Source organism: Pseudomonas viridiflava (genome assembly GCF_003702045.1).
Taxonomy (GTDB): Bacteria; Pseudomonadota; Gammaproteobacteria; order Pseudomonadales; family Pseudomonadaceae; genus Aquipseudomonas; species Aquipseudomonas viridiflava_C.
This window is the reverse complement of sequence record NZ_RBTP01000011.1, coordinates 1-54,913: the sequence shown is the minus strand read 5'-3', so window position 1 is coordinate 54,913 and position 54,913 is coordinate 1. Positions and strand designations below refer to the sequence as shown.

Annotated in this window: 53 protein-coding genes, 8 tRNA genes, 1 pseudogene and 1 riboswitch; of the genes and pseudogenes, 36 read left to right on the top strand and 26 right to left on the bottom strand. The window is 59.1% G+C overall.

Annotated features, from left to right (window positions below; translation table 11 throughout):
* Positions 1-103 precede the first annotated feature (103 nt).
* The gene (locus ALP40_RS01710; RefSeq protein WP_409077495.1) at positions 104-286 is read left to right on the top strand and encodes a DUF1127 domain-containing protein; all 183 of its coding nucleotides are present in this window, start codon (positions 104-106) and stop codon (positions 284-286) included.
* 50 nt (positions 287-336) lie between these two features.
* The gene (locus ALP40_RS01705) at positions 337-1,545 is read left to right on the top strand and encodes a winged helix-turn-helix domain-containing protein (protein WP_122206570.1); all 1,209 of its coding nucleotides are present in this window, start codon (positions 337-339) and stop codon (positions 1,543-1,545) included.
* A gap of 7 nt (positions 1,546-1,552) precedes the next feature.
* Here the strand turns inward: ALP40_RS01705 and ALP40_RS01700 are convergent, their stop codons facing one another.
* Positions 1,553-2,899, bottom strand: coding sequence for a class II 3-deoxy-7-phosphoheptulonate synthase (locus tag ALP40_RS01700; protein WP_122206569.1), 1,347 nt, complete (start codon positions 2,897-2,899; stop codon positions 1,553-1,555).
* Positions 2,900-3,060: 161 nt separating this feature from the next.
* Here ALP40_RS01700 and ALP40_RS01695 point away from each other — a divergent pair, with 161 nt between their 5' ends.
* Positions 3,061-3,822, top strand: coding sequence for a spermidine synthase (locus tag ALP40_RS01695; RefSeq protein ID WP_122206568.1), 762 nt, complete (start codon positions 3,061-3,063; stop codon positions 3,820-3,822).
* A gap of 407 nt (positions 3,823-4,229) precedes the next feature.
* Positions 4,230-5,927 (top strand): DEAD/DEAH box helicase, encoded by a 1,698-nt coding sequence (locus ALP40_RS01690; protein ID WP_175561695.1) that lies wholly within the window; start codon positions 4,230-4,232, stop codon positions 5,925-5,927.
* Between the two features lie 77 nt (positions 5,928-6,004).
* Here ALP40_RS01690 and ALP40_RS01685 read toward each other — a convergent pair whose 3' ends face one another.
* Positions 6,005-6,772: a class III extradiol ring-cleavage dioxygenase gene (locus ALP40_RS01685; protein WP_122206567.1), complete on the bottom strand. Its 768-nt coding sequence runs from the start codon at positions 6,770-6,772 to the stop codon at positions 6,005-6,007.
* A gap of 103 nt (positions 6,773-6,875) precedes the next feature.
* On the opposite strand from ALP40_RS01685, the gene ALP40_RS01680 reads away from it, so the two are divergent.
* Positions 6,876-7,535 carry a thiopurine S-methyltransferase gene (locus ALP40_RS01680; RefSeq protein WP_122206566.1) on the top strand — a complete coding sequence of 220 codons (660 nt, stop codon included), beginning with the start codon at positions 6,876-6,878 and terminating at the stop codon, positions 7,533-7,535.
* A gap of 70 nt (positions 7,536-7,605) precedes the next feature.
* Here the strand turns inward: ALP40_RS01680 and htpX are convergent, their stop codons facing one another.
* The gene (htpX, locus tag ALP40_RS01675; protein ID WP_122206565.1) at positions 7,606-8,493 is read right to left on the bottom strand and encodes a protease HtpX; all 888 of its coding nucleotides are present in this window, start codon (positions 8,491-8,493) and stop codon (positions 7,606-7,608) included.
* A gap of 268 nt (positions 8,494-8,761) precedes the next feature.
* Positions 8,762-9,973: a pyridoxal phosphate-dependent aminotransferase gene (locus ALP40_RS01670; RefSeq protein ID WP_083184809.1), complete on the bottom strand. Its 1,212-nt coding sequence runs from the start codon at positions 9,971-9,973 to the stop codon at positions 8,762-8,764.
* 191 nt (positions 9,974-10,164) lie between these two features.
* Here ALP40_RS01670 and msrB point away from each other — a divergent pair, with 191 nt between their 5' ends.
* On the top strand, positions 10,165-10,560 hold the full coding sequence (msrB, locus tag ALP40_RS01665) for a peptide-methionine (R)-S-oxide reductase MsrB (RefSeq protein ID WP_122206564.1): 396 nt from the start codon (positions 10,165-10,167) through the stop codon (positions 10,558-10,560).
* Between the two features lie 127 nt (positions 10,561-10,687).
* A complete protein-coding gene (locus ALP40_RS01660) occupies positions 10,688-11,173 on the top strand; it encodes a glutathione peroxidase (protein WP_122206563.1) in 486 nt (161 codons plus the stop codon).
* A 21-nt stretch (positions 11,174-11,194) separates the two neighbouring features.
* On the opposite strand, the gene ALP40_RS01655 is transcribed toward ALP40_RS01660, so the two are convergent.
* Positions 11,195-13,546 (bottom strand): ATP-binding protein, encoded by a 2,352-nt coding sequence (locus ALP40_RS01655; RefSeq protein ID WP_122206562.1) that lies wholly within the window; start codon positions 13,544-13,546, stop codon positions 11,195-11,197.
* An 88-nt stretch (positions 13,547-13,634) separates the two neighbouring features.
* Here ALP40_RS01655 and ALP40_RS01650 point away from each other — a divergent pair, with 88 nt between their 5' ends.
* The gene (locus ALP40_RS01650; protein WP_122206561.1) at positions 13,635-14,525 is read left to right on the top strand and encodes an ATP-binding protein; all 891 of its coding nucleotides are present in this window, start codon (positions 13,635-13,637) and stop codon (positions 14,523-14,525) included.
* Positions 14,522-15,004 (top strand): GAF domain-containing protein, encoded by a 483-nt coding sequence (locus tag ALP40_RS01645; RefSeq protein ID WP_122206560.1) that lies wholly within the window; start codon positions 14,522-14,524, stop codon positions 15,002-15,004. The genes ALP40_RS01650 and ALP40_RS01645 overlap by 4 nt, the downstream gene beginning before the upstream one ends.
* Before the next feature lie 270 nt (positions 15,005-15,274).
* Here the strand turns inward: ALP40_RS01645 and ALP40_RS01640 are convergent, their stop codons facing one another.
* Entirely contained in the window at positions 15,275-16,033 is a 759-nt protein-coding gene (locus ALP40_RS01640) for a hypothetical protein (protein ID WP_122206559.1), read from the bottom strand.
* 284 nt (positions 16,034-16,317) lie between these two features.
* Here ALP40_RS01640 and ALP40_RS01635 point away from each other — a divergent pair.
* The 4 genes from ALP40_RS01635 (at position 16,318) to ALP40_RS01620 (ending at position 16,724) form a co-directional block, all read left to right on the top strand.
* Positions 16,318-16,393 (top strand) — tRNA-Glu (locus ALP40_RS01635).
* A gap of 2 nt (positions 16,394-16,395) precedes the next feature.
* Positions 16,396-16,471 (top strand) — tRNA-Gly (locus ALP40_RS01630).
* A gap of 98 nt (positions 16,472-16,569) precedes the next feature.
* Positions 16,570-16,645, top strand: a tRNA-Glu gene (locus ALP40_RS01625).
* Between the two features lie 3 nt (positions 16,646-16,648).
* A tRNA-Gly gene (locus ALP40_RS01620) sits at positions 16,649-16,724 on the top strand.
* A gap of 61 nt (positions 16,725-16,785) precedes the next feature.
* Here ALP40_RS01620 and ALP40_RS01615 read toward each other — a convergent pair.
* Together ALP40_RS01615 and ALP40_RS01610 are read right to left on the bottom strand one after the other, a co-directional pair.
* Positions 16,786-17,058 carry a cupin domain-containing protein gene (locus ALP40_RS01615; protein WP_122206558.1) on the bottom strand — a complete coding sequence of 91 codons (273 nt, stop codon included), beginning with the start codon at positions 17,056-17,058 and terminating at the stop codon, positions 16,786-16,788.
* A 255-nt stretch (positions 17,059-17,313) separates the two neighbouring features.
* Positions 17,314-18,036, bottom strand: a complete 723-nt coding sequence (locus ALP40_RS01610) for a pirin family protein (protein WP_122206557.1) — start codon at positions 18,034-18,036, stop codon at positions 17,314-17,316.
* A gap of 451 nt (positions 18,037-18,487) precedes the next feature.
* Between ALP40_RS01610 and ALP40_RS01605 the strand changes: the two genes are divergently transcribed.
* Positions 18,488-19,438 (top strand): GlxA family transcriptional regulator, encoded by a 951-nt coding sequence (locus ALP40_RS01605; RefSeq protein ID WP_122206556.1) that lies wholly within the window; start codon positions 18,488-18,490, stop codon positions 19,436-19,438.
* Positions 19,439-19,562: 124 nt separating this feature from the next.
* Entirely contained in the window at positions 19,563-21,080 is a 1,518-nt protein-coding gene (locus ALP40_RS01600; RefSeq protein ID WP_122206555.1) for a winged helix-turn-helix domain-containing protein, read from the top strand.
* Here the strand turns inward: ALP40_RS01600 and ALP40_RS01595 are convergent.
* The 3 genes from ALP40_RS01595 to ALP40_RS01585 all read right to left on the bottom strand — a co-directional run bounded on the left by ALP40_RS01595 (position 21,060) and on the right by ALP40_RS01585 (position 25,922).
* Entirely contained in the window at positions 21,060-23,834 is a 2,775-nt protein-coding gene (locus ALP40_RS01595) for a winged helix-turn-helix domain-containing protein (RefSeq protein WP_122206554.1), read from the bottom strand. The two genes, ALP40_RS01600 and ALP40_RS01595, sit on opposite strands and share 21 nt — an antisense overlap.
* A gap of 62 nt (positions 23,835-23,896) precedes the next feature.
* Positions 23,897-24,334 (bottom strand): AraC family transcriptional regulator, encoded by a 438-nt coding sequence (locus tag ALP40_RS01590; protein ID WP_122206553.1) that lies wholly within the window; start codon positions 24,332-24,334, stop codon positions 23,897-23,899.
* A 160-nt stretch (positions 24,335-24,494) separates the two neighbouring features.
* Positions 24,495-25,922: a mechanosensitive ion channel family protein gene (locus ALP40_RS01585; protein WP_122206552.1), complete on the bottom strand. Its 1,428-nt coding sequence runs from the start codon at positions 25,920-25,922 to the stop codon at positions 24,495-24,497.
* A gap of 118 nt (positions 25,923-26,040) precedes the next feature.
* Between ALP40_RS01585 and ALP40_RS01580 the strand changes: the two genes are divergently transcribed.
* Positions 26,041-26,949, top strand: a complete 909-nt coding sequence (locus tag ALP40_RS01580) for a LysR family transcriptional regulator (protein ID WP_122206659.1) — start codon at positions 26,041-26,043, stop codon at positions 26,947-26,949.
* Positions 26,950-27,010: 61 nt separating this feature from the next.
* On the top strand, positions 27,011-27,313 hold the full coding sequence (locus tag ALP40_RS01575) for a SelT/SelW/SelH family protein (RefSeq protein ID WP_122206551.1): 303 nt from the start codon (positions 27,011-27,013) through the stop codon (positions 27,311-27,313).
* On the opposite strand, the gene ALP40_RS01570 is transcribed toward ALP40_RS01575, so the two are convergent.
* Entirely contained in the window at positions 27,307-28,182 is an 876-nt protein-coding gene (locus tag ALP40_RS01570; protein WP_122206550.1) for a DMT family transporter, read from the bottom strand. The two genes, ALP40_RS01575 and ALP40_RS01570, sit on opposite strands and share 7 nt — an antisense overlap.
* Positions 28,183-28,314: 132 nt before the next feature.
* On the opposite strand from ALP40_RS01570, the gene ALP40_RS01565 reads away from it, so the two are divergent.
* Complete coding sequence (locus ALP40_RS01565; protein WP_122206549.1) at positions 28,315-29,142, top strand: UDP-2,3-diacylglucosamine diphosphatase; 828 nt, start codon at positions 28,315-28,317, stop codon at positions 29,140-29,142.
* Positions 29,143-29,145: 3 nt separating this feature from the next.
* Here the strand turns inward: ALP40_RS01565 and ALP40_RS01560 are convergent, their stop codons facing one another.
* Positions 29,146-29,457, bottom strand: a complete 312-nt coding sequence (locus tag ALP40_RS01560) for a DUF962 domain-containing protein (protein WP_099229161.1) — start codon at positions 29,455-29,457, stop codon at positions 29,146-29,148.
* A 353-nt stretch (positions 29,458-29,810) separates the two neighbouring features.
* Positions 29,811-31,265, bottom strand: coding sequence for a TrkH family potassium uptake protein (locus ALP40_RS01555; RefSeq protein WP_122206548.1), 1,455 nt, complete (start codon positions 31,263-31,265; stop codon positions 29,811-29,813).
* A 174-nt stretch (positions 31,266-31,439) separates the two neighbouring features.
* Here ALP40_RS01555 and ALP40_RS01550 point away from each other — a divergent pair, with 174 nt between their 5' ends.
* On the top strand, positions 31,440-32,000 hold the full coding sequence (locus ALP40_RS01550; RefSeq protein WP_122206547.1) for a nitroreductase family protein: 561 nt from the start codon (positions 31,440-31,442) through the stop codon (positions 31,998-32,000).
* A 6-nt stretch (positions 32,001-32,006) separates the two neighbouring features.
* On the opposite strand, the gene ALP40_RS01545 is transcribed toward ALP40_RS01550, so the two are convergent.
* The 6 genes from ALP40_RS01545 to ALP40_RS01520 all read right to left on the bottom strand — a co-directional run bounded on the left by ALP40_RS01545 (position 32,007) and on the right by ALP40_RS01520 (position 36,183).
* On the bottom strand, positions 32,007-33,362 hold the full coding sequence (locus ALP40_RS01545; protein ID WP_122206546.1) for a HAMP domain-containing sensor histidine kinase: 1,356 nt from the start codon (positions 33,360-33,362) through the stop codon (positions 32,007-32,009).
* A 90-nt stretch (positions 33,363-33,452) separates the two neighbouring features.
* Positions 33,453-33,929 carry an LTXXQ domain-containing protein gene (locus ALP40_RS01540; RefSeq protein ID WP_122206545.1) on the bottom strand — a complete coding sequence of 159 codons (477 nt, stop codon included), beginning with the start codon at positions 33,927-33,929 and terminating at the stop codon, positions 33,453-33,455.
* A 110-nt stretch (positions 33,930-34,039) separates the two neighbouring features.
* A complete protein-coding gene (locus ALP40_RS01535; protein ID WP_122206544.1) occupies positions 34,040-34,717 on the bottom strand; it encodes a response regulator transcription factor in 678 nt (225 codons plus the stop codon).
* A 7-nt stretch (positions 34,718-34,724) separates the two neighbouring features.
* The gene (locus tag ALP40_RS01530; RefSeq protein ID WP_122206543.1) at positions 34,725-35,132 is read right to left on the bottom strand and encodes a translation initiation factor 2; all 408 of its coding nucleotides are present in this window, start codon (positions 35,130-35,132) and stop codon (positions 34,725-34,727) included.
* Positions 35,133-35,285: 153 nt separating this feature from the next.
* A complete protein-coding gene (locus ALP40_RS01525; RefSeq protein WP_004884303.1) occupies positions 35,286-35,585 on the bottom strand; it encodes a YciI family protein in 300 nt (99 codons plus the stop codon).
* A 1-nt stretch (position 35,586) separates the two neighbouring features.
* Positions 35,587-36,183, bottom strand: coding sequence for a septation protein A (locus ALP40_RS01520; protein WP_122206542.1), 597 nt, complete (start codon positions 36,181-36,183; stop codon positions 35,587-35,589).
* Between the two features lie 65 nt (positions 36,184-36,248).
* Here ALP40_RS01520 and ALP40_RS01515 point away from each other — a divergent pair, with 65 nt between their 5' ends.
* The 8 genes from ALP40_RS01515 to arfB all read left to right on the top strand — a co-directional run bounded on the left by ALP40_RS01515 (position 36,249) and on the right by arfB (position 43,461).
* Complete coding sequence (locus tag ALP40_RS01515; RefSeq protein WP_122206541.1) at positions 36,249-37,112, top strand: PHP domain-containing protein; 864 nt, start codon at positions 36,249-36,251, stop codon at positions 37,110-37,112.
* A gap of 13 nt (positions 37,113-37,125) precedes the next feature.
* Positions 37,126-37,755, top strand: coding sequence for an L-threonylcarbamoyladenylate synthase (locus tag ALP40_RS01510; protein ID WP_122206658.1), 630 nt, complete (start codon positions 37,126-37,128; stop codon positions 37,753-37,755).
* A gap of 119 nt (positions 37,756-37,874) precedes the next feature.
* The gene (locus ALP40_RS01505; RefSeq protein ID WP_183135987.1) at positions 37,875-38,573 is read left to right on the top strand and encodes a ScpA family protein; all 699 of its coding nucleotides are present in this window, start codon (positions 37,875-37,877) and stop codon (positions 38,571-38,573) included.
* A gap of 15 nt (positions 38,574-38,588) precedes the next feature.
* Positions 38,589-39,368, top strand: a complete 780-nt coding sequence (gene scpB / locus ALP40_RS01500) for an SMC-Scp complex subunit ScpB (protein ID WP_122206539.1) — start codon at positions 38,589-38,591, stop codon at positions 39,366-39,368.
* Between the two features lie 265 nt (positions 39,369-39,633).
* Positions 39,634-39,825: a DUF1289 domain-containing protein gene (locus ALP40_RS01495; protein ID WP_122206538.1), complete on the top strand. Its 192-nt coding sequence runs from the start codon at positions 39,634-39,636 to the stop codon at positions 39,823-39,825.
* 183 nt (positions 39,826-40,008) lie between these two features.
* Positions 40,009-41,232 carry a 23S rRNA pseudouridine(2605) synthase RluB gene (gene rluB, locus ALP40_RS01490; RefSeq protein WP_122206537.1) on the top strand — a complete coding sequence of 408 codons (1,224 nt, stop codon included), beginning with the start codon at positions 40,009-40,011 and terminating at the stop codon, positions 41,230-41,232.
* A gap of 293 nt (positions 41,233-41,525) precedes the next feature.
* The gene (locus tag ALP40_RS01480; RefSeq protein ID WP_122206536.1) at positions 41,526-42,932 is read left to right on the top strand and encodes an amino acid permease; all 1,407 of its coding nucleotides are present in this window, start codon (positions 41,526-41,528) and stop codon (positions 42,930-42,932) included.
* A gap of 115 nt (positions 42,933-43,047) precedes the next feature.
* Entirely contained in the window at positions 43,048-43,461 is a 414-nt protein-coding gene (gene arfB, locus ALP40_RS01475; RefSeq protein ID WP_122206535.1) for an alternative ribosome rescue aminoacyl-tRNA hydrolase ArfB, read from the top strand.
* 60 nt (positions 43,462-43,521) lie between these two features.
* On the opposite strand, the gene ALP40_RS01470 is transcribed toward arfB, so the two are convergent.
* The gene (locus ALP40_RS01470) at positions 43,522-44,034 is read right to left on the bottom strand and encodes a 6,7-dimethyl-8-ribityllumazine synthase (RefSeq protein ID WP_122206534.1); all 513 of its coding nucleotides are present in this window, start codon (positions 44,032-44,034) and stop codon (positions 43,522-43,524) included.
* Positions 44,035-44,160: 126 nt separating this feature from the next.
* Positions 44,161-44,327: riboswitch (FMN riboswitch) on the bottom strand.
* Positions 44,328-44,540: 213 nt separating this feature from the next.
* On the opposite strand from ALP40_RS01470, the gene ltaE reads away from it, so the two are divergent.
* The 7 genes from ltaE to ALP40_RS01435 all read left to right on the top strand — a co-directional run bounded on the left by ltaE (position 44,541) and on the right by ALP40_RS01435 (position 50,503).
* Positions 44,541-45,545: a low-specificity L-threonine aldolase gene (ltaE, locus tag ALP40_RS01465; protein ID WP_122206533.1), complete on the top strand. Its 1,005-nt coding sequence runs from the start codon at positions 44,541-44,543 to the stop codon at positions 45,543-45,545.
* Positions 45,546-45,688: 143 nt separating this feature from the next.
* Entirely contained in the window at positions 45,689-48,313 is a 2,625-nt protein-coding gene (gene alaS / locus ALP40_RS01460) for an alanine--tRNA ligase (protein ID WP_122206532.1), read from the top strand.
* A gap of 93 nt (positions 48,314-48,406) precedes the next feature.
* Positions 48,407-49,639 (top strand): aspartate kinase, encoded by a 1,233-nt coding sequence (locus ALP40_RS01455; protein ID WP_122206531.1) that lies wholly within the window; start codon positions 48,407-48,409, stop codon positions 49,637-49,639.
* 172 nt (positions 49,640-49,811) lie between these two features.
* The gene (gene csrA / locus ALP40_RS01450) at positions 49,812-50,000 is read left to right on the top strand and encodes a carbon storage regulator CsrA (RefSeq protein WP_002554426.1); all 189 of its coding nucleotides are present in this window, start codon (positions 49,812-49,814) and stop codon (positions 49,998-50,000) included.
* 62 nt (positions 50,001-50,062) lie between these two features.
* A tRNA-Ser gene (locus tag ALP40_RS01445) sits at positions 50,063-50,153 on the top strand.
* A gap of 109 nt (positions 50,154-50,262) precedes the next feature.
* Positions 50,263-50,339 (top strand) — tRNA-Arg (locus ALP40_RS01440).
* Positions 50,340-50,426: 87 nt separating this feature from the next.
* A tRNA-Arg gene (locus ALP40_RS01435) sits at positions 50,427-50,503 on the top strand.
* A 43-nt stretch (positions 50,504-50,546) separates the two neighbouring features.
* Here the strand turns inward: ALP40_RS01435 and bamE are convergent.
* Positions 50,547-51,041, bottom strand: coding sequence for an outer membrane protein assembly factor BamE (gene bamE, locus ALP40_RS01430; protein WP_122206530.1), 495 nt, complete (start codon positions 51,039-51,041; stop codon positions 50,547-50,549).
* Between the two features lie 324 nt (positions 51,042-51,365).
* On the opposite strand from bamE, the gene mgtE reads away from it, so the two are divergent.
* Positions 51,366-52,808 carry a magnesium transporter gene (gene mgtE / locus ALP40_RS01425; RefSeq protein WP_122206529.1) on the top strand — a complete coding sequence of 481 codons (1,443 nt, stop codon included), beginning with the start codon at positions 51,366-51,368 and terminating at the stop codon, positions 52,806-52,808.
* Between the two features lie 151 nt (positions 52,809-52,959).
* On the opposite strand, the gene ALP40_RS01420 is transcribed toward mgtE, so the two are convergent.
* The 3 genes from ALP40_RS01420 to ALP40_RS01410 all read right to left on the bottom strand — a co-directional run bounded on the left by ALP40_RS01420 (position 52,960) and on the right by ALP40_RS01410 (position 54,240).
* Complete coding sequence (locus ALP40_RS01420) at positions 52,960-53,274, bottom strand: Arc family DNA-binding protein (protein ID WP_083182488.1); 315 nt, start codon at positions 53,272-53,274, stop codon at positions 52,960-52,962.
* Between the two features lie 499 nt (positions 53,275-53,773).
* Entirely contained in the window at positions 53,774-53,959 is a 186-nt protein-coding gene (locus ALP40_RS01415) for a PA3371 family protein (protein ID WP_122206528.1), read from the bottom strand.
* Positions 53,960-53,997: 38 nt separating this feature from the next.
* Positions 53,998-54,240, bottom strand: coding sequence for a hypothetical protein (locus ALP40_RS01410; protein WP_122206527.1), 243 nt, complete (start codon positions 54,238-54,240; stop codon positions 53,998-54,000).
* A 316-nt stretch (positions 54,241-54,556) separates the two neighbouring features.
* On the opposite strand from ALP40_RS01410, the gene ALP40_RS01405 reads away from it, so the two are divergent.
* Positions 54,557-54,633 (top strand) — tRNA-Arg (locus ALP40_RS01405).
* A gap of 70 nt (positions 54,634-54,703) precedes the next feature.
* Here the strand turns inward: ALP40_RS01405 and ALP40_RS01400 are convergent.
* Positions 54,704-54,913, bottom strand: a pseudogene (locus tag ALP40_RS01400) (hydrolase); the annotation flags it as partial.

Sequence of the window (54,913 nt, the reverse complement as noted above, 5' to 3'; positions counted from 1 at the left end):
TTCGTTGGATTGATCTTAAGCCCGGCGCGAGACTTTAGTCACGGAGGGCGAGATGATGAAAGGTCAAAAAGGGTATGTGCTGGTATCTCGGTCGTCGCTGTCGATGCGGCTTGGCAACGCATTGCAATGGGCGATGAACCCTGTCGTGCGTCGGTACGAGTTACACCGTCAGCGCCTTTTTCTCGCGCAGATGAGCGATAACGCGCTCAAGGATTTGGGCTTGAGCAGGGCCGATGTTCAACGCGAGACGGAGCGTCCGTTCTGGGACGACCCTATGAACCGCTGACAGAGCGTGCTGGAATCGGCTAGCGTAACCGTTCGAACCGGGAGCGCCGAATGTCCGAATTATCCCTCAAGCAAGCACGTCGTCTGGCGCTGGCCGCCCAGGGTTTCAATGGGCGTCAGCCGCCAGCGACGATCAAGGCCAGCCACGTCACACAGATGATCAGACGACTCGGCGTGTTGCAAATCGACTCGGTCAATGCGCTGGTGCGTTCGCACTACCTGCCGCTGTTTTCGCGATTAGGCCATTATTCGCCGACATTGCTGGATCAGGCCGCGTGGAGCCAGGGGCGGCATCGGCGCCTGTTCGAGTACTGGGGGCACGAAGCGTCGCTGCTGCCCATTGAGCTGTACCCACTGATGCGCTGGCGCATGCGCCGAGCGGCGCAGGGCGAGTGCATTTACCAAGGCCTGGCCCGATTTGGTCGCGAACAGCAGAAGGCCATTGCACGCGTGCTGCAGGCCGTTCGCGAACGCGGCGCACTGGGCGCTGGCAGTCTGAGCACGCGTCAGGAAAAAGCCGGCCCTTGGTGGGACTGGAGCGTGGAAAAGCAGGCGTTGGAATGGTTGTTTGCAGCCGGTAAGGTCACTGTTGCAGGGCGTCGTGGTTTCGAGCGTCTATATGACCTGCCCGAACGCGTGCTGCCGATGGCGATACTCGATCAGCCGGAAATCAGCGAAGCCGACGCCCAGCGTGGGCTGTTGTTGCATGCCGTCAGAGCGCTGGGTGTCGGCACCGAAAAGGACTTGCGCGATTATTTCCGCCAGGACCCACAGCCCAGCCGCGCTCTGCTGGCGGAGCTGGTCGAGGACGGGACGCTTGAAGTGGCGCAGGTCCAGGGCTGGACCCACAAAGCGTTCTGTCTGCCGGACAGCAAGGTGCCGCGCAAGGTCAACGCAAGCGCGCTGCTGTCGCCGTTCGACTCGCTGGTCTGGGAGCGGGCGCGCACCGAGCGGCTGTTCGAATTTCGCTACCGGCTGGAAATCTACACGCCTCAGCACAAGCGCGTGTATGGCTACTACGTGCTGCCGTTTCTGCACAACGAGCACATCGCCGCCCGGATTGACCTGCGTTCCGAACGCGCAGCCGATCGACTGGCGGTGCATGCCGTACACGAAGAGCCGAACGGTCTGGACGAAGAGGGCGTGCAAGCCTTGGCGGACAATCTGCGCCATCTGGCCGAGTGGCTGGGGTTGGCGCAGATTCAGGTTAACTGCCAGCGCGACAGTGGAGTGCGGCTGGCAATGGCGCTACAGGGCTGAAGGTGGATCAGCGGCGTACCTGCTTCAGGGTTTCGGCAATCAGGAACGCCAGCTCCAGCGACTGATCGGCGTTCATGCGCGGGTCACAATGGGTGTGATAGCGATCCGACAAGCCATCCTCGGTGATCGGACGCGCCCCACCGATGCACTCGGTGACGTTCTGCCCGGTCATTTCGATATGAATGCCGCCTGCGTAGGTGCCTTCGGCCTGATGCACCTGGAAGAACTGTTTGACCTCGCCCAGAATCTGCGCGAAATCGCGAGTCTTGTAACCGCTGCTGGCCTTGATCGTGTTGCCGTGCATCGGGTCCGAACTCCACAGCACCTTGCGGCCTTCACGCTCGACGGCGCGAATCAACTGGGGCAGATGATCGCCCACCTTGTTCGCCCCCATGCGCGCGATGAGGTTCAGACGGCCCGGGTCGTTGCCCGGGTTAAGGGTGTCGATCAGGCGAATCAGGTCGTCGGTGTTCATGCTCGGGCCGATCTTGACGCCGATCGGGTTGTTCACGCCGCGCAGAAACTCGACATGCGCGCCGTCCAGCTGCCGGGTGCGGTCGCCGATCCACAGCATGTGTGCCGAGCAGTCGTAGTAATCGTTGGTCAGGCTGTCGCGCCGCACGAATGCTTCTTCGTAATTGAGCAGCAGGGCTTCGTGGGCGGTGAAGAAACTGGTTTCGCGCAATTGCGGCGACGTGTCCATGCCGCAGGCGCGCATGAATGCCAGGGTTTCGTCGATGCGGTCGGCGAGCTGGCTGTACTTTTCACCCAGTGCCGAATTGGCGATGAAATCCAGGTTCCACTGATGTACCTGATGCAGATCGGCGAAGCCGCCCTGTGCAAAGGCCCGCAGCAGGTTCAGGGTCGCGGTGGACTGGTTGTAGGCCTGAACTAGACGATCAGGGTCCGGAACGCGGCTTTTTTCATCGAAGCCAATGCCGTTGACGATGTCGCCGCGGTAGGCCGGAAATGTCACGCCATCAATGGTTTCATCATTGGACGAACGCGGCTTGGCAAATTGCCCCGCCATGCGCCCGACCTTGACCACCGGGCAGCCAGCCGCGAAGGTCATCACCACCGCCATCTGCAGCAGCACCTTGAATGTGTCGCGAATCTTGGCCGCCGAAAACTCCATGAAGCTTTCAGCGCAGTCGCCGCCCTGTAGCAGGAACGCGCGACCCTGAGTCACTTCGGCAAACTGGCGACGCAACTCTCGGGCCTCGCCGGCGAACACCAGCGGCGGGTAGCCGGCCAGGGTCTGTTCGACTTTCGCCAGATGTTCGGCGTCAGGGTAGTGAGGTTGCTGCTGAATCGGCAGTGCCCGCCAGCTATCGGGGCTCCAGGGTTGGCTCATTATTGGCTCTAGGGTTACGCAATCGGATCAGCATGTTAGCAGTTCGACGTGCCGCTGCCAGTGTGGCGCGGATAACTGGGGTGCCGTTGCAGCGTCCCAAGTGTGACAAAGCGCGTGGCATGGTCGACAATCCGCGTTTTGCGGGCCAATCGGGAACGGTAATGACGGATGAGCGTGAGCGCGTAGAACGGATTCTGGCGGAAGTCCACGACGACTTCGGCATGATTCGCGTGCTGGAAGTGGAGGACTACCGCTTCCTCGAATTTGGCGACGCCATCGAGCAGAGCTGCACCTTCACGGCCGATCCCAGTTGGCTGGAGTACGACTACACACGTGCCATGCTGATTGGTGCGTTGTGCCACGAGGCGCCTGAAAGCGCTTTGTTTCTGGGATTGGGTGCCGGAACGCTGACCCAGGCGTGCATGAAGTTTCTGCCGCTGGAGGATGTGGAGGTCATCGAACTGCGTCCGGACGTTCCGCGGCTGGCGATGGAGTACATGGGGCTCGACGACGATCCGCGTCTTTATATACGCATCGGCGATGCGCTCGATTTGCTCGACAGCACCGAGCCTGCGGATCTGATTTTCGTCGACCTCTATACCGACGTGGGCCCAGGCGTCGGGCACCTGGCCTGGAATTTCCTCCACGGCTGCCAGCAACGTTTGAATGCCGGTGGCTGGCTGATCATCAACCAGTGGGCGACCGACGACGGCAAGCCTTTGGGCGCTGCTCTGTTGCGCGGCCTTTATCATCGGCACTACTGGGAGCTGCCGGTGAAAGAGGGCAACGTCATCCTCATCGTGCCTGCGGATCTGGATCAGACGCTGGACATCGAAGCACTCTCCTTGCGCGCCGAAGCGCTGACGTCCCGGTTGGGTTACTCGCTTGACTCGTTGATCAAGTCAGTGCGGCCTGCAACCTGAGTCAGAGAAAACCCGAATTGAATGTGGGACAATTCGCCGCACGTCGAAAGTCCAGTCTCTGATCGTTTGCAAGAATCGGTGAAACGTTTAAGCTGCCGTCCCCGCAATCGCGGGGCCGTAAGGTGCCGGGCAGGAAGCTCAGGGTTTGAAACGCCTGATTTTTCTTGCCTGGCCGGCAACGTTTCGCAAAAAAAAGACTCACTTTCGTGCGCAATTCCGGTATAGTGCGCGCCGGCCTTAACGAGGCCCTCGTCGTGATATAGCAGTTCTCCGAAGCCCGCTTCGGTCGCGCGTTCGCACTGCGAACTATCATTGACGATCCATTCATCAAACGTTTTCGCAAATCCCCGCCGACAAAGCAGCCAGGGTGACCTCAAGGTCGTACACGGCACGCGCAGCTTTGAAGCATGGGTCTTTGCGGATGCACTAGAGGCAGACCCATGACCCAGGAAATCGGCGGCTTCGCCGCTCTCGAACTTCATCCCAATATCGTTGCAGCTGTCGTTGCCACTGGCTACGAAGAGCCTTCTGCCATTCAGCAGCAGTCGATCCCGATTATTCTCGCCGGTCACGACATGATTGGTCAGGCGCAAACCGGTACGGGTAAAACCGCCGCGTTCGCACTGCCTATCCTGCATCGCATCGACCCGAGCAAGCGCGAGCCGCAAGCACTGATCCTGGCCCCGACCCGCGAGCTGGCACTTCAAGTGGCCACCGCGTTCGAGACCTACGCAAAACAAATGCCGGGCGTGACCGTTGTAGCGGTCTACGGCGGCGCGCCGATGGGCCCTCAGTTGAAGGCCATCCGCAACGGCGCTCAAATCGTCGTCGCTACTCCAGGCCGTCTGTGCGATCACCTTCGCCGTGACGAAAAAGTCCTGGCGACCGTGAACCACCTGGTTCTCGACGAAGCGGACGAAATGCTGAAGCTGGGCTTCATGGACGACCTGGAAGTGATCTTCAAGGCCATGCCTGAGACTCGCCAGACCGTTCTGTTCTCGGCCACGCTGCCACAGTCGATCCGTGCCATCGCCGAACGCCACCTGCGCGATCCGAAGCACGTCAAGATCCAGACCAAGACCCAGACCGTTACCGCGATCGAGCAGGCTCACCTGCTGGTTCACGCTGATCAGAAGACCTCGGCTGTTCTGAGCCTGCTGGAAGTCGAAGACTTCGACGCCCTGATCATGTTCGTCCGTACCAAGCAGGCGACCCTGGACCTGGCAAGCGCGCTGGAAGCCAAAGGCTACAAGGCTGCTGCTCTGAACGGCGACATCGCTCAGAACCAGCGCGAGCGCGTCATCGACTCCCTCAAGGATGGCCGTCTGGACATCGTTGTGGCGACCGACGTGGCTGCTCGTGGTCTTGACGTTCCGCGTATCACTCACGTGTTCAACGTGGACATGCCTTACGATCCAGAGTCCTACGTTCACCGTATCGGCCGTACTGGCCGTGCCGGTCGCGAAGGCCGTGCCTTGCTGCTGGTCACGCCGCGTGAGCGTCGCATGCTGCAGGTGATCGAGCGCGTCACTGGCCAGAAGGTTGCGGAAGTCCGCCTGCCGGACGCCCAGGCTGTGCTGGATGCCCGTATCAAGAAACTGACCAACAGCCTGTCGCCACTGGTTGCCGACGCCGAGTCGACCCACGGCGATCTGCTGGACCGTCTGACTGCCGACATCGGTTGCACCCCGCGTGCACTGGCTGCCGCTCTTCTGCGCAAGGCCACCAATGGTCAGGCGCTGACGCTTGCCGCCATCGAGCGTGAGCGTCCACTGGTTCCGAACAACGCCCCGCGTGGCGATCGTCCGGAGCGCAGCGGTGACCGTCCAGAGCGCGAGCGTCGTGCGCCGGTTCCATTGGCCGAAGGCCGTGCTCGTTGCCGTACCGCGCTGGGTGCGCGTGATGGTATCGCTGCCAAGAACCTGCTGGGTGCAATCCTCAACGAAGGCGGCCTGGCCCGCGAAGCGATCGGCCGTATCCAGGTCCGTGATAGCTTCAGCCTGGTCGAACTGCCGGAAGATGGCCTCGAGCGCCTGCTGACCAAGCTCAAGGACACCCGCGTTGCCGGCAAGCAGTTGAAGCTGCGTCGCTATCGCGAGGATTGATCCGCTCTTGAGCTGATCGTCCAATAAAAAATCCCCGACTGGTTCGGGGATTTTTTTTACCTCGGATTTTTCAGACTTCAACCGAAGCGATAGATGTCCATGCCCAGCGCGCCCATCGTGAAGCCTTGGTGCGTCACGCTGAACTCACCGCCTGCACCTATGGCGAAGTACAGCGGCAGCAGGTGTTCGTCACTGGGGTGAGCCCTTACCGCGTGGGGTGCCAGCGTGCGGTACTGGTGCAGGGCGGCTTCGTCGTCGTCTGCCATTTTCTTGATCATCCAGTCTCTGAACGCTTGCGCCCAAGCCTCGACCTGCGTCGAATCATCGTTCCAGCTCAATTCGCCCAGATTGTGGGTGATGCTGCCGGAGCCGATGATCAGTACGTGCTTCTCACGCAAGCCCGCAAGCGCCTTGCCGACGCGGGTTTGCATGGAGGGGCCTTGTCTGCTGGGCAAGGAAATCTGCACGACCGGAATATCGGCCTGCGGGTACATCAGTGAAAGCGGTACCCAGACGCCGTGATCGAAAGGGCGTCTGCTGTCGATGCGCACGGGCAAGCCGTCGGCCGCCAGCAGGTCTGCCACTTCCCGGCTTAACTCGGGCAAGCCGGGCGCGGGGTATTGCACGGCAAATAGTTCAGCGGGAAAGCCGCCGAAGTCGTGCCAGGTTTCTGGTAGGGGATTGGCGTTAACGATCAGTTCGTGGCTTTCCCAGTGTGCCGATACAATGAGTATGGCGCGGGGTCTGGGGAGCTCCGCTGCGAGGCGTTTCAACACTGGGCCGCTCTCGCCGGGCTGCAGCGCCAGCATCGGCGATCCGTGGGAAATAAACAGGCTTGGGAACATTGGAGCACCAGATAAGACAGTGATGGCCTCATCTTGGTCCATCGTCATCATCAAAATCTAATATAAGTTCTGAGGCTTTTTGATCAGTTTTTCAGGAGGGTGCATGGAAGCGGACTTTTGGCAGCAACGTTGGGCATCGGGTCAGATCGGTTTTCATCAGGCTGAAGTCAATCAGGATCTGCGTAGGTTCTGGCCCGAACTCGAACTGCAGAAGGGCGCCCGCGTGCTGGTGCCGCTGTGTGGTAAGAGTCACGACATGAGCTGGCTCGTCGGGCAGGGGTTTCACGTGGTGGGCGTTGAGCTGTCGCGGACGGCAGTCGAGGTGTATTTTGCCGAGCACCAGCTTGAGCCGCGGGTGACACAGCGTGGAGGCTTCACCCTGTACTCGGCAGTAGGCATCGACATCTGGTGTGGCGATTTCTTTGCGCTGACGGCACAGGATATTGGTCAGTGTGTGGCGTTTTATGATCGTGCCGCCATGATCGCGCTGCCTTCTGACATCCGTGAGCGCTATGTCCTACAGCTTGAACGTTTGCTGCCGTCGACGTGTGTCGGTTTGCTGATTACCCTGGATTACGACCAGACCGAGCTCAACGGCCCACCGTTCTCCGTCCCTCACCAGTGGCTGCAAGCGTTTGTAGAGGCGCACTGGCGCATAGCGAAGGTTGAGACGCACGACGCGCTCCACAGCAGCCCCAAAGCGCTCAAGGCCGGGGTAGGGCGTCTGGATGAATGTGTTTACTGGCTGGAGCGTAGGTATTAAAGCAGGCAGGGGGATCAAACAGAAAAATAAGGGCGACTCACGTCGCCCTTATTTCGTTGCTTCGGATCAATCAACCGCGGCGGCGCAGGGCCTCGATGCGGACTTCCAGTGGAGGGTGGCTCATGAACAGGCCGGCGATGCCGTGCTTCAGGCTGGCGTTGATGCCGAACGCTGTCAGGCTGTCCGGCATGTTTACCGGTACGCCCTGTTCGGAGCGCAAGCGCTGCAAGGCACTGATCATCGACTGGGTGCCCGCCAGGCGCGCACCGGCCTCGTCAGCGCGGAATTCACGTTTGCGCGAGAACCACATCACGATGGCGCTGGCCAAAAAGCCCAAAACCAGTTCGGCAAAGATCGTGGTGATGTAGTAGGCGATGCCCTGACCGTTTTCGGTCTTGAAAATCACCTTGTCGACGAAGTTGCCGATGATGCGGGCGAAGAACATCACGAAGGTGTTCACCACGCCCTGCACCAGCGCCAGCGTCACCATATCGCCGTTGGACACGTGACCGATCTCGTGAGCCAGAACGGCCTTGACCTCGTCCGGTGAAAACCGCTCCAGCAAGCCCTGGCTGACCGCGACCAGCGCGTCATTCTTGTTCCAGCCCGTTGCGAAGGCGTTGGCCTCGTAAGCCGGAAAAATACCGACCTCCGGCATCTTGATGCCTGCATCACGGGACAGTTGTTCCACGGTCTGCAACAGCCATTGTTCGTGGCGGGTGCGCGGCTGGGTGATGATCTGAGTGCCGGTGCTCATTTTCGCCATCCATTTGGAAATGAACAGCGAGAACAGCGAGCCCGCGAAACCGAACACAGCGCAGAAGACCAGCAGCTGATTGAGGTTCAGATCAACCCCGTTGGCCGCCATGAACCCATTGAAGCCAAAAAGGCTCAAGGTGATGCTGGCTATCAGCACGACCGCAAGGTTAGTGGCCAAAAACAGCAAAATGCGCATCATGGTCGAAACGTTCTCCTCAGAGTAAATATGTAACCGGATGCCGGGTATATAAGGTGATGCCGGTTGCTATTCAACAGAGGGACTATTTCAAACTGTGTCCTCTTGTCTGATCCGATGGTAATCCCGTCAAGCTGAACGGCGCCTGAGCCACAGCCCCCGACGCTGCAGCAGATGAATGCCGCAAAAACGACCGGGTCGGCCCAAGGCATAAATAAAATGCCCCGAACAGGCCGGGGCACATTGCGAGGGCATCACATCCGGTAGTGGCCTACTGGCGATAACCCTTCAAAAAGTTGCCGATGCGGCCAATGGCCTGCTCCAGTTCGTCAACGCGTGGCAGGGTCACGACGCGGAAGTGATCGGGCCAAGGCCAGTTGAATGCAGTGCCTTGCACAACCAGCAGTTTTTCCGACAGCAGCAGGTCCAGCACGAATTTCTCATCGTTGTGGATCGGGCAGATTTTCGGGTCGATCCGCGGGAAGGCATACAGCGCACCCATTGGCTTGACGCAGCTCACACCGGGAATGTCGTTGAGCAATTCCCAGGTGCGGTTGCGCTGCTCAAGCAGCCGGCCCGGTGGCAGGATCAGGTCGTTGATGCTCTGATAACCGCCCAATGCAGTCTGAATGGCATGCTGGCTCGGCACGTTGGCACACAGGCGCATGTTGGCCAGGATGTCGATGCCTTCGATATAGCTCTGCGCGTTGTGTTTCGGACCGGAAATGGCGATCCAGCCTGAGCGGAAACCGGCGACCCGGTATGACTTGGACAGGCCGTTGAAGGTCAGGCACAGCAGGTCGGGTGCCAGCGATGCCGTGCAGACATGCACGGCATCGTCGTAGAGAATCTTGTCGTAGATTTCGTCGGAGAACACCACGAGGTTGTGCTGGCGAGCGATTTCCAGCATGCCCAGCAACACTTCCTTGGAGTAGACGGCGCCCGTCGGGTTGTTCGGGTTGATGATCACCATCGCTTTGGTATTGGGCGTGATCTTGGCCTTGATGTCGGCCAGGTCCGGCCACCAGTTGGCCTGTTCGTCGCACAGGTAATGCACCGGATTGCCGCCGGACAACGCCACTGCAGCGGTCCACAACGGATAGTCGGGTGCCGGGACCAGCACTTCATCGCCATTGTTGAGCAGCGCCTGCATCGACATCACGATCAGCTCGGACACGCCGTTGCCCAGATAAATGTCTTCGATGCCGACACCTTCGACCTGCTTCTGCTGGTAATACTGCATCACGGCCTTGCGGGCGCTGAACAGGCCTTTGGAGTCGCTGTAACCCTGAGCCGTCGGCAGGTTGCGGATCACGTCCTGCAGGATTTCGTCGGGCGCCTCGAAACCAAACGGTGCCGGGTTGCCGATGTTCAGCTTGAGGATGCGATGGCCTTCCTCTTCCAGGCGTTTGGCGTGCTTGAGCACCGGCCCGCGAATGTCGTAGCAGACGTTAGCGAGCTTGTTCGATTTGCTGAACTGCATGGTGATGATCCCGAAAATGGACGAGCTGTTGCTGACTTGCAATTGAAGGTCGCTGCACGAAACACGATGAAATGGATTTGTGCGCGACAAACGCGGGTGCCAGACTGACGTCCGACCTGGCGCAATCATACGTGCCACCTGATCTGCGGAAAAGACACAGATCAGGCTTTTTCAGCATTGGAGGTGTACCTGTGGACAAGTTGCAGAAAACGCTCGAAGAGTGGCGCGAGATGCTTGACCCCACCCAATACGAAGTCTGCCGTCTGAAAGCGACCGAGCGGCCCTTCACGGGCAAGTACAACGATACCAAGACCCCTGGCGTCTACCATTGCGTGTGCTGCAATGAGCCGTTGTTCGATTCTGAAACCAAGTTCGATTCAGGCTGTGGCTGGCCCAGCTTCTACGCGCCCATCGAAGGCAGTGCAGTGGTGGAGGTGCGTGATATCAGCCACGGCATGATTCGCACCGAAGTGGTCTGCTCCAAGTGTGACGCGCACCTGGGGCATGTGTTTCCGGACGGTCCGCCCCCGACGGGTTTGCGCTACTGCATCAACTCGGTGTGCCTGAACCTGGAAGCCAGGGCCTAGCCGTGAATCCCGGAGCGGTCGCTGCGCTTATCGCGTTTTATCAACGTCGGAAATTGAAGTGCGCGCCGCTCGATTGCACGCTAACGTCATAGGCCGTCCCGCGACCCCATCACCCCGAGGCATTGTCATGAGCGAAAACCTGTTGAGCATCCCCTGCACCACTATTGAAGGGGAGCAGAAAACCCTCGCTGATTTTGCTGGCAAGGCTGTGCTGGTGGTCAATACCGCCAGCAAATGCGGTTTCACGCCGCAGTACAAGGGGCTGGAAAAACTCTGGCAGGACTACAAGGACAAGGGGCTGGTCGTGCTTGGCTTTCCCTGCAACCAGTTCGGCAAACAAGAGCCCGGCGACGAGGGCGCCATATCCGGGTTCTGCGAACTCAACTACGGCGTTAGCTTTCCGCTGTTCAAGAAAATCGACGTCAATGGCGATCAGGCACACCCGCTGTTCATCCAGCTCAAGAAAGAGGCGCCAGGGCTGTTGGGCTCGGAGCGGATCAAGTGGAATTTCACCAAGTTTCTGATCGGCAAGGACGGCAAGCTGGTCAAGCGCTTCGCACCGCTGACCAAGCCTGAAGAGCTGACCGGGGAAATCGAAGCGTTGCTGCGATAGACCCTGCATGCTGCATCGCTGTCAGCTGTTCTCGGTGATCGGAATCCACTGGTCCAGAATGCTGACCAGCTCGGCCCGTCTGAACGGTTTGGCCAGGTAATCGCTCATGCCGGCGGCCTTGCATCGCTCTCGCTCGTCCGGCATGGCGTTTGCCGTCAGTGCAACGATGGGCAGATTGGGCCACCGGCCGCTGCTGCGAATCTGCCGGCTGGCTTCGTAGCCATTCATGACCGGCATGTTGCAATCCATCAGCACCAGATCGAAATCACTGCGCTCCAATTGCTCAAGCGCTTCGCCACCGTGACTGCTGACGGTGACTTCGCAGCCCAGTTTGGCAAGCATGCCCTTGGCCACCAGTTGATTCACCGGATTGTCCTCCACCAGCAGAATGCGGGCCGGTCGCTGGGTGGCCTGCTCCTGCAGTGTCATGGTTCGCGCGCCGGTTTCCTCTTGGGTCAGCACGCGGCGCAGTGTGTGGTAGAGCGCATTGCGCGCCAACGGCCTGGCCTGTTGATGCAGAGGGGCGAGGGCACTGACTTGCTCGCCGGGCATGAAGTTGCCGTAAGCGGTCACCAGCAGAATGGGGGCTGGCGTGATGGGGCGAATGGCGAACAGGCATTCCGGGCAATCGGTGATGACCAGGTCGGGACGGGTGTCGAGCGCGAGCGTTTTGCTGCGCTCATCCATGCTGCGCCGCTCCAGCTCCACGCCCCATGCGGGGAGCAGGCTTTGGAGCATCTCCACCAGTCCGCTGCCGGGCGAACTGAACACGGTCACACGACCCTTGAGCGAGGCAGGGGAAATCGCCTCGATATGCACCGGCAACGGCAGTTCTGCACAGAACTGGCTGCCGGAGCCTGAGCTGGACTGGAAGCTCAACGTGCCATTCATGGCCTGGCACAGGCTCTGCGTCAGCGACAGCCCAAGGCCGGTGCCACCAAATTGGCGGGTGATCGCAGCCTCTGCCTGGGTAAAGGGCTGAAAGATTCTGGCTTGGGCCTCCTGCGCAATGCCGATGCCCGTGTCTCGTACTTCGATCCGAACCCGATGCTCCCCAGTGGCAGGGTCGGTCAGGTGATTCAGCTTCACGTCCACACGTCCGAATCGGGTGAATTTCAGCGCGTTGGATAGCAGGTTGCTGACGATCTGCCTGACTCTGGTGGGGTCGCCGGACACCATCGCCGGAAAATCCTGGGCAATCAGGCAAGTCAGTTCGACGCTGGGCGCTGCGTTCTGGGACAACAGGTTGGCGGTGTCCTCGACCAACAGGCCCAGATCGAAAGGAATGCGTTCGATCTCCAGGTGCCCGGCATTGAATTTGGACATGTCGAGAATGTCGTTAAGCAGCTCCACCAGCACCTTGCCCGAGTCATGGGCGATCAACAGTTGCTGACGTTGTTCGGCATTCAGCGGGCCATCCAGCGACAGCGCCAGCATGCCCAGCAGTCCGTTGAGTGGCGTGCGGATTTCGTGGCTCATATGGGCCAGGAACGCCGAGCGCGCATGGGCCATGTCGAGCGCCGTGCTGCGTGCGATCTGTAGTTCTTCGTTGGACTGGCGCAATCGGATATTGCTGGTGTGAAGCTCGTTGGTACGCGCCGAGACGATGCTTTCCAGCTGATTCAGGTGGTCGGTGAGCTGATCTTCTGCCTCGCGGCGGCGGGCGAACTCACGGGTCACGGTTTCAATCTGGCGATTGAAGGTTTCGACCAGCACGCCGATTTCATCCTGCTCATGGTTTGGCGGGCAGGTAATCTTTGCCTGCTGCGGGCTGCGCGGGTCATGGCTGCTAAGGTCCCGGATCACGCCAACCAGAGGCTTGGTCAGCGTCGCGTAGAACAGAATCGTCAGAATCGCTGCCAGCGCCAGGCTGCGGACAAAGCCATTGAGCAGCGTGATTTCGGCGCGCTGCATGAAGTGGCTGCCGAACGCAAACGTGTCGACGGTCAGGTACAGCGTGCCGATGGTTTCATTCGGCAAGTGATCCAGGCTCAGTTTTTCCTCGAACTGACGGCTTTCACCGAACATCCAGTCGCTGAGTACCCGATAGCGTCCTGTCGCCATAGGACGCTCGACGCTGGAAAGCACCATATTGTTGTTATCGGTCAGCTTGGCGCTGACCACGGCGGGCGAGCGCAGCAGGCCCAGCGTCAGTTCCTGGGCCAGTTCTGCATCGATGTTGTACGCGATGCGCGAGGCGGGGTTCTGAATGATTTCCAGCAGGGAGCTGATTTCGCGATCGATGGACGCGTCTTCGCTGGCATAATCGATTGCGATCTGAAACAGGCTGAGCAAGGTTCCCAGAGCAAAGCCGATCAAGACGGCCAGGCGTGCCTGTTTGAACGAAAGCCTGTTGGTGAGCCTTATATCCATGAATACTTACTGCCACTTCCGGTACCCAGTGCCGGGCAAGCATAGCTGATCGGGGCAGGTGATCAGTCAGTTAATACAAGGAGAAACCGTGGATTCTCGGTTAAATGCTTTTCTGGAACGTGCCGACGCCGTCCTTGCGCGCCTTGAACCGCTGCTGCCAGCGCTTCGCGACCCCATCGACTGGACACAGGCGCTGGCCGCGCGTTGGGTGCGAGAGGGGCGTGTCGGCTACCTGATGCCGCTGGAGGTCAGTCTGGACATGCGCTTGTCCGACCTGATCGGTGTTGATTTGCAGCGTGAACAACTGGGGCGCAACACGCGCCAGTTCATCGACGGGCTGCCGGCCAACCATGCGCTGCTCTGGGGCTCGCGCGGCACGGGCAAGTCTTCGCTGATTCGCGCGCTGCTGGCCGAATACGCGCCGTCGGGGCTGCGTCTGATCGAGATCGAGCGCGATCACCTGGCTGATCTGCCACGCGTGGTGGAGCAGTTGCAGAAGTTGCCGCAGCGGTTCGTGCTGTTCTGTGACGATTTGTCGTTCGAATCGGGGGAGGGTGATTACCGCGTACTCAAGAGCGTACTCGACGGATCGCTTGAGCAGGCGCCGGACAATGTGTTGCTGTACGCCACCTCCAATCGACGCCATCTGGTGCCTGAGAAGGAAAGCGACAACGCCAATTGGCAGCAGGTCGACGGCGAGCTTCACCCGAGCGAGGCCGTGGAGGACAAGATCGCCTTGTCCGATCGTTTCGGTCTTTGGCTGTCGTTTTACCCCTTCACTCAAGACCACTACCTGAATGTGGTCGAGCACTGGATCACTCAATTGGCGCAGAAGTCCGGCCTGAGCTGGCAGCGCGATGAGGAGCTGGACAAAGCCGCAGTCCGCTGGGCGACCGGACGCGGTAATCGAAATGGTCGCTGTGCCTACCAGTTCGCACGGTATTGGGTAGGTCTTCAATTGCTGGAGCAACATACATGATCAATCTGCAAGACACGGGCGAAGGCCTGGACGGTTACAACCTGCTGGCCGCTCAACTGGAAGCGCTGTTGGCCGATGAGCGTGACTTCATCGCCAACGCCGCACAGTTCTCTGCTTTTCTGTACACCCAGATCGACGATCTGAACTGGGCGGGCTTCTATCTCAATCGCAACGAAGAATTGGTCCTCGGGCCGTTTCAGGGGCAGGTGGCCTGCGTGCGAATTCCGTTTGGACGTGGTGTGTGCGGCGCAGCGGCGCAGAGCAGACAGACTCAGCGGGTCGAGGATGTGCATAGTTTCGCGGGTCATATCGCCTGCGACAGTGCTTCGAACAGCGAACTGGTCGTGCCGTTGATCAAGGACGGGAAACTGGTGGGTGTGCTGGACCTGGACAGTCCGAGCGTGGGGCGTTTCAAGGAAGCGGATCAGGCGGGGATCGAGCGTCTGGTGGCGATCTTTCTGGCGGCGACCGACTGTTGAGCCCGTTGCGGTAGACGCTTATAAGCCGCCTCTTATCAAACAACCTGTAACCCACTGAAGAAGCACGATTTTTTTGTAGGAGCACGCTTGCCCGCGATACGATCTTACAGACAGAAAATCAGTGACTGAACTGATGCAATCGCAGGCAAGCGCGCTCCTACGGTCCGTATTTGCTGCGCGGCAGCGCTACGTCGGAGACGTGGCGGCGCCTCCTACAGTCAGATGCTTGCAGGTGCATCTGGCTGTTTCAGGGGCAGAGGTGCCAAGTCATCAATCGTAGATGACTTTCTTCTTCCATTCCGATTCGGTGTCGTCAGCCTTGAGGCCTTCGGTCAATGCGTTGTCATCGTCTGCCGTTGGAGCCGTATTGGTCAGCACCATTGAGTTGGCGCGGGCCAGTTGTTTTTCCATTGCCAGCAACTGCTGCTGATAAGTGACCGGGTCCGGCTGGTTGCGCAGATACTGCACGCCACGCTCGAACGCCAGACGCGCCTGACCTGGCTGGTCTTGGGAAAGCGCCATCTGCCCAAGGTTGTTGAAAAATTCGATGTGCAGGTTCACCAGGATGGTGCGGATTTCACGAATCCAGTGCTTGGCCTCGCTGGTCTGCAGAAAACCGTCGTGCGCGGCACGCGTCACCTGACCATGCAGGGCTTCGAGCAGAAAGCGTACGTCCTTGGCCTTGGCTTCGGTCTGGATCGGCGTGACCGGGTTAGTCACCTCAATGCGGTCACCCTTGGCCACCTGCCCCTCAAGTTCCGCGATGCGGCTTTTGAGTTGGGCGTTGCCTTTTTCCAGTGCCAACATCCGCTGCACCACGTTCAGTTCCAGGCGGGTCAGCAGCAGTTTGAGTGCCGGAGACATTAGTTGGCCCGGGAAGACTTCGGTGATCTCACCGCATCGACGGAGGCGATCGCTCAGCTCAACCTTGGCACGTGCCTTGTCCAGTTTGCTGTTTTCAGCGACGTGGTTCAGATAGCCGATCGCGATCAGCACAGCGATACCGGCTATTACCATCAGCGTGATCATGAGTGGAGTCACTGCGCAAACCTCAATTGTTCAAGTAATTTTGCAGGGAGTGTAGTGGCTAAGCACTACTGCGCATAGATGTGCCTGTCGGACTTTGTCATATCGCTTCTATTATAGGTGCGTAATCGTAAACCGTCGGTCGGTGCCTGAACGAAGTCGAAGTCGTTGATTTCAATAAATTTTCAGAATGGGGTTGACGACCCCTCAAACCATCCATAGAATGCGCGCCACTTACAGCGTAAAGCACACAGCGAAGCGCAATAAGTAGTGAATGTTGTACGTGTGTCCCCTTCGTCTAGTGGCCTAGGACACCGCCCTTTCACGGCGGTAACAGGGGTTCGAGTCCCCTAGGGGACGCCATTGCGGGAATAGCTCAGTTGGTAGAGCACGACCTTGCCAAGGTCGGGGTCGCGAGTTCGAGTCTCGTTTCCCGCTCCATTTTTAAGCAGCCTTGCTTTACGGCAGGGTTGAGTGAAACCAGAACCCTCTTCGGAGAGGTCTGGAACTGAAACATACACCATGATGTTTCAGGCAGTGTCCCCTTCGTCTAGTGGCCTAGGACACCGCCCTTTCACGGCGGTAACAGGGGTTCGAGTCCCCTAGGGGACGCCATTTGCGGGAATAGCTCAGTTGGTAGAGCACGACCTTGCCAAGGTCGGGGTCGCGAGTTCGAGTCTCGTTTCCCGCTCCAAATTCACAAACACGCCGCTCAACAGAGCGGCGTTTTTGTATGCGCGTTTTAAGCACGGCTTTTAAGCCAGCCGTTCAGCCAGCAATGCATCCAGTTCCGGCATCAGAGTCACGCTTTCCTGCTCGTTGGGGTCGGTGCGAGCGATGAGGGCAGTGGCTTCAAGTTCGTTACTCAGATTGTAGGGCACATGCGGCATGCCTGCGGGAATGTAGAAAAAATCGCCTTCTTCAACTGTCGCGTGTTTTTCGAGCGCTTCGCCGTACCAGCAACCCGTTCCACCTTTCAATGCATAGATGGCGGTCACGTCACCAGGCGGGATGGTCAGCAGTTGCATGTGAATATGCCGGGCGCCTGCGCTTTCGGCCGATATCCCGACGTTTTAGAAAGGGGAGGGTGATACGCAGCTGAACGCCAACAGTCACACGCTGTGTGCGGAGCGTGAATCAGGCTCTAGAGCGATCAAGTGAAACAAAGTAACAAGCATCCCCCGATCCAGATGTGCCTGAAGTGTGGCGTAGACAGAAACGCCGTCCAATAAGACGGCGTTCTGCAGGTTTCGTAACGTATTGCCCGGGAGGGCGCTCAGCTATCAAGGCATCTGGGGCAACTCATTGGGCCGCAAATCGAACACCAGCACCTCGGCATCCACCCCTTCGGTCAGCGTAATGACTTGCTCATCACGCAGACGCACACCATCACCTTCGCCAAGCGCCTGGCCGTTGAGCACCACGCTGCCGCGTGCCACATGCACGTAGGCGTAACGGTTGGCGGCCAGTTCAAGCGTTGCCGTTTCGCTGCCATCGAACAGACCGGCATAAACGCGAGCGTCCTGGCGAACCTTGAGCGCACCCTTTTCGCCGTCGGGCGAGATGATTAACTGCAAGCGACCGCGTTTCTGCTCAGGGGTGAAGTGCTCCTGCTGGTAGTTCGGTGTCGCGCCGCTGATGTTCGGCACGATCCAGATTTGCAGGAAATGCACGCCCTCGGTCTGCGAATGATTGAACTCGCTGTGCGCCACGCCGCTGCCAGCACTCATCAGTTGCACGTCACCGGGACGGATCACTGAGCCAGTCCCGAGGGTGTCCTTGTGCTCCAGTGCACCTTCGAGCACGTAAGAAAAAATCTCCATGTCACGGTGTGGGTGCTGGCCGAAGCCTTTGCCGGCGGTTACACGGTCATCATTGATAACCAGCAGATCGGAGAAGCCCTGTTCGTTCACATCGCGATAACCGGCGAACGAGAAGGTATGAAAGGATTTCAGCCAGCCATGATCGGCTGCGCCACGATTGGAAGCTTTGCGAAGAGTCAGCATGAGTGTTTCTCCATCCGGTTGTCGACGCTGCAGATTCAGGTATCGACGTAGTGAGATGAAGGTTACGGGTTATCGACTGTCGCAATAAGTGGCTGAAAGATGAATGACTGTCTTGCTGTGGTTGACAGTTTCCGGTGGAGGCTCCGGTGTCCGTTGAGCCTGTGCTGTTTCGTATTAAACAGAGACGTTAGGAACGCGCTTGGTTTGGGCGGCCATCGGACGAGACGTCTTTTCGATCAGGCAATCGGTAATTGGGCTGACGCCATCGCGGGCAAGCACGCGCCTACGGTGCTGTGCTGGCGGACGCAGTGCCTTTTCAGAGGGCAATGCTTCGATCCGAAAGGGCTGTCTGTGACGGCCACGTCTTATCCAGGCGCAACATCCCCATTGCCCATGATCTCCGCCATAATGCGCGCCTTGACCCTTACTCTTTTCAAGTGACGCATCCCTCATGAAAACCGTGGCAATGGTCCTGTTTCCGGATTTCCTCCTGCTCGACATGGCGGGCCCGATGGAGGTGTTTTCTATCGCCAACCGCTATCTGGCACCCGACGATCATTACCGGCTATGCACCGTGGGCACGCAGCACGAAGCCATTCGCGCCTCCAACGGTGTGCGCGTCATGGCGGATGTCCCTATGGAGCAGGCCGCAGGCGTTCATGATCTGCTACTGGTGCCCGGAGGGCCTGGCGCTTACGACGAAAAGCATCAGCCGCTGGTGCGCTGGTTGCAGCATGCCAAGGGGCAGGCGGGGTGCATTGGATCGATCTGCACCGGCGCGTTCATCCTTGGCGAAGCGGGTCTGCTCGATGGTTATCGTGTGACCACCCACTGGCATTACACGGATCGACTGATCAAACGCTTTCCGAAAGCCATCGTCGAAACCGATCAGATCTACATCAATGACCGCAACCTGCTGACCTCCGGCGGGGTGACGGCAGGCATTGACCTGGCCTTGGCCGTCGTTGCGCAGGATCACAGTAAGAAAGTCGCCCAGGACGTCGCCAAGGTGTTGCTGGTTTTAATGAAACGGCAGGGTGGTCAGGCGCAGTTCAGTCCGTTGATGGGGGCCGTTGCGCCTCAGGAAACAGCCGTCACCCGCGTACAGAATTACGTGCTTGAGCATCTGGATGAATCGTTCAGCGTCGAGCGCATGGCCTCGATGGCCAACATGAGCGCTCGGCATTTCGCACGACTGTTCACCCGCGAGGTGGAAATGACGCCTATGGAGTTTCTGCAACGCGCCCGCATCGACCGCGCCCGCAGTCTGCTGGAAGTCAGCGACCTGCCGCTCAAGACCGTCGCCTATCGCAGCGGCTTCGGCAGTGTGCGCCACATGCGTTTTCTGTTCGGCGAAAAGCTGGGGCTGACGCCCACTCAGTACCGCGAGCAATTCAGTTAGTTTCGGGTTATTTGCCCAAGTGTCCGTATCCGGCATCGCATTGACCGTGTGGCTCCCCCTGGAAAACTTGTTCCGTCCCAGTTGCCTGCCAAGATGAATAGGATCTATTGAGCAAGGTGATGCAATGGACTGCCAGCCCCAAGGCTTCAGCCATCCGACGCCCCCTGACATCAGCGAACGGCCTGCGCCGGACGACGTTTTGCGGTTCGGCCCTTTTACGTTTCATGTTCGTCAGCGGCTGGTCACGCGCGACGGCGAAGCATTGCGGCTTGGCGGGCGAGCGCTGGATATTCTGCAGATTCTGGTCGAACACGCCGGAGAGATCGTTGATAAACAGGCGCTGATCGCTCGCGTCTGGCCGGATTCGGTCGTAGAAGAGATCAACCTGCGTGTGCAGATTGCCGCGCTGCGTCGGGTGCTGGATGGCGGGCAGCGTTATATAGAAACCCTCGCACAACGCGGGTATCGCTTCAAAGCGCCCGTCCATCAATCCCGCATGCTTTCGAAAACGGCAGCTGTGTGCATCCCGAACAATCTGCCGGTGCGCCTGAATCAGGTCATTGGTCGTGAAGACATCGTGGGCAAGCTGGTGCGCCAACTGCCCGCACGACGCTTCATTACACTGATTGGTGCGGGCGGTGTCGGTAAATCAACCGTGGCCTACCGTGTGGCGGAGCGTCTGGTGCCGCATTATCCGGATGGGGTGTGCGTCGTTGATTTCTCAATCGTGGACAGCGAGCAGGCGCTGATGGCTTGCCTGGCCCGTTTGTTGAAACGGGACGGCCCGTATGCCTTGGCAAGCCTCTTCGATGAGCTGGCAACAGGGCGCCGTCTGCTTGTTTTCGATAACTGTGAAGCCTTGCAGGCACGCTGTCGGCACTGGGTCGATGTGTTGCTGGCGCAGGGCAGTGAACTGGCCATTCTGGCCACCAGCCGTCAGCCGCTGAATGTCAGGGATGAACAACTGTATCGACTTGAACCTCTGGCAGTGCCGCCGTCCTCGGCACAAATAAGTGTCGAACAGGGGCTTGGTTATTCGGCGGTGCAGCTGTTTTTCAACCGTGCCCAGTCCTGTCAGCAGACATTTGTGTTGCAAGACCGCGACATGAAAATCGTCGGCGATATTTGCCGCAAGCTGGACGGGCTGCCCTTGGCCATCGAGCTTGCGGCGGCGCAGATCAATGCCTTCGCTGTGGTGGGTCTGCATGCCCGATTGAGTCAGTGTGTCCATTGGCTGACCCAAGGGCGACGTACCGCCGTCTCTCGCCATCAGTCGCTCAGGGCTTCACTGGACTGGAGTCATCAGCGACTGAGCCTGCGTGAACAGGCGGTGCTGCGCCGCCTGGCCGTTTTCGACAAAGGGTTCACGAGCGAGTCCGCTGTCGATGTCATCGGCTGTGACGGGCAGGGCGCGCAGTCGGTGCGGGACAGTCTGGTGCAACTGGAGCGCCACTCGTTGCTTTCAAGCGCGCAGGGCGTCGAGGCAGTACGGTATCGGCTACCGCATACCGTTCGGCTGTTTGCGCTGGAAAAACTGGAGCACAGTGGCGAACTTCAGACGTTCGCCGCGCGCCATGCGCGCCACCTCAGCCTGCAACGCTGGCTGACGACCAGCGCCCAGTCAATGCAACTGGTTGAGTAGCGCCCTCGCCGCCAGCAGGTCCGGGGTGTTCAGTCCCTCACTGAAGCGCGCATAAACAGGCGACAGCAACACCCGCGCCTGCTGCGCTTTACCCTGACGCAACCACAGGCCCGCCAATGAAGTTGCGCTGCGCAGTTCCCAGGTCAGCGCGTGCTGAGTCCGTGCCACTTCCAGCGCACTCAGCAACAGTGCCTCGGCTTCCGGTTCGTCCTGCTGTAACCGCTCAACCGCCCTGCAACGCAATATTTCCGCCGTACACCAGCCGGCCAGCCCTGCTTGAGCGCGCGCCACCCTCTCCGAGCCCACTGGCCCGGGCCGCAGGGTCATCATGATGTCGCCAATCAAGCCTGTGCCCTGGGGGTGTTCGGCCTGATCGACAGGTGTACCCAACAACCGCCGATACATCCTGGCCCAACCATGAAACAGCATGACCGAGTGCTTCTGTGCCTGTTCAAGCAACAGCTTCACGCGCTCGCTCGCTAACCCGGTATCGCCGTTGTAAAAAGCGATGGGGCAACCGACCACTGCAAGGCTGTAGCAGATGGAGGCGCCGTGGTTGATCTGCAGCGCCAGGTCTAGCGCTTGAGACGCCGTGCGCGAGGCTTGTTCGGGCAGGCCCTGTATCCAGAGAATGCGGGCCAGCAGGGTCAGCGACGCGACACTCAGGTCGTATTGAATGCCGAAGCCTTGGGTGAAGCGATTAAGGTGCCCGTTGTGCGCCATACGCTGAATGACTTGCTCGGCGTCACGTCTGGCCTGTCGCTGGTCCCCTGTGTAATGCAGCGCCAGCGCCCGCAGGCGTTGCGCACTCAGGCGTAACGCTTCGCTGGCGTCCAGCCCCAGGCGATAGAACTGGCGACTCTGTTCAAGGGTCGGCAGGTAATCACCGCGACACAGGTTGACCGCGACCAAGCCGGATATCGCCTGCAACTGACCGGCCAGATCGCCGGACTGTTCGGCCAGCACCTGCGCGGTATCGAACGCCTCCACCGTTTCCGGCGTGCTACCGACGGTGTGGTAGGAGAAATTGCCCTGCGCCAGCTTTAGCACCTTTTTCAAATCCAGGCAGGGCAGGGGATTGGCGTCCAGCAGCATCAGTGCCCGGCGCACGTAATGGCCGTGTTCCTTGAGCAGGGACAGTTCCTGCCAGAGCGGTGCCGACTGGGCCACAAGGTGAAGCGCAGTGATGTGCGGGGTGTCGGCGTTCAGCCCCCAGCCCAGCGCAGACCGGATATCTTCCAGGCTCTGGCTGTAGCGTTCTATCCACTGCGCGGTGGGCATGTTTTCCCAGTCCGATCTCGCCTGCTCCATGATCGCCAGGCAGCGGCGTGCGTGCCGTGCCTGGGTGGCTGGCAAGTCGTTTTGCACGTGCAGTTTTTCGAGCGCATAGCGGCGCGTGGTGTCGAGAAGGTGGTAGGACACATCGTCATCGCCGACTTCCACGTTCAGCAGAGACTTGGCCACCAGTTGTGTGATGGCGTTGAACACTTCATACGTCGCCACCGGTTGATCACTGATCACGGCTGCGGCGGACTCTATCGAGAAGCGGCCGCTGAAAATACCCAGTCGCTGCAAGCAGGCCTGCTCGCACGCGCTCAGCATCTGGTAGCTCCAGTCCAGCGTATTGCGCAGTGTCTGATGGCGGGTCAGCGCAGTGGAAGGATCGGCGCCCTGGTCCCGGTCACTGTGCTGCAGGTGCTCCAGCACACCGCTCAGGTGCAGGTGGCCGACTTGCGCGGCGGCCAGCTCGATGGCCAGCGGAATACCGTCCAGGCGCCGGCACAGTTCAATAGCCAGCGGCAGGTTTTCATCGGTCAGCTCAAACTGCTCATGGCTGGCCATCGCCCGCTCGACGAACAATTGCAGGGCTGCGAAATCCATTGCCGACAAGCGATCGAGGCTGTCCGGTGGCGGGCAGTCAAGGGCGTCCACTCGCTGCACGAATTCGCCCTCGGCTCTCAGGCTCTCACGGCTGGTGGTCAGAATGTGTACCTGTGCCGCGCTGCGCAGCAGACTCTCACTGAGGATGGCGACGGTATCGATCATGTGTTCGCAGTTGTCGATCACCAGCAACATGTCCCGCTCGCGCAGAAACCCGGCGAGATGACCCACAGGGTCATCGTCTGGCAGCGACAGCTCCAGCAAGGCCGAGAGGTGGGGGACGATCATCGCGGGGTCGGTCAACGGGGCCAGATCCAGCAGGCGGATGCCATCGCGGTAACGGCCGATCAGTTGCTCGGCGACGCGCAAGGCAATGGTGGTCTTGCCAATACCGCCCGGGCCGACCAGAGAAATGAACCGATGCTGCTGCAACTGGCCGACCACATGGTCGATCAGCGCTTCGCGCCCCACCAAACGGGCGCGCCGCATGGGCAGGTTGTGGTGGGTCGGGGTCGTCATGCGGGCATCCGGTGCGTTCTCGCTGCGTTCCAGGGTAAACGGTGCGACAAAGCTGTAACCGCGTTGCGCGACGGTGACGATGTAACGTTGTCCTGCCTGACCATCGCCAAGCGCTTTGCGCAAGGCGGCCATATGCACCCGCAGGCAACCGTCCTCAACCACGGACTTGGGCCACACCTGGCTCATCAGGTGCTGCTTGCTGACCACCTTGCCTGCGTGCTCCAGCAGCACCAGCAGAATATCCACGGCGCGCTGCCCAAGGCGCAGCGGCCTGCCGGCTTCCAGGACCAGGCGCTGTTGCGGATAGATGCGATAAGGGCCGAAGCGCAGGGCCTGTTCGGTGAGAACGGTCAACGGTCTTTTCCAGTTCAGAGGGGTGGGAAAGTCTGCGTGCAGCGTAGCTTAACGGCGCACGTTCACGACGCGGACAACCCTTGACCCTGGCCTGCGTTTTTCGCATGCCCACGCCAGGTAAAGGGGTTGATGCCTTCGGCGCGGGAGAAGATATGCGAAAAATGCGATTGATCGCAGAAGCCGCATTCCTGGCTGATTTGGGTCAGGCTCATGGCCGTGTGCTGAATCAGGCATTTGGCGCGGGCCAGACGCTGCTCGCGAATCCATTCCTGAGGCGACAAACCGGTGCTGCATTTGAACGCGCGGGAAAAGTAACTGCGTGACAGCGCGCATGCTTTTGCCAGTTCAGCGACTTCGATGTTCTCACTCAGGTTGTCGAGGATCAGTTGCTTGGCCAGGCGTTCCCGCCAGGGCGACAGCCCGCCGCTGTGGCAGCCAGCTTTCTCGGAGCCCTGTGCGCCAGGGCATAGCTTGCAGGTAAAGCGTTGAAAATGGGCCATTGCAAATGTCCTTGTTGGAGGGTCGCTTTCCATGGGCAAAGATTTGCGCAGAGGTCGCCATTCTTGGGTTGGCAGGCCGTTCTGACGAGTTAATCGTTGTTAATTTCGACGCGCTTGAGGAATGGCCAGTGGCTTGCCCTGGCGCTCTGGCGTGAGGGTTTCAGCGGTTCTGCAACCAGCCGAGGAAGCCACCTTTCCTGACCTGCGGCGGGCGGGCCAAGAGGATGGAATGGCTGTTCTTCTGACGCACCGCCTGCAGTTTGTGCAAGGCCGTATTGACCTGGCTGGACTGCGCCATACAGGCGCGGGCGATGTTTTTGTCGATGCGATAAACGATGCTGGAGGTCAGCGCGGTGAAGCAGGCTTCGGACGGCGTGTCGTCCAGCAGGCCTTGCTCGCCCAACACTTCGCTCGGCCCCATGCGACCGGCTTCGACGCGTTGCTCGCCATCGACCACGGCTGCGCTGATCACGCCGGTGGCAATCACGAACAGACCGTCAGGCACTTCGTTCAGGTCCAGGACTACCTGGCCTGCGGAGTACTGCTGAGCAGTCATGTGCTGCGCCAGTTCATCCCGCTCCTGCTCACTGAGCGAACGGAACACTTTCACTTCCTCCAGCAACGCACGGGCCCGTGATGCCGGCTCGACAACCGCGTCGGGCTGACGAACGATACCGGCGGCTTCCAGGTGTCGGTGGGCGAGGTCGAACAATTGATTGCGCACTTCACCTTTCTTGCTCAGGTCGGCGATGAAACCACTGGCCACGTATTCCGACATGCTGTCACCGGAGGCATGCAGGACGGCTTTCGGCGCCGGGCTGAGCAACAGGCTGCTGCTGCCTTGCAGGGTACGCTCCAGTGCATCGAGTACCCGGCGCGGGCGAATGTGGGTCGGCACCTGAATGCTGATTGACACCCCGTGCATGTGGGTCGGGCGACTGAGGTTGACGATCTTGGCTTTGGCCGCCACCGAGTTGGGCACCACGGCGGTGCTGCCTGCGTGGGTCAGCAGGTGCGTAGCGCGCCAGTCGATGTCGAGCACCTTGCCTTCCACGCCATCGATCGACACCAGATCGTCTACTTGATAGGGCTTGGTGGTGTTGAGCACGATGCCGGAAAACACGTCACTCAGGGTGCTTTGTAACGCCAGGCCCACAATGATCGCCATCGCGCCGGACGTTGCCAGCAGTCCTTTGACCGGCAACTCCAGCACATAGCCTGCGGCGGCCACGACGGCAATCAGAAACACCAGAGCGCCGATCACGTCCTGCAGCAGCCGTCCGCTGTGTCCGATACGGTGCATCAGCGCCAGGCCGATCAATACGGTCAGCACCCGCGCGGCGTACACCCACCAGAGAATGGCCAGTGCCGTGGCACCCAGTTGAATCACGCTGTCCTCAGGCCAGGACGGTGCCTGTAAAGGACTGATCCCCGCGTTGATGATGATTGTGCTGAACGCCAGAAACAGGGCCAGCCTGATGCCGACGCGCACGACTCTTTGCTGCATTGGGGTCACGTGCCAGATGAGCACATCGGCCAACAGCAGCAGGGCGCTCCAGATCAGGGGATGGCTCAATGATGGGGACATGGCTGAAGCTCCGCAAAACGTGATGGGCCGGCTGTTTGCACCGTGGACGCAGATTAAGTGCATGCCTGAATGCGAAAAAGCGGCTATAAAGCGTTTAACTGTCCACCAGGTCGTGACAATGAACCCCTTTGAAGACATGCGTATCTTTTGCCAAGTGATGGAATCGGGCAGCTTCACAGCCGCTTCCGACAAGCTTGGATTGTCCAAACAGTTCGTCAGCAGGCGGCTGATGCAACTGGAAGAACGCCTCGGCGTACGGCTGCTCAATCGCTCGACACGACGCCTCGACGTGACGCCGCTGGGGCAAAGTTATTACGAATCGGCCCTGCGGCTGCTGTCCGAAGTCGAGCAGGTCGAGCAGGGCATTACGGGGCAGAACAGCGAGCCACGCGGTACCTTGCGCATCAGCGCGCCGTTGTCGTTTGCGGTGGCGCATCTGGGTTGCCTATTGCCGTTGTTTCTGCAGCGTTATCGCGATGTGTCGGTGGAAGTGGACCTGAGCGACCGGCCGGTGGACCTGCTCAGCGAGGGCTACGATCTGGTGTTGCGTATCGGCGTGCTGGAAGATTCCAGCCTGATTGCCCGGCGAATCGCGACAATCGATCGAGTCTACTGCGCCAGCCCTGCGTACCTGGCCGAGCGCGGAGCACCGGAAAAACCCGAAGACCTGCACGCCCATGACTGCCTGCCCTATGGCCACAGCCGGCAGGTGCAGTGGCGTTTCCAGGGTTCGGGCAAACCGTTCAGCCTGAGCGTCAGCGGGCGGATGCGGGTCAACAACGGCGAGCTGTTGCGAGATGCAGCGGTGGCGGGGCTGGGCATCACCTACCTGCCGACGTTCATTGTCGGCGCGGCCCTGCGCGACGGCAGTCTGGTGCGGGTGCTGGACGATCTGCGCCCGGAGCCGCTGACCCTGTCGGCGGTCTATCCGCAGCATCGGCAAGCGTCCCGGCCTGTCCAGGCGTTCATTGAGTTTCTACGCGAACGGCTGGATGCGAGTATCGACCTGGATGATCGTCGTGGTTGAGGCTCGTTGAGCGGGCAAACGGTGCGTATCATGGCCGCTTGTCTTTGTGGAGCAAGCGTCCATGTCTGCCGAAAAACCTGAAGTCGTTATCACGTACTGCACCCAATGCCACTGGCTATTGCGCGCGGCCTGGCTGGCACAGGAACTGTTGAGCACGTTCAGCGACGACTTGGGGAAAGTATCGCTGGAACCTGCGACGGGAGGCGCTTTTCGCATCACCTGTGACGGCGTGCAGATCTGGGAACGCAAGGCCGATGGAGGCTTCCCTGAAGCCAAAGTGCTTAAGCAACGGGTGCGCGATCAGATCGACCCGGCGCGTGGCCTGGGCCATAACGACCGGTCAAGTGCAACTGATCCTCAATGAGCGAGTTTGTCCGGTGCGCGACTGCCTATCAAGCCTGAGATCACAATGGCGACAATAATCAGTGCGCCGCCGAGCAGCATCCGCAGCGTGGGCGTTTCGGCAAAAATCAGCCAGGCGAAGGCGATCCCGTAAAGCGGCTCCATCGCAAACACCACGGCGGCCATCCGGGCCTTGATCACCGCGAGACTGGCCACGAACAGGCTGTGTGCCAAACCGGTACATAACACGCCGAGCAGGGCGATCCACAGCCAGTCGCGGGCTGACACGGCGGGCAGCGCCGATGCCGCCCAAGGCAGCAGGCAAATGGCGACGATCAGGTTCTGACACAGTGCGGCCTGTACCGCAGGGACGTGGAGCGCGCTGGCGCGATTGACCAACGACAACAAGGCAAAGGTCAGGCCCGAGAAAATGGCCCACAGCAGTCCGCCCGTTGCTTCGCTGGCCATATCGAATCCGGGCGTTACCAGCATCAACCCCACAGTGACCAGTGCGACCAGCAGCATCTCGACGCGCCGAATCCGCTCACGAAACACCAGGCCCTCAAGGATCACGGTAAACGCCGGAAAGCTCGCGAACCCCAACGTCGCGACCGCGACGCCCGCGACTTTCACAGCGATGAAGAACGACACCCAATGCAGGCTCAGCAAAACACCGCTGAGTACCAGGCGTGCACCGCTGGCTCGGCTTATAAGTTTCCAGCGAGTGCCGTTGACAAAGCGGGCGAACGCAGCGAGTGCCACGGCAGCGAACGCAGCGCGGCCGAAGACGATCACGGACGGCGATGCATGGGCCAGTTTGCCGAGCACGCCGGACAGGCCGAACAGCAGGGCGCCGAAGTGCAGAGCGAGCAGAGCGGAACGGGGCGTCATGACAATCCTTGTGGGCGCAGCGACAGGCCAGTCTACCTCGCCAAAGCTATTGTCATGACATCGCCATGTGCATGTCACATTCAATTAACCAGCATGTCGCACTCTCTATGAAAACCCGCCGGAGGTCGCTTTATGAGCAGTGCTCAGCTCGCCAAACCCAGCCGCAAGCAACGTGTGCGGACCTTGTGGATTTCCGATGTGCATCTGGGCACGCGTGATTGTCAGGCCGAACACCTGTCGGCATTTCTCAAGCGTTATCAGGCTGACCGGATTTATCTGGTGGGCGATATCATCGATGGCTGGAAACTGCGTGGCGGCATGTACTGGCCGCAGGCGCATACCAACGTTATCCGGCGTCTGCTGACCATGAGCAAGCGCGGCACTGAGGTGATCTACGTCACCGGCAACCACGACGAGTTTCTGCGCCGTTACTCGAAACTGATCCTTGGCAACATCCAGTTGGTGGACGAGGCCGAGCACATCACCGCCGACGGTCGTCGTCTGCTGGTGATTCATGGCGACCAGTTCGATGTCATCACCCGCTACCACCGCTGGCTGGCGTTTCTTGGCGACTCGGCCTACGAATTTACCCTGACTCTCAATCGCTGGCTCAACCACTGGCGTGCCAAATACGGTTACGGCTACTGGTCGCTGTCTGCGTATTTGAAGCACAAGGTCAAAAGCGCGGTGAATTTCATCAGTGATTTCGAAGAGGCCATTGCCCACGAATGCGTCAAGCGCGGGCTGGATGGCGTGGTGTGCGGGCACATCCACCACGCGGAAATCCGTCAGGTTAGCGGGGTCGAGTACCTGAATTGTGGCGACTGGGTGGAGTCCTGCACGGCGCTGATCGAGCATCTGGACGGCCATATCGAACTGTTCCGGCTGGCCGATGCTCACCTGAAAGCCATTCCGGAGGCGGAGCAGCAGGACGTTCCGGTCAGCGAACCGGTTGCCTGATGCTTAGAAAGGTACTTTGCCCAACAGCATGTCGCGGTACATGACGAAGTCGCCGAGCAGGCTGTAGAACGGATGCTTGAAGGTGGCGGGGCGGTTTTTCTCGAAAAAGAAATGCCCGGCCCAGGCAAAGCCGTAACCGGCAATCGGTAACAGCGCCAACAGCCACCAGCGTCCGCTCCCAATGCCAAACGCCAGCAGGAAGATCACCAGTGTGGTGCCGATGAAATGCAGGCGTCGGCTGGTGCTGCTGCGGTGTTCTTCGAGGTAGTACGGGTAGAAATCGGCAAAGCGGGTGAACGGCTTGACGGTGTCCATGTGCAGACCCTTGGGTTGGCTTGGGCTGAGTCTAGCCTGACACTGGGTTGTTTGGCAGCACCCTTCGGCGCAGTTCACCGTACTGTGGGAGATCCTACCAAGTCTTCGAACTAGCGCTATCGCGCAGCAAACACCGGTCCGCTTCCACAAACCCGCGTTTCTTCAATGGGTTATTGGTTGTTTGACAAGAGGGGGCTTGCCCGCGATCTGCCGAGCCGGCAGCAGGGCTGAGACATGCGGTGGGTCAGACGCACCCCGGGGCCGCTGCGCAACCCATCGCTGCCGTCGTAACCTTCGAGAGCGCCCTCCGGCAGAAGCAGACTGGGGTGGCCGTGCAGCCGCCAATCCGCGCATCAATGCCGCCAGAACGCCGGTACACACAGCACCAATACGGTGATGATTTCAAGACGGCCCAGTAGCATCCCGCCGGACAGAATCCACTTCGCCGCATCCGGCAGGGTCGAGAAGTTACCCGCCGGGCCGATGATTTCACCCAGTCCAGGGCCGACGCCTGACACCGTACTGGCTGCGCCGGTCAGTGCCGTCATCCAGTCCAGGCCCAGCAGCGACAGCATCAGCGCGATCAGGCAGATGGTGATGGTGAAGAAGAACGAAAAGGTCAGGATGGAACGCACGATCTCGTCGTCCAGCCGGTGGCCGTTGTACTTCTGCTTCATCACGGCGCGTGGGTGGATCAATTGGTTGAGGTTGGTCTTGAGCAGAATGTAAGCGACCTGGAAACGGAAAATCTTCACGCCGCCCGCCGTCGAGCCGGAACAGCCACCAATGAACCCCAGGTAAAAGAACAGCATCAGCGAGAAATTGCCCCACAGGCTGTAGTCACCTAGCGCAAAACCTGTGGTGGTGACCACCGAGGTGACGTTCAGGGCCACATGGCGCAGTGCCTCGGTCCACGGCAGGTCGGTGGTGTTGGCGTACCACACGGTCATGACCAGCCAGGTGATCAACAGCAGGCCGATCAGCCCTTGCACCTGCTCGTCCCGGAACAACGCGCCGCGGTTGCCGCGCAGTGTGGCGACGTACAGGGTGAAGGGCAGGCTGCCGAGGATCATCACTACGATCGCGACCCAATGCACCGCCGGCTGTGGCCATTTCGCCAGGGACAAGTCGGATGTCGAGAAACCGCCAGTGGAAATCGCCGACATCGCGTGGTTGATCGCATCGAACAGGCTCATGCCCGCCAGCCAGAACCCCAGGCTGCCCAGCGCAGTGAAGCTTACGTAAGCGAGGACGATGAACTTGGCCACCATGTGCGAGCGAGGCATGACTTTTTCGGAGCGGTCGGACGACTCGGTCTGGAACAGCCGCATGCCGCCGATCCGCAGCAGCGGGAGAATGGCGACGGCCATGCCGATGAAGCCGATGCCGCCCAGCCAGTGCAGCATCGAACGCCAGATCAGGATCCCCGGCGACATGCTGTCCAGATGGCTGAGAACCGTGGAGCCGGTGGCCGTGATGCCGGACATGCTTTCGAAGAACGAGTCGGTGTAACTGATGTGCTGGGTCAGGAGAAACGGCAGTGCCGCGAAAATACACACCACGATCCAGCTGGAAACCGTGAGCATGTACATGTCTCGTGGACGCAGCTGGACATGCTGGGGACGCCCCGGCACCACCATGATCAGCCCTGCGATGAACGTAATGGCGCTGGCCCAGAGAAAAGAGCGCAGGTCTTCGAAGCGGTCATAGATGACCAGCGTGGCCATCGGGACAATCATGGCGACAGCCAGCGTGATCAGGAAGATGCCGATAATGAAACCGATGATGCGAAAGGTCGGCAACGACATGAAAGGCTCTGGCTGCGATGAAGAAAGGCGCCATTCTACCCGCGCTCGTGGGCATGTAAACCGGCAGGGGCGGGCGCTGCGTTCGACATTGCTTGTAAGTAATTGCCCTGCATGCTCGTTATTGACGCTGTACAGGCTCTAGAATGCCCGATCAATTTTGGAAGGAGACAGCCCATGCAGGCGCTCGATGCTTTGCTCAACCGCGTATCGGTTCCACGTCTGGTCGATCCGGCCCCGGATGCCGCACAGCGCGAAATCATGTTCGGCGCAGCCTTGCGCTCGCCCGATCACGGCCAATTGCGGCCTTACCGTTTTCTGACCGTGGAAGGCGCAGCACGCGAGCGCATGGGCGCCTTGCTGGCTGAGGCGCTGGAAAAGGGGGGTGGAGAAATCACGCCGCAAGCGCTGGACAAGGCCCGTCTGGGTCCGCTGCGTGCGCCGCTGGTGGTCATGGTGATTGCGCGTTTGCAAGATCACTTCAAGGTGCCGCGCAAAGAGCAGTTGATCACCGCCGGGTGCGCTGCGCACGGCGTATTGCTGGCCGCTTACGCACTGGGCGTTGGCGCGGTCTGGCGCACGGGCGAGTTGTCATATTCGCCGCATGTGGCCAAAGGGCTGGGGCTTGAAGCCGATGAAGAAGTGGTCGGTTTTCTGTACCTGGGCACCCCACTGAACCCGCCGCGCGAAGCACCGAAAGTGGACGTGGGCGGGTTTGTCAGCGAATGGCAGGGCTGATCGGCTTCAAGCCGATGAGGGATTGCGCGGTTCTGGCGGCAAGTCCAGTGTGGCGATAAAACCACCTTCGGGATGATTGCCCAGCGTCAGGCTGCCACCGTGTCGTTCGGCGGCGCGTCGGGCGATGGCCAGTCCCAATCCGTGTCCCGGTGCGGTCTGGCCGGGGGCTCGGTAAAACGGCTCCCCCAGTTGCGCCATATGCTCTTCGGCCACTCCCGGGCCATGATCGCGTACGCTGAGGCTTATGTGGCTGTCCACTTGAGTTGCTTGCAACTCGATGCTCTGGCCCGGCGGATTGAAGCGCAGCGCATTGCGCAACAGGTTGTCCAGGGCGCGTTCGATCATGTCCGGCCAGCCTTGCAGTTGCAGGTCGCTTTGTACCTGGACCTGAATGTTCTGCTCGGCACCGTCCAACTGCGTGTCGTTCTTCAGGCGATGCAGCAGCTCGCTGATATCCACCGGTTCGGCACTGCCGAAGTCTGCATCCAGACGGGCCAGGGCCAGAATTTCGCTGATCAGCGCTTCCAGTCGATCACACTCGCGGCCCAGGCGCGGCCACAGTTTCTCTCGCTCTGCAGGTTCGGCGCGCTCGGCCAACGCCAGTGCAATGCGCAGTCGCGCCAGCGGTGAGCGTAATTCATGGGACACATCGCGCAGCAATTGACGCTGGCTGCCGATCAGGCTTTGCAGGCGTGCGCCCATGCGATTGAAATCGGTGGCCAGCACGCCGAATTCGTCACGCCGATTGGCCAGTTGCGCCAGGCTGTGCTGCTGATAACTGGTCTGCCCCAGGTCATGCACCGCGCCGCGCAAGCGACTCAGCGGCCGGGTGATCGACAGCGTCACGAATAGGCTGAACAAGGTCAGCACGACCAGTGCGATACCCAGCGCACTCAACGGCCACATCAGGCTCTGACGGTGCCACTGGTCGAGTTCGGGGTGAGGAATGCGGTAAATGAACAGGTAGGTTTCGCCAGTCTTGAGGCTGGTGTATTCGGTCGCCAGACGCCGCCACGGCAGTTTTCTGCCTTCATCGTCGTCATCGCCTTGCTGTTGCCGGGCTTCAAGCGCGGCTGCTCTGGGCGGAAAGGTGCCGCGTACGACCGGCTCGCCGCTGTCGTTGAGCACTTGAACGTCGATGCGGTTACGCCGCTTGAGGGTTTGCAGGTAATCCTGAGACGCGTCGGCGCCTTGTTCTTCGAAACGCTGTGTCCAGTTTTCAGGCAGGCTGTTGAGGACCGGATGACGACTAAGGATCCAGGCGTCCTGGTTGAGCATGTGCCCGAGCAGAATCGACAGGCCTGCCACCAGCGCAATGGCCAACCAGAAACTGGCCAGGATTCGCCAGAACAATGAGCGCACAGGTTTTCCTCGGTCATTAAATAAACAAGCCCGGCATGCGCAAGCATGCCGGGTGGGTTGCAATCAGTCCGTGGTCAGGCGTGACTGCTGTTATTGAGCTTTGGCAGCTTTGGCTGCTTTCCAGGCCTTGAACTCGGCCCATTCGGCACGACGTTCATCCTGTCTTTTCTTGATTTCGTCGAACTGCTTTTGCTGATCGGGCTTGAGCAGTGCGCGGATCTGGCCATCGGTTTCGTTACGCTTGGCGTTGATCTCGTCCTGCATGGCTTTCTGCTCAGGCGCAGGCATCTTGTCCAGGTAGCGCTGAGTGATGTCACGACGATCGTGCATCTGGTCACGCATCAAACGGTCGATCTGCTGACGCTGTTCACGTGTCAGGTCCAGATCACGGAACGGGCCTGGGCCTGGACCGCGATGCATGCCTGGGCCTGGGCCACGGTCGTCGCGCTCCATGTGCATGGCAGGTGCGTCTGCTTCAGGGCCGCCCGGGGCTGGCGGTGGTGGAACAGCCATCGCAACGGTAGGCAGGGCAGCGGCGAACATCAAAGCGATCAGGGTCTTGCGCATGGGTGTATCTCCTTGTCTCTAGTGCGGCTCTATGCCGTTGAGCCCAGTTTAGGGAGATCAAGGTCAAGCGCGGTCAGGGCTTGGTAAAGCTTGTGTAAGGTCAGAAACGCTCAGAGGCTGTAATAATAGCCACGGCTGCGCAGCGCCACGATCCGCGGACGACCATCCGGATGAGGACCGATCTTCTTGCGCAGATTACTGACGTGCATGTCCAGGCTGCGGTCGTAGAGGGTGAGCTTGCGGCCCAGTGCCAGTTGCGCCAGCTCCTGCTTGTCCAGCGGCTCGCCGGGCTGGCGCAGCAACGCGTCCAGCAGGCGGCTTTCGGAAACCGTCAGGGTCAATTCCTTCTCGTCGATGCTGACCACGCCGCGCATCGGGCTGAAGGTCAGGTCGCCCAGCTCAAGCTGGGTTGACGATGCCACCGGATGACTGCGGCGCAACACGGCGCGCAGGCGGGCAGTCAGTTCGCGGGGGTCACAGGGTTTGGCCAGGTAATCGTCGGCACCCAGCTCCAGACCCAGAATACGGTCCAGCGGCTCGCCACGCGCCGACAGCATCACCACCGGCAGGTCGGGGTGTTCGGAGCGCAATTGCTTGAGCAGCTCAAGACCGCTGCCGTCGGGCAGCATCACGTCCAATACGACGGCGGAGGGTGCGTTTTCAGCAAGGGCCTGACGGGCGCTGTTGCCATCGTGACAAGCGCGCACCTGGAAACCTTCCTGACTCAACCAACTGCTCAGCAGCTCACAGAGCTCCTGATCATCATCAATTAATAACAGCTCGCTCATGACTCACTCAATTTAGCCACTGCCGACGTTGCCTACGCCAACTGCCAACAAATATACCGCACAGAAGGGCGATCATCGCAACGCCACCCCCTGCGACGAACCATTGTTGTTGCTCGGTCAGCAAACGTGGCGGCGTGGCTGACAGTGCTTCTTTGAGCTGCAACTTGAGCTTTTGGTTCTCCTGACGCAAACGCCCCATCAAGGCGCTGTCGCGTTCAATGGTCTGTAGCTGTTTAACCAGATCTTCGCGCTGGCGCTCGCTGTCGCCGAGCCGCGTTTGAAGGTCCGCAATCTGACCGGCTGCGCCTGAATAATGCGCCGGCGGTGTTGCACCCGATGCCTCCAACCCTTGCGCCTGAACCTGCAGGCTCGTCCCCGATATCACTATCCACAGACACACCGTACCTGAACGCATCTGAACTCCCGTTGACCAGAACCGTTTTTTATTCAAGCTTTTGCAGGTTGTCGGCAGGGCGTCAGGAATGATGAGGGTGGCGAGGGAGGGGTGTTCAGCGGGCAGGCCCTGCTGCGGTTAGCGCAGGACCCGCACTGAGGGTTCAGCAAGGAATCAGGGCAGAACCTTCTTGAACGGCTTGACCACGACGTTGGCGTAGACGCCTGCTTCGACGAAGGGATCCGCCTTGGCCCAGGCTTCTGCCGCTGCCAGCGAGTCGAATTCGGCGACGATCAGGCTGCCGCTGAAACCGGCAGCGCCCGGATCGTTGCTGTCGACCGCAGGGTTAGGGCCGGCCAGCTCCAGGCGGCCGGCATCCTTGAGGGCATTCAGGCGCTCGAGATGCGCAGGACGCACGCTCAAGCGTTTTTCCAGCGAGTTTTCGACGTCAGTGGCGATGATTGCGTAGAGCATGTCAGTCCTCGGATTTGGTCGTGGTAGTGGCGGTGTCGTTCATGTGGCGAGACAGGTAGATGCCTTGTGCGACCAGGAAAATCAGGGTCATGGCCAGGCTACCGAACACTTTGAAGTCGACCCAGAATTCCTGATAAGTGAACGCCACGTACAGGTTGGCCGCGCCGCAGAACAGGAAAAAGAAGATCCAGGCGATGTTCAGCTTGGTCCAGATGGCTGCGGGCAGTGTCAGTGCGTGGCCCATGATGCGCTGGATCAATGGACGATCACCGATGAAGTGGCTACCGGCAAACGCCAGGGCAAACAGCCAGTTGACCACCGGCGCTTTCCATTTAAGGAAGGTTTCGCTGTGGAAAGCCAGCGTGAGACTGCCGAACACCAGGCAGGCGATCAGGGTCAGCCACTGGCTTTTTTCCAGCTTGCGCTGCTTTATATAGAGGATGCCGTAGACCACCACGGAACTGATGATCAGCATGGCTGTTGCGCTGAAAATGCCGCCCACCGTATAGGTGTTGCCGAGGATATCCACAGCGCGGGGTTCGGTTTTGTAGACAATGAAAAACAGGAGCAGCGGGATGAAGTCGATGAATTGTTTCACAATGGCAGCCAGAAGCAGGATGTGGCGGCATAATAACAAACATCAATGACTGCGAAAGCACCACTATGAATGTTGATCTGCATTGCCACAGCACCGCTTCGGACGGGGCCTTGTCGCCTACCGCACTGGTCATGCGTGCTTACGAAAATGGCGTGCGTGTTCTTTCACTCACTGACCACGATACCCTCGAAGGCCTCGAAGAGGCCCGCGCGACGGCACTTTCACTGGGTATGCAGTTGGTCAACGGCGTCGAGTTGTCCTGCACCTGGGGTGGGGCGACCATCCATATATTGGGCTACGCGTTCGACACCCAAGCACCTGCGCTGACCGAAGCCATCGAGCGTTTGCATGAAGGACGCTGGCTGCGCGCCGAAGAAATCAGCCGTAAATTGGCGATCAAAGGTATGCCAGGAGCGCTGGAAGGTGCCCGGGCTATCCAGAAAGAACTGGGCGACAGCGGCAATGCGCCAGCTCGCCCGCACTTCGCCGACTTTCTGGTGCGTGCAGGTTTCGTCAAGGACCGCGCCGAGGCATTCCGAAAATGGCTTGGAGCGGGCAAACTGGGCGACGTGAAACAACACTGGCCGACCCTTGAGGATACCGTGGCCACCCTGAGAGCCTCTGGCGCCTGGGTCAGCCTCGCGCATCCTTCGCATTATGACTTTACGCGCAGCAAACGGCGTAAACTGGTCGGCGATTTCATCCAGGCCGGTGGTCACGCCATCGAAGTGGTCAATGGCATGCAACCTGCCGACCAAGTCGGAACCCTGGCGATCCTGGCGCGTGAGTTCGGTCTGCTGGTCACTGCCGGCAGCGACTTCCACGGCCCCGGTGCCTGGGGCGAGATTGGCACTTACCGCCCCGTGCCTGAGGATTTGCCACCTTTATGGTGCAGATTCAAACATGAACAACCTACTGCCGCCGTCTGAACAGGAAGTTACCGTGAGTCAATTTTTCCAGGTCCACCCGGAGAACCCGCAGCCGCGCCTGATCAAACAGGCTGCGGAAATCATCAAGGCCGGCGGGCTGGTGGTGTACCCGACAGATTCGTCCTATGCGCTGGGTTGCCAGATTGGCGACAAGAGCGCCATCGAGCGTATCCGCCGTCTGCGTCAGTTGGACGACAAACACAACTTCACGCTGATGTGCTGCGACCTCTCGCAGTTGGGGCTGTTTGCCAAGGTCGACACCGGCGCTTTCCGTGCGCTGAAAGCCCATACCCCCGGCCCTTACACCTTCATCCTGAACGCAACCCGCGAAGTGCCACGGCTGGTGCTGCACCCCAAGCGCCGCACCATCGGTCTGCGTGTGCCCAGTCATCCGATTGCCCAAGCGTTGCTTGAGCAACTGGGCGAGCCGCTGATGAGCGTCAGCCTGATCATGCCGGGCGACACCGTGCCGCTGAGCGACCCCTACGAAATGCGCCAGATGCTCGAGCATCAGGTGGACCTGATCATCGATGGCGGCATCGGTGGTATCTCCGCGTCCACGGTCATCAACCTGTCCGAAGGCGAGCCGCAGGTGATTCGTGTCGGTTGCGGCGACCCGACGCCGTTTGGTGAAGACGCGTAATGACAATCGTGGAAACGGTGGACAGTCAGGCCGACGCCCAGCAGGAGCTGCCGTTTGCGCTGATCTATGGGCAGGCGCTCACGCAAATGCCCCTGGACCTTTACATTCCACCGGACGCGCTGGAAGTCTTTCTTGAGGCGTTCGAGGGCCCGCTCGACCTGCTGCTGTACCTGATCCGCAAACAGAACATCGACATCCTCGACATCCCGGTAGCGGAAATCACCAAGCAATACATGGGTTACGTTGAGCTCATGAAGACCGTGCGCCTGGAGCTGGCGGCCGAGTACCTGGTGATGGCGGCCATGCTCGCCGAGATCAAGTCGCGCATGCTGCTGCCACGCTCGGCTGAAGTCGAAGAAGAGGAAGGCGACCCGCGTGCCGAGCTGATTCGTCGTCTGCAAGAGTACGAACGCTTCAAGGCAGCGGCCGAAGGCATCGATGGCCTGAAGCGGGTAGGCCGCGACGTCATCGTGCCGAAGCTCGACGCGCCAGAAGCCCGTGCGCGCAAGCTGTTGCCGGATGTCAGCCTTGAAGAGGTACTGATGTCGATGGCGGAGGTCCTGCACCGTGGCGACATGTTCGAGAGCCATCAGGTAAGTCGCGAAGCCCTGTCCACGCGTGAGCGCATGAGTGATGTGCTGGAGCGCCTCAAAGGCGGCGGGTTCGTGCCGTTCGCCGAGCTGTTCACCGCCGAGGAAGGGCGGCTCGGTGTGGTGGTGACGTTCATGGCCGTGCTGGAGCTGGTCAAGGAGTCGCTGGTCGAGCTGGTCCAAAACGAGCCGTTTGCGGCGATCCATGTCCGGGCGCGAGCCGAGTAGAGCCAGAGCACACCCATGAACCTCAACGAACCCCGTGAACTGGCCCCACTGCTTGAAGCGTTTCTGCTGGCTTCTGGAAAGCCGCAGACGCTCGACCGGTTGTATGAGTTGTTTGAAGAGGGCGAGCGCCCTGAGCCGCCAATCTTCAAGAAGGCCCTGGACATACTGCGCAAGTCCTGTGACGGCCGGGCCTTTGAACTCAAGGAAGTCGCGTCCGGTTATCGTCTGCAAATCCGTGACAAATTCTCACCCTGGGTAGGGCGCTTGTGGGAAGAGCGGCCGCAGCGTTATTCCCGCGCCATGCTGGAAACCCTGGCACTGGTCGCCTATCGCCAGCCGATCACCCGTGGCGAGATCGAGGATGTGCGTGGCGTGGCGGTCAACAGCCACATCGTCAAGACGCTGATGGAGCGCGAGTGGATCCGCGTGGTGGGCTACCGCGATGTGCCGGGCAAACCAGCCATGTTCGCCACCACCAAAGGCTTTCTTGATCATTTCAACCTCAAAAGCCTCGACGAACTGCCACCGCTGGCCGATCTGCGCGAAATGGAAACCGAGCCGGAACTGGACTTCGAAGACGCCCCGGTACCGGCCCACCTTCAGGCATTGGCCGATGCCAGCCTGGATGTCGACGAGGCGCCGGAGCCGCCGCGTGACGAAACCAGCTTCCGCAGCTTGCTGGTCGAACTGGACTCGATGGAGCAGGGGCTCAAGACCGATTTCGACGACCTGCTGCGGGCTGAGCCTGAATCGGCTGATGAAGAAGAGCCTGATCAAGGCCCTAAGGCTGACTGACTGCCTGGTGTACGACGCTCAGCTATCGGCGGGAGGCCCCACCACGTCTTCGACGTAGCGCTGTCGCGCAGCAAGCATCGGCCGTCGTGGGAGTGGACTGTCCGCGAAAGGCCGGTCCATGCGACGAAGATGCAGTGGCTGAAGTGCTGCATTCGCGGACAGGTCTGCTGCCACGAAACGAATTTCTGTATCTGCCATCAGTTCGAATTCATCCCCCCGCCTGCGGTCACACGTTCAGTCACCTTCCCCATGAGAGTTGCTGTCCATGAGTTCAACCAAGAACCCCTGTATCAGCCTGTGCAAGTTCGATGAAGACATTTGCCTGGGATGCGGTCGCAGCAAGCGGGAAATCAAGGCCTGGAAGAAGCTGGAGAAGGATGAAAAACGAGAGGTGTTGACCGAGTCGGCCAAGCGGCTGGCGAAGCTCAAGACCGGCGGTCGCAAAAAGAAGAAGTGATCCGGCCAATTGCGCTGCGCATCGAGTGCGTAACCCGCCGCATCAGCGTATGATGGCCGACCCTCGGCGATAACCCTTCGCCAGGGCTTCAAGTATTTCGCCTTGCCGCTATCCACAGCGTGCCGGGCACAGGTCTTGCCGGTTCTCGGTCAGCCCTGATTCGACACACCGGGAGGTGCCCAGATGAGTGAAAAAGACAAGCAGGACAGCCAGGAAATCGGACCCGCAGGCGAAAAGCTGCAGAAGGTTCTGGCGCGCATTGGCGTGGGCTCGCGCCGTGACGTAGAGGCCTGGATCACCCAGGGCCGCATCAAGGTCAACGGCAAGGACGCGACCCTCGGTCAGCGTGTTGACCTGCACGACGCCATCAGCGTCGACGGCCGTGTGATCAAGCGCGAAGAGGCCGCCGAAACGGTTCGCCGCGTCATCATGTACAACAAGCCGGACGGTGAAATCTGCACCCGTGACGACCCTGAAGGCCGTCCGACCGTGTTTGATCGCCTGCCGCGCCCGAAAGAAGGCCGCTGGATCAATATCGGTCGTCTGGACATCAACACCACCGGTCTGCTGATGTTCACAACCGACGGTGAGTTGGCCAACCGTTTGATGCACCCCTCGTTCGAAATGGACCGTGAATACGCCGTACGCGTACGTGGCGAAGTCGATGACGAGATGCTGGAGCGCCTCAAGACAGGCGTCGTCCTCGAAGACGGTCCTGCGCGTTTCACCGACATACAACAGGCTCCGGGCGGTGAAGGCTTCAACCACTGGTATCACTGCGTGGTGATGGAAGGCCGTAACCGTGAAGTGCGTCGTCTCTGGGAGTCCCAGGGTCTGGTGGTCAGCCGCCTGAAGCGCGTGCGTTATGGGCCGGTGTTCCTGAACTCTGACCTGCCGATGGGCCGCTGGCGCGAAATGAGCCAGTACGAAGTCGACATCCTGGCAGCCGAAGTCGGCCTGACACCTGTGGCCCAGCCGCAGATGAATGCCAAGACCAAGGAAAAACTGGAGCGTCTGCAGCGTCAATCGTCCCGCCCGCTGGGCAAAGGCGAGCGCGTTCGTACCGTGCGCCCGGCTGCTGGTGCATCGACGTCCAGCGAGCGTGCGCAACGTCAGCCGCAAATTACCGGCAGCGATCGCGATCGTCCGCGTGGCGATTCGACCCAGCGTCCATCGCCGCGCAAGGACTCCGGCAAGCCAGGTTCGCGCTCGCCGCGTCCGGCCGACAACAGCCGTGGTACGCCGGTGGCCGAGCGCCCGAGCGACATGAACAAGCGTCCGGCCAAACCGGCGCCCAAGCGGGCCGGCATCAAGCTGGTTGACGAAGATGCGCCGTCAGGCAAGCGTCGTGGTCCACCGGCAGGCTCGGGCCAGCGCCCAGGCTTCGGTCGTCGCAAGCCACAGTAATTGTGGGGTGTGAGCAAGGCGTGTAAATAAACAGAAACGCCAGCCCATCGCGGCTGGCGTTTCTGTTTCCGGCTGTTTTTAGTGTGGGAAACGATTTGAATCACGACCTGCCACGCCTTCCCGTCTCTTTTAACCCTGATCTGGAGGCCGGTGTACAATGCCGCGCTTTTTTCTGTGAATCACTGCTGCATGAAAACGCTCAGGGCTACCCGTCCTGGGGGCTGCATTCTGTTACGCCACGAGCGCAACGGGTCCTATCCGTCACAGAACAAGAACAATCAGGTGGCTATTGAATGAGTGAACATCCCTCAACCTCAGGCGAGTTGAAACGTGGCCTGAAGAATCGGCACATCCAGCTGATCGCCCTCGGCGGCGCTATCGGTACTGGCCTGTTTCTCGGTTCGGCCGGTGTTTTGAAATCGGCGGGACCGTCGATGATTCTCGGTTATGCGATTTGCGGCTTCATCGCCTTCATGATCATGCGCCAGCTCGGTGAGATGATTGTCGAAGAGCCGGTGGCGGGCTCGTTCAGCCATTTCGCACACAGTTACTGGGGCGGCTTTGCAGGCTTTCTGTCCGGCTGGAACTGCTGGCTGCTGTACATCCTGGTCGGGATGTCGGAGCTGACGGCAGTCGGCAAATACATCCATTACTGGTTGCCCGATATTCCCAGCTGGGTGTCGGCGGCAGTCTTCTTCGTGCTTATTAACGTCATCAACCTGGCGAACGTCAAAGTGTTCGGTGAAACCGAATTCTGGTTCGCGATTATCAAGGTGGTCGCGATCATCGGCATGATCGCGCTGGGCAGCTACATGCTGGTCAGTGGCAGCGGCGGACCGCAGGCGTCTGTCAGCAACCTTTGGGAGCATGGCGGGTTTTTCCCCAATGGCGTCAGCGGGCTAGTGATGGCACTGGCGATTATCATGTTCTCCTTCGGCGGGCTGGAAATGCTCGGTTTCACCGCTGCCGAGGCCGAGCAGCCGAAAACAGTCATCCCGAAAGCCATCAATCAGGTCATCTACCGCATCCTGATTTTCTACATCGGCGCACTGGTGGTGCTGCTCTCGCTGACACCGTGGGACAGCCTGCTGACCAGCCTCAACGCTTCGGGGGATTCGTACAGCGGCAGTCCGTTCGTGCAGGTTTTCTCCATGCTGGGCAGTGACACGGCCGCGCATATTCTCAATTTCGTGGTACTGACCGCAGCCTTGTCGGTCTACAACAGCGGCACCTACTGCAACAGCCGCATGCTGGTCGGCATGGCGGAGCAGGGCGACGCGCCCAAAGCGCTGGCGCAGGTCGATAAGCGTGGCGTGCCGGTCAAGGCGATCTTCGCCTCGGCTGCGGTGACCTTGGTGGCAGTGCTGCTCAACTACTTCGTTCCACAGCATGCACTGGAACTGTTGATGTCGCTGGTGGTGGCCACGCTGGTGATCAACTGGGCGATGATCAGCTACTCACACCTGAAATTCCGTCAGCACCTCAACCGTACGCAGCAGGTCCCGCTGTTCAAGGCGCTGTGGTATCCGTACGGCAACTATGTTTGCCTGGCGTTTGTGGTGTTCATCCTGGGCATCATGCTGATGATTCCCGGGATTCAGATATCGGTCTACGCGATACCGGTCTGGTTGGCAGCGATGTGGCTTTGCTACCGGATCAAGAGCCGGCGCGATTTGATGGTGTCCGCAGCCGTCAAGTAGACGATTCATCCTTAAAGAACCCGGCTCATGAGGCCGGGTTTTTTATGCGGCCCATGCAAGGTGGCCGCAGGCGGCGTATCCTTGGCGTCCATACCGTTTTTGCGTAGATGTATCCATGCTGGTGATTTCCAACACCGTTCATTTGCCGGACGCCGAGATCGAGTTGACCGCCATTCGCGCCCAAGGCGCAGGTGGGCAGAACGTCAACAAGGTGTCCAGTGCCATGCATCTGCGTTTCGACATTCACGCGTCCTCGTTGCCACCTTTTTACAAAGAGCGGCTGCTGGCGCTGAGCGACAGTCGGATTACCAGCGATGGCGTGATCGTGATCAAGGCGCAGCAATACCGCACGCAGGAGCAGAATCGTGCCGATGCGTTATTGCGATTGAGCGAGCTGATCGTCAATGCGGCGAAGGTCGAGAAAAAGCGCAGGCCGACGCGGCCAACCCTGGGTTCCAAGACGCGCAGGCTGGAGTCCAAAAGCAAGCGTGGCTCGATCAAGGCGGGGCGTGGCAAAGTAGACTTTTGATCAGGTAGACAAGGCTGCGTCTGAACGCGGGGCGGTCAGCACAGCCTGTCTTTGAGACGGTTAGCGAGCGGCTTTTTGCTGAAGCTCATGACGACGCAGGGCACGCACCTTGCTCAAGGTGTCGGCGCAGGTCTTGGCCGCTTCTTCGCCTTTATGCACGAAGTGATCGAAGAAGAATTTCTGATGCTCTTCACCGGCATGGAAGTGATGCGGCGTCAGCACCACCGAGAATACCGGCACTTCGGTTTCCAACTGAACTTGCATCAGTGCGCTGACCACGGTCTGCGCGACGAACTCGTGGCGATAGATACCGCCGTCCACCACCAGTGCGGCGCCAACGATACCGGCGTAACGGCCCGAATTGGCCAGCAGTTTGGCGTGCAGTGGAATCTCGAAAGCGCCGCCGACTTCAAAGAAGTCGATATCGCTTTCGGCGTAACCGTGGTTGGCCATCTCGGCAACAAAACCTTTACGGCTCTGGTCGACGATTTCTTTGTGCCAGCAGGCTTGAATGAACGCGACGCGCTCGTTCGGGTGACTTTTGCTTTTGCTATCGATTGCAGTAGGTTGCACGTGTTCTGACTCCTGTTTATAGAAAAAACAGGGCATTTGGATCGAAAGGGATTCTAGTCGCGTAGGAAAACCGCTTGAGCGTTGTCGTTCAAGATGGGGTTTTGCAGACGTTCTTGTAGACGCCACTCCCGCTCTCTCTTCATCCGGACTATGACCGTCGGCCCCGGAATCACACCGGGTCTGCTGACCTTGAGAATCGCTGGCGTTAGCTGCAACCCTCAAGCGCTCGCGGGCTAGACGCATTGCGCATCATTACCGCCGGTGGGGAATTACGCCCCGCCCTGAGAACGTTGCCGACGACTTCGTGGCCGGCGCGGGATTTTTATCACACATTTTTGGATCATGCATGGACACTTTCGTACAGTGGACCTGCCTTTTCCTTATAAAGGAGTGCCGTGTCGAGGTTTTCCGGGGTTGATTATCATGTGGCAAGGCCTTAGTAATGCCTTGTTGCAACCGTGAGGGCGTGTGCATTATCAGCCTTCGATATCTAGGGGAGCTTTTTCGTGACCGTCATCGATCTGCGCAGTGACACCGTGACATTACCGACTGCTGGCATGCTCGACGCCATGACCCGTGCGCCCGTCGGCGATGATGTTTACGGGGAAGACCCAACAGTCAATCTTCTGGAAGCCACGCTGGCCGAGCGCCTTGGCTTTGCCGCCGGGCTCTTCGTGCCATCGGGAACCATGAGCAATCTTCTTGCGCTGATGGCCCACTGCGAGCGGGGTGACGAGTACATCGTCGGCCAGCAGGCGCACACCTACAAATACGAAGGGGGCGGCGCTGCGGTGCTGGGTTCGATTCAGCCGCAGCCGCTGGATGTGCAGGCCGATGGCTCTTTGGACTTGCAGCAGGTCAGCGAGGCGATCAAGGCCGATGATTTTCACTTCGCCCGCACCCGGCTGCTGGCGCTGGAAAATACAATGCAAGGCAAGGTGTTGCCGCTGTCTTACCTTGCTGCCGCCCGCGCCATGACGCTGGAGAAAGGCCTGGCGCTGCATCTGGATGGGGCGCGGTTGTACAACGCGGCGGTCAGGTTGGGCGTCGATGCGCGGGAGATTACCCGCCATTTCGATTCCGTGTCGATCTGCCTGTCCAAAGGGCTCGGTGCGCCTGTGGGGTCGGTGCTTTGCGGCTCGTCTGCGCTGATCGCCAAGGCGCGCCGACTGCGCAAGATGGTGGGCGGCGGCATGCGTCAGGCCGGTTCGCTGGCGGCTGCCGGTCTATACGCGCTTGACCATCAGGTGGAACGCCTGGCGGACGATCACCACAACGCGCAGTTGCTTGCCGAAGGCCTGGCGGGGCTTGGTTATAGCGTTGAGCCTGTGCAGACCAATATGGTGTACGTGAACATCGGGCAGCGGGCCGCCGCGCTCAAGGCATTCTTCGCTGAACGCGGTATCCACCTCGTCGCTGCGGCACGCCTGCGGATGGTGACTCATCTGAATGTTTCACGTGTAGACATTGAGCGGGTTATCGCCGAGTTCGCCGAGTTTGCGCGCCAATGACATGCCAATAGTCCAGTTACTTGTTTCTATCTTACAAACAGACTGTACCGAGGGCGCAACGCCTATATAATGCGGCCCTTTGCCGTCGCTACGTCGTTGACGTTTTGCAATTGCCTCTGGCCGCAGTCTCCGTGGAAGAACCTATGAAAAGCGCAGAAATCCGTGAAGCCTTCCTTGGCTTCTTCGAAGAGCAGGGCCACACCCGTGTCGCTTCCAGCTCCCTGATTCCGGGCAACGACCCGACCCTGTTGTTCACCAACGCAGGCATGAACCAATTCAAGGATTGCTTCCTGGGTCAGGAAAAGCGTGCTTACACCCGAGCCGTCACCAGCCAGAAGTGCGTGCGTGCCGGTGGCAAGCACAATGACCTGGAAAACGTCGGATACACCGCTCGTCACCACACTTTTTTCGAAATGCTGGGCAATTTCAGCTTCGGCGACTATTTCAAGCGTGATGCCATTACCTACGCCTGGACGTTCCTGACCTCCGAGAAATGGCTGAACCTGCCCAAGGAAAAACTCTGGGTCACGGTGTATGCCACTGACGACGAGGCTTACGACATCTGGACCAAAGACATCGGTGTCCCCGCCGAGCGCATGGTTCGCATTGGCGACAATAAAGGCGCGCCTTACGCGTCCGACAATTTCTGGACAATGGGCGATACCGGCCCATGCGGTCCTTGCAGCGAGATCTTCTTCGACCACGGTCCTGAAATCTGGGGTGGTCCTCCGGGCTCGCCGGAAGAAGACGGCGACCGTTACATCGAAATCTGGAACAACGTTTTCATGCAGTTCAACCGTACCGCTGACGGCGTGTTGCATCCGTTGCCGGCGCCCTCGGTCGACACCGGCATGGGCCTTGAGCGTGTGAGTGCTGTTCTGCAGCACGTTCATTCCAACTACGAAATCGACCTGTTTCAAAGCTTGCTGGCGGCTTCGGCCAAGGCCATCGGATGCGCCAACGACAATCAGGCCTCTTTGAAAGTCGTGGCTGACCATATTCGTTCGTGCGGCTTCCTGATCGCCGACGGCGTGCTGCCGTCCAACGAAGGTCGTGGCTATGTGTTGCGCCGCATCATTCGTCGTGCATGCCGTCACGGCAACAAGCTGGGCGCCAAAGGCAGTTTCTTCTATCAGATCGTTGCTGCGCTGGTCGCCGAAATGGGCGCTGCGTTCCCTGAGCTGGTTCAGCAGCAGGCGCACATCGAGCGTGTGCTCAAGGCCGAAGAAGAGCAGTTCGCCAAGACGCTTGAGCAGGGGCTGAAAATCCTCGAGCAGGACCTGGCCGACCTGCAAGGTTCTGTGGTGCCGGGTGAAGTGGTGTTCAAACTCTACGACACCTATGGTTTTCCAATGGACCTGACCGGTGACATCGCCCGCGAGCGCAACCTGACGCTTGACGAAGCAGGCTTCGAACGCGAGATGGATGCCCAGCGCGTGCGTGCCCGTTCGGCCAGTTCGTTCGGCATGGACTACAACAGCCTCGTCAAGGTCGACGCCGCAACCCTGTTCACCGGTTACTCGGCCACGACGGGCAGTGCCAAGGTCGTGGCGTTGTACAAGGACGGCCAGTCGGTCCCGCACCTGAACGAAGGTGAAGAGGGTGTCGTGATCCTCGATACCACGCCGTTCTACGCCGAATCCGGTGGCCAGATCGGTGACAGCGGTTTCCTCCAGGCGGGCGATGTGCGTTTCGACGTGCGTGACACCACCAAGACCGGCGGCGCATTCCTGCACCACGGCGTTGTGGCCAGTGGCAGCCTTGCGGTCGGTGCCCAGGTTGAAACCGAGGTCTCGGCCGAGGTTCGTCAGGCCACTGCACTGAACCACTCTGCCACGCATTTGCTGCATGCAGCATTGCGTCAGGTGTTGGGCGATCACGTTCAGCAGAAAGGCTCGCTGGTCGACAGTCAGCGCCTGCGCTTTGACTTCAGCCACTTTGAGGCGATCAAGCCTGAGCAACTGCGCGCGCTGGAAGACATCGTCAACGCCGAAATCCGCAAGAACACCCCGGTCGTGACCGAAGAAACCGACATCGAAAGCGCCAAAAAACGCGGTGCGATGGCGTTGTTCGGCGAGAAATACGGCGACAGCGTTCGCGTACTGAGCATGGGTGGCGATTTCTCCGTCGAGCTGTGTGGCGGCATACACGCCAATCGTACCGGCGACATTTCCCTACTGAAGATCGTCAGCGAGAGCGGCGTTGCGGCGGGTGTGCGTCGTATCGAAGCGGTCACCGGCGCTGCGGCACTGGCCTGGCTGAACGGGGCCGAAGATCAACTCAAGGAAGCCGCGACGCTGGTCAAAGGTAATCGCGACAACCTGCTGGACAAGCTGACGGCTGTGCTTGAGCGCAATCGTCTGCTGGAAAAACAACTGGAACAGCTTCAGGCCAAGGCCGCCAGTGCTGCTGGAGATGATCTCTCGTCTGCAGCGCTGGATGTCAAAGGCGTCAAGGTTCTGGCCACTCGTCTGGATGGTCAGGACGGCAAGGCGCTGCTCGCCCTTGTCGACCAGTTGAAGAACAAGCTCGGCCGCGCAGTGATCCTGCTTGGCAGTGTTCATGAAGACAAGGTTGTCTTGGTTGCAGGTGTAACCAAGGACCTGACTGGCCAACTCAAAGCCGGTGATTTGATGAAACAGGCGGCCGCAGCGGTAGGCGGTAAGGGCGGTGGTCGTCCTGATATGGCTCAAGGTGGTGGTGTCGATGCAGGTGCGCTGGATGCTGCGCTGGCACTGACCGTTCCTTTTGTAGAGCAGGGTATCTGAATCGAATCCGCAGGCCTGCTCGCGAAAGGCAGGCCTGATGCGTGAATTCGACGATCAATGGATGCTCTTAACGGGTTCTGAGGCGGCTTTGAGATGGCTTTAATCGTACAGAAATTTGGCGGCACCTCCGTAGGCTCTATAGAGCGTATTGAGCAGGTCGCCGACAAGGTCAAGAAATTCCGCGAAGCGGGCGATGATCTGGTCGTGGTGCTGTCGGCCATGAGCGGTGAAACCAATCGCCTGATCGAGCTGGCGAGGCAGATCAGTGATCAGCCGGTTCCACGTGAGCTGGATGTGATCGTGTCTACCGGCGAGCAGGTCACGATCGCGCTGCTGGCGATGGCGCTGATGAAGCGGGGAGTGCCTGCTGTGTCGTACACCGGCAATCAGGTGCGTATTCTCACTGACAGCGCGCACAACAAGGCGCGCATCCTGCAGATCGATGATCACAAGATTCGCAACGACTTGAAAGAAGGTCGCGTGGTCGTGGTCGCCGGTTTCCAGGGCGTCGACGAGAACGGCAATATCACAACGCTGGGGCGTGGTGGTTCGGATACAACGGGTGTCGCGCTGGCGGCCGCATTGAAAGCCGATGAATGCCAGATCTACACCGACGTCGATGGTGTTTACACCACTGACCCGCGGGTTGTGTCGCAAGCACGGCGCCTGGACAAGATCACCTTCGAAGAGATGCTGGAAATGGCCAGCCTTGGTTCCAAGGTGCTACAGATCCGGGCGGTAGAGTTCGCTGGCAAGTACAACGTCCCGCTGCGCGTTCTGCACAGCTTCAAAGAGGGTCCGGGCACCCTCATTACCATTGATGAAGAGGAATCCATGGAACAGCCGATCATTTCCGGCATCGCTTTCAACCGCGATGAAGCCAAGCTGACAATCCGTGGCGTGCCAGACACTCCGGGTGTGGCCTTCAAGATTCTCGGTCCAATCAGCGCCGCGAACATTGAAGTCGACATGATCGTGCAAAATGTTGCGCACGATAACACCACCGACTTCACCTTCACGATTCACCGTAACGACTATCAGGCAGCGCTTCAGGTGCTTGAGACGACCGCACGTGAAATTGGCGCACGTGAAGTGTCCGGCGATACCAAGATTGCCAAGGTCTCCATCGTCGGAGTGGGTATGCGTTCCCACGCAGGCGTTGCCAGCCGCATGTTCGAAGCGCTGGCCAAGGAAAGCATCAATATCCAGATGATTTCAACGTCGGAGATCAAAGTGTCTGTGGTCATCGAAGAGAAATACCTGGAGTTGGCGGTGCGTGCGCTGCACACGGCTTTTGAACTGGATGCTGTTCGACAGGGTGAGTGATCAGTCTTCATGCGGCGCGGCCTGGCTGCGTCAATTGGAGTCAGCGCAGAAAGGCTGTTCTTTTCTTTGCGTTAGTTGATACTCGGTTCATGTCCGCAGCGTTCGCTGTTGCGGGCTGTGCCTACCGGTTGTGCAGACTGTTGTTCCTGAATGAATGCGTAAGGAGAAAGGTATGCTGATTCTGACTCGTCGGTGCGCGGAAAGCCTGATCATTGGTGATGGTGAAATCACTGTCACCGTGCTGGGCGTCAAGGGTAACCAGGTGCGTATTGGCGTCAATGCGCCCAAGGAAGTCGCGGTTCATCGTGAAGAGATTTACCTGCGGATCAAGAAAGAGAAGGACGAAGAACCAAGCCATTAATTTTTATTGAATTTTTGGTTTGCAAACGGGGAAAAGGGTGGTTATTATACGCCCCGTGTTGCGGAGAGCTGGCCGAGTGGCCGAAGGCGCTCCCCTGCTAAGGGAGTACACCTCAAAAGGGTGTCGGGGGTTCGAATCCCCCGTTCTCCGCCATTATTTATGTAGTGCGTCAGATTTGGCTTGATCGGTAAGTTGTTGAATTTACTAGAAAAAGTGCTTGACTAAACGATCTGACGACCTATAATGCGCGGCACCAACACATGCACTCGTAGCTCAGCTGGATAGAGTACTCGGCTACGAACCGAGCGGTCACAGGTTCGAATCCTGTCGAGTGCACCATTTAAGGTTAAGTTCAACGCTGCAAGTTATTGCAGTGATGAGGTTGACTGGCTTCAACCAGAGGTGATCTGGTCTAAAAACACCAATGCACTCGTAGCTCAGCTGGATAGAGTACTCGGCTACGAACCGAGCGGTCACAGGTTCGAATCCTGTCGAGTGCACCAAACACCAAAAAGCCCGCATCGAAAGATGCGGGCTTTTTGCTTTCTAGCGTTTTCCTTTTACACAACCACGCTCATCGAATGTCACGGTGTTGCTACGGCCTTTCTTCAGGTTGTACTCATAACGCAGTTCGCCGTTATTGTTGCTCACTTTATCCGGTCGCCCGAGAAGGCTTTCCACATCACGCCGTGTCATGCCGGGTGGTGTGCGTTGATTGATAATGGCGCGCCTGCGTTGATCGGCACTTAGCGTATTGCCGCAGCCATCCTCTTTCTGGCCGACAATCACGATCTCTTTGTTTCTGTTCATGCCGTTTTGAGTTTCTCTGGCCTCTTTTGGTGGCAGCATCAGCCCCTGCGAACTTCCCGGCGGTGCATTAAAAGCCCGCTGCGACTGACTGATTTGCCCCTCCAGGCAGCCGAGGGTGGTGAACATGATATGGCCTGCTGCGTCTTCACAGCGTTGTACGGTGTTGGCACTGACAGTCAGCGGCACAAGCAGCAGCGTGATGCAGGCGTTTCTGTGAGCGGCATTAAGCATGGTCCAGATCCTTGGCGACGGCAGTCGTGACAGCCTAGCGACGGACCTTTATCCGAGCGAACGTGTTTTCTTGGCTGGATGTGACGTCGAACCTGTATCGGCCCGCAAAGCGTTCGAGGTTTGCGTCGCAAGCGACTGATATTGACTCAATTTCTCACGTGCTATCCCCTTAAAGCGGTGTATCATTGCGCCCGTCAGCCCCGCCGGGGCTTGTGGAATGCCTCCATGGACTTACCCAGTAGTTACTCAATAGTTTGTTTCAACAATCATGAATTAACTGATTGATCTCCCGGCGTGCTCCACTGCTGGGAGTGGAGTTCGCCTATGACCGAAAGAGAAGTTAAAAAAACGCAGGAAAGCTTGCAGGATCGCCTTGCTCAAGTCATCGAGCTACTGCAGCGCCAGCGTATCGTTGAAGACCTGACTCATCGTCAGGAAGGTCAACATCAGGATCGTGTAGAAAACCTGGTTCACCGGCAGAACCTTGTCGAGCTGCAACGCAAGCTCGACGACCTTCACTCCGCCGACGTTGCCTATATTCTTGAAGCACTGCCTCTGGAGGATCGTCTCTCCGTATGGCAATTGGTTCAGGCTGATCGCGATGGCGACATCCTTCTGGAAGTTTCGGATTCCGTTCGTGAAACCCTGATCGCCGACATGGACGATCACGAGTTGCTCGCGGCTGCCCGAGACATGGATGCTGACGAACTCGCCGACCTCGCACCTGAGCTGCCTCGTGACGTTGTTCATGAGCTCATGGAGGCGCTGGATTCGCAGCAGCGTGAACGTGTTCGCTCGGCCCTGTCCTACGACGAGGATCAGGTCGGTGCGCTGATGGACTTCGAGATGGTGACCATCCGTGAGGACGTCAGTCTTGAAGTGGTATTGCGTTACCTGCGCAGACTCAAAGAGCTTCCCGGTCATACCGACAAATTGTTCGTCGTAGACGTCGATGGCGTGCTCAAGGGCGTGCTGCCGATCAAGCGTCTGCTGGTCAATGACCCGGAGAAGCAGGTCGGCGAAGTCATGGCCAATGACCCGGTCAGCTTCCACCCCGAAGACGATGCCTATGAGGCCGCCCAGGCGTTCGAGCGTTACGACCTCATCTCCACGCCGGTTGTCGACAAGAACGGCAAGTTGATCGGCCGTCTGACCATCGACGAAATGGTCGACCTGATTCGTGAGGAGAGCGAAAGCGAAGTCCTCAACATGGCGGGTCTGCGTGAGGAAGAAGATATCTTCGCCTCGGTCTGGCGTTCGTTGCGTAACCGTTGGGCCTGGCTGGCGGTCAATCTGATCACCGCCTTTCTGGCGTCGCGGGTCATCGGCCTGTTCGAAGGCTCCATCGAGAAGCTGGTGGCGCTGGCGGCCTTGATGCCTATCGTTGCCGGTATTGGCGGCAACTCCGGCAATCAGACCATCACAATGATCGTTCGCGCTATGGCGCTGGACCAGGTTAACGTCGGCAACACCTCGCGGCTACTGCGTAAAGAGCTTGCGGTGGGGCTTATCAATGGCTTGCTGTGGGGTGGGGTGATTGGTGTGGTGGCTTACTTGCTCTACGGCAGTTGGTCGCTCGGGGTGGTGATGACGGCAGCGATGACCCTCAACCTGCTGCTGGCTGCATTGATGGGGGTTTCGATCCCTATGGCGCTGGTGAAGATGGGCAGGGATCCGGCAATGGGGGCCAGCGTCATGATTACGGCCATGACGGACAGTGGTGGCTTCTTCATCTTTCTCGGGTTGGCCACTATCTTTCTGCTTTAAAGCGCACCTACAAAAAAAACCGCCCAAGAGGCGGTTTTTTATTTGGTTGGTGTAGCGAGGTTTCCTACAGCAACTAAAGATAACTCTTAGAGCAGAAAGGACAGTTTGCACAGGCCTTTAAATCTCTTGCTTCCATCACGGAACTTGCCGGTTAAGCAAGTTCTGTGTCTTGAGCAATCAGCGATACCAAGGCGTTCTGCTGCCTATGGGAAAGCTGACGGAAACGTTGAAGCAATTCGCGTTCGTGCAAAGACAGCTCAGGACTATCAAGACGCAGGCTTGGCTCATCACCAAGGGCGCCTTCCTGAATCAGGCTTTGCTCGAGTCGAGCAATGATTTCCGAGTTCATGCTGCGGTGATGATTCTTGGCTACCTCGTGCACGCGATCACGCATGCCGTCTGGTAGGCGAACAACGAACTTGTCAGCCGTGCGGCTGGAATAAGTAGCCTGTTTCATAGGGCTCATATATTTAACCGGTTAGTTCAGGGGAAGCGGTTCTAGCAAGTGGCCGCAAGATTGTGATCATGGGACAGTCATTTTGGCCAAATGTTCCACCGCATTGTTGAGGGGGCTGCATCATCCCCGATTACGTCGAATCCTTGGCGTCAATTCTGTGACAAATATTGACTCAGATAAAGGCGATTAGCCAGCACCGATTATCAGAATTGCGAACGGATGTGTAAAAATAATCAAAACCCGCCAACTGATAGCAGAATCCTCACCTGACTACTTTTTGCCATGATGGCTATCTGTCTTCAGCGTAGAAGGGAAATCATTCGAATACGAATACAGGCCGACAAACGTGAGGCTTGGCAGACGAAATGATCAGGGAAAGGGGGGGCAGCGAGAGGAGGGTTATACAGAGTGCCGATAGTAAAGGTACCCCGCGGGGCCGATGATCCGGTCAAGAGGAACGGCAATCCTCGTCAACCAGTACTGCCATCAGCAGTGTGCAGGATTCAGCTCAGCGCAACACGGGATCGAACTTGAAACGCCGACCTACCACTAGCGCGACAACAAAAAGGCTCGCGAAGATACCAGCGCCTATTTTTGCTGCCGTACTCATCGTTTGGGCTTGCGTGGGCAGGAGAAGATCGAAGGCAACCGCCATAAGTGCCAGGATCATGAAGGACAAAGCGGATTTCGACATGGCTACTCTCTCGTGAAGGTGGGCTATGTGTGACGTTTTCAGAAAATCCAACGCTGTTCGGCACGTGGTGCTTGCAGGTCGTCCTGAGTGTCGTTTGTCAGCATAGCTGCATTGACGCGTCTGTCAGTCATGACGGCCAGTTGAGGCGCCTGGCTCAGCTGATGATGGCTCTGAGTTTGCTGCACACTGATCGTGTCGCTCTTGATGCCCGTGTCCTGAAAATGAAACGCAATGAGGGCTACCAGGGCTGCTGCATTCAACGCTGAGAGAGTCATGTTCATTTGTCAGTACCTGTGCCCGGACATCATGAGAGAGGGGTGGTTCGGTTGATACTGATAATGCAGTCTGCATGCCAACTGAAAATGACAAATAAATCCTTTAAAAACAAACGGTTAGATATATATAAAAAACCTCCTCCCTTGCGTTTTGCAATGATGGCCTTTTGGGATAGTGCAATTTGCATGATCGACTTGAGTGGGGTTCGTCCTGCGGATGGGGACTACGTGACTGGCGGGCAATGACGACATGACAAAACCGCTCTATCTCGTTAAGATGCTCGCCGTCCTCGCTGGCACCAATCGGTGTGCTGGCACCAGTGTCTCAGTAGCTCAATTGGATAGAGCATCCCCCTCCTAAGGGGAAGGTTGCAGGTTCGAACCCCGCCTGGGACACCATTATCAAGACTAGCCCGGGCTAAAGAAGTAAGGCCCGCAGAGCGAGCCTTTTAATGAAGTTTACTGACGTTCAGCGTGCAGTCAGCGCCGAGTAACTGTTCATCAGGTTGCGGTAGTTCGGAATACGCTGGGACAGCAGATTGCCCAAGCCTTCAACGTCGTTGCGCCAGTCTCGCTGCAACTCACACGCCACCGAAAACCAGTTCATCATCTGCGCACCGGCCTGAGTCATGCGGTTCCAGGCGGCCTGCTGCACGGCTGTGTTGAAGGTGCCCGACGA

What these genes read in the sequence shown, in the direction of transcription:
- ALP40_RS01710 (WP_409077495.1), top strand. Translation starts at nt 104, where the DNA reads ATGCGGCTTGGCAACGCATTGCAATGGGCGATGAACCCTGTCGTGCGT.
- ALP40_RS01705 (WP_122206570.1), top strand. Translation starts at nt 337, where the DNA reads ATGTCCGAATTATCCCTCAAGCAAGCACGTCGTCTGGCGCTGGCCGCC.
- ALP40_RS01700 (WP_122206569.1), bottom strand. Translation starts at nt 2,899, where the DNA reads ATGAGCCAACCCTGGAGCCCCGATAGCTGGCGGGCACTGCCGATTCAG.
- ALP40_RS01695 (WP_122206568.1), top strand. Translation starts at nt 3,061, where the DNA reads ATGACGGATGAGCGTGAGCGCGTAGAACGGATTCTGGCGGAAGTCCAC.
- ALP40_RS01690 (WP_175561695.1), top strand. Translation starts at nt 4,230, where the DNA reads ATGGGTCTTTGCGGATGCACTAGAGGCAGACCCATGACCCAGGAAATC.
- ALP40_RS01685 (WP_122206567.1), bottom strand. Translation starts at nt 6,772, where the DNA reads ATGTTCCCAAGCCTGTTTATTTCCCACGGATCGCCGATGCTGGCGCTG.
- ALP40_RS01680 (WP_122206566.1), top strand. Translation starts at nt 6,876, where the DNA reads ATGGAAGCGGACTTTTGGCAGCAACGTTGGGCATCGGGTCAGATCGGT.
- htpX (WP_122206565.1), bottom strand. Translation starts at nt 8,493, where the DNA reads ATGATGCGCATTTTGCTGTTTTTGGCCACTAACCTTGCGGTCGTGCTG.
- ALP40_RS01670 (WP_083184809.1), bottom strand. Translation starts at nt 9,973, where the DNA reads ATGCAGTTCAGCAAATCGAACAAGCTCGCTAACGTCTGCTACGACATT.
- ALP40_RS01660 (WP_122206563.1), top strand. Translation starts at nt 10,688, where the DNA reads ATGAGCGAAAACCTGTTGAGCATCCCCTGCACCACTATTGAAGGGGAG.
- ALP40_RS01655 (WP_122206562.1), bottom strand. Translation starts at nt 13,546, where the DNA reads ATGGATATAAGGCTCACCAACAGGCTTTCGTTCAAACAGGCACGCCTG.
- ALP40_RS01645 (WP_122206560.1), top strand. Translation starts at nt 14,522, where the DNA reads ATGATCAATCTGCAAGACACGGGCGAAGGCCTGGACGGTTACAACCTG.
- ALP40_RS01640 (WP_122206559.1), bottom strand. Translation starts at nt 16,033, where the DNA reads ATGATCACGCTGATGGTAATAGCCGGTATCGCTGTGCTGATCGCGATC.
- ALP40_RS01615 (WP_122206558.1), bottom strand. Translation starts at nt 17,058, where the DNA reads ATGCAACTGCTGACCATCCCGCCTGGTGACGTGACCGCCATCTATGCA.
- ALP40_RS01610 (WP_122206557.1), bottom strand. Translation starts at nt 18,036, where the DNA reads ATGCTGACTCTTCGCAAAGCTTCCAATCGTGGCGCAGCCGATCATGGC.
- ALP40_RS01605 (WP_122206556.1), top strand. Translation starts at nt 18,488, where the DNA reads ATGAAAACCGTGGCAATGGTCCTGTTTCCGGATTTCCTCCTGCTCGAC.
- ALP40_RS01600 (WP_122206555.1), top strand. Translation starts at nt 19,563, where the DNA reads ATGGACTGCCAGCCCCAAGGCTTCAGCCATCCGACGCCCCCTGACATC.
- ALP40_RS01590 (WP_122206553.1), bottom strand. Translation starts at nt 24,334, where the DNA reads ATGGCCCATTTTCAACGCTTTACCTGCAAGCTATGCCCTGGCGCACAG.
- ALP40_RS01585 (WP_122206552.1), bottom strand. Translation starts at nt 25,922, where the DNA reads ATGTCCCCATCATTGAGCCATCCCCTGATCTGGAGCGCCCTGCTGCTG.
- ALP40_RS01580 (WP_122206659.1), top strand. Translation starts at nt 26,041, where the DNA reads ATGAACCCCTTTGAAGACATGCGTATCTTTTGCCAAGTGATGGAATCG.
- ALP40_RS01575 (WP_122206551.1), top strand. Translation starts at nt 27,011, where the DNA reads ATGTCTGCCGAAAAACCTGAAGTCGTTATCACGTACTGCACCCAATGC.
- ALP40_RS01570 (WP_122206550.1), bottom strand. Translation starts at nt 28,182, where the DNA reads ATGACGCCCCGTTCCGCTCTGCTCGCTCTGCACTTCGGCGCCCTGCTG.
- ALP40_RS01565 (WP_122206549.1), top strand. Translation starts at nt 28,315, where the DNA reads ATGAGCAGTGCTCAGCTCGCCAAACCCAGCCGCAAGCAACGTGTGCGG.
- ALP40_RS01560 (WP_099229161.1), bottom strand. Translation starts at nt 29,457, where the DNA reads ATGGACACCGTCAAGCCGTTCACCCGCTTTGCCGATTTCTACCCGTAC.
- ALP40_RS01555 (WP_122206548.1), bottom strand. Translation starts at nt 31,265, where the DNA reads ATGTCGTTGCCGACCTTTCGCATCATCGGTTTCATTATCGGCATCTTC.
- ALP40_RS01550 (WP_122206547.1), top strand. Translation starts at nt 31,440, where the DNA reads ATGCAGGCGCTCGATGCTTTGCTCAACCGCGTATCGGTTCCACGTCTG.
- ALP40_RS01540 (WP_122206545.1), bottom strand. Translation starts at nt 33,929, where the DNA reads ATGCGCAAGACCCTGATCGCTTTGATGTTCGCCGCTGCCCTGCCTACC.
- ALP40_RS01535 (WP_122206544.1), bottom strand. Translation starts at nt 34,717, where the DNA reads ATGAGCGAGCTGTTATTAATTGATGATGATCAGGAGCTCTGTGAGCTG.
- ALP40_RS01530 (WP_122206543.1), bottom strand. Translation starts at nt 35,132, where the DNA reads ATGCGTTCAGGTACGGTGTGTCTGTGGATAGTGATATCGGGGACGAGC.
- ALP40_RS01525 (WP_004884303.1), bottom strand. Translation starts at nt 35,585, where the DNA reads ATGCTCTACGCAATCATCGCCACTGACGTCGAAAACTCGCTGGAAAAA.
- ALP40_RS01515 (WP_122206541.1), top strand. Translation starts at nt 36,249, where the DNA reads ATGAATGTTGATCTGCATTGCCACAGCACCGCTTCGGACGGGGCCTTG.
- scpB (WP_122206539.1), top strand. Translation starts at nt 38,589, where the DNA reads ATGAACCTCAACGAACCCCGTGAACTGGCCCCACTGCTTGAAGCGTTT.
- ALP40_RS01495 (WP_122206538.1), top strand. Translation starts at nt 39,634, where the DNA reads ATGAGTTCAACCAAGAACCCCTGTATCAGCCTGTGCAAGTTCGATGAA.
- rluB (WP_122206537.1), top strand. Translation starts at nt 40,009, where the DNA reads ATGAGTGAAAAAGACAAGCAGGACAGCCAGGAAATCGGACCCGCAGGC.
- ALP40_RS01480 (WP_122206536.1), top strand. Translation starts at nt 41,526, where the DNA reads ATGAGTGAACATCCCTCAACCTCAGGCGAGTTGAAACGTGGCCTGAAG.
- arfB (WP_122206535.1), top strand. Translation starts at nt 43,048, where the DNA reads ATGCTGGTGATTTCCAACACCGTTCATTTGCCGGACGCCGAGATCGAG.
- alaS (WP_122206532.1), top strand. Translation starts at nt 45,689, where the DNA reads ATGAAAAGCGCAGAAATCCGTGAAGCCTTCCTTGGCTTCTTCGAAGAG.
- ALP40_RS01455 (WP_122206531.1), top strand. Translation starts at nt 48,407, where the DNA reads ATGGCTTTAATCGTACAGAAATTTGGCGGCACCTCCGTAGGCTCTATA.
- csrA (WP_002554426.1), top strand. Translation starts at nt 49,812, where the DNA reads ATGCTGATTCTGACTCGTCGGTGCGCGGAAAGCCTGATCATTGGTGAT.
- bamE (WP_122206530.1), bottom strand. Translation starts at nt 51,041, where the DNA reads ATGCTTAATGCCGCTCACAGAAACGCCTGCATCACGCTGCTGCTTGTG.
- mgtE (WP_122206529.1), top strand. Translation starts at nt 51,366, where the DNA reads ATGACCGAAAGAGAAGTTAAAAAAACGCAGGAAAGCTTGCAGGATCGC.
- ALP40_RS01420 (WP_083182488.1), bottom strand. Translation starts at nt 53,274, where the DNA reads ATGAGCCCTATGAAACAGGCTACTTATTCCAGCCGCACGGCTGACAAG.
- ALP40_RS01415 (WP_122206528.1), bottom strand. Translation starts at nt 53,959, where the DNA reads ATGTCGAAATCCGCTTTGTCCTTCATGATCCTGGCACTTATGGCGGTT.
- ALP40_RS01410 (WP_122206527.1), bottom strand. Translation starts at nt 54,240, where the DNA reads ATGAACATGACTCTCTCAGCGTTGAATGCAGCAGCCCTGGTAGCCCTC.